The sequence below is a fragment of the Prevotella mikamonis genome (assembly GCF_055381405.1).
This window is the reverse complement of sequence record NZ_AP035785.1, coordinates 57,672-115,342: the sequence shown is the minus strand read 5'-3', so window position 1 is coordinate 115,342 and position 57,671 is coordinate 57,672. Positions and strand designations below refer to the sequence as shown.

General features: G+C 48.9%; 47 protein-coding genes (2 of these 47 cut by a window edge). 21 read left to right on the top strand and 26 right to left on the bottom strand.

What is annotated here, in order from left to right; all coding sequences use genetic code 11:
• From aroB to ACZ42L_RS00385, 6 genes are all read left to right on the top strand, one after another.
• On the top strand, positions 1-908 hold the 3' portion of the coding sequence (gene aroB / locus ACZ42L_RS00410; protein ID WP_464716310.1) for a 3-dehydroquinate synthase. Its footprint begins 157 nt before the window's first position; the window shows 908 of its 1,065 coding nt (coding positions 158-1,065); its start codon lies off the left edge, out of view; its stop codon occupies positions 906-908.
• Positions 909-992: 84 nt separating this feature from the next.
• Positions 993-1,928: a DMT family transporter gene (locus ACZ42L_RS00405; protein WP_464716961.1), complete on the top strand. Its 936-nt coding sequence runs from the start codon at positions 993-995 to the stop codon at positions 1,926-1,928.
• Positions 1,929-2,071: 143 nt separating this feature from the next.
• Entirely contained in the window at positions 2,072-2,674 is a 603-nt protein-coding gene (locus ACZ42L_RS00400) for a nitroreductase family protein (RefSeq protein WP_464699716.1), read from the top strand.
• Positions 2,675-2,843: 169 nt separating this feature from the next.
• Positions 2,844-3,389, top strand: coding sequence for a glutathione peroxidase (locus ACZ42L_RS00395; RefSeq protein WP_464699714.1), 546 nt, complete (start codon positions 2,844-2,846; stop codon positions 3,387-3,389).
• A gap of 114 nt (positions 3,390-3,503) precedes the next feature.
• A complete protein-coding gene (locus tag ACZ42L_RS00390) occupies positions 3,504-4,352 on the top strand; it encodes a patatin-like phospholipase family protein (RefSeq protein ID WP_464716309.1) in 849 nt (282 codons plus the stop codon).
• Positions 4,349-4,849, top strand: coding sequence for an N-acetyltransferase (locus ACZ42L_RS00385; RefSeq protein WP_464716308.1), 501 nt, complete (start codon positions 4,349-4,351; stop codon positions 4,847-4,849). Before ACZ42L_RS00390 ends, ACZ42L_RS00385 begins: the two co-directional genes overlap by 4 nt.
• On the opposite strand, the gene ACZ42L_RS00380 is transcribed toward ACZ42L_RS00385, so the two are convergent.
• A complete protein-coding gene (locus ACZ42L_RS00380; protein WP_464706315.1) occupies positions 4,837-5,586 on the bottom strand; it encodes a sigma-70 family RNA polymerase sigma factor in 750 nt (249 codons plus the stop codon). The two genes, ACZ42L_RS00385 and ACZ42L_RS00380, sit on opposite strands and share 13 nt — an antisense overlap.
• A gap of 156 nt (positions 5,587-5,742) precedes the next feature.
• On the opposite strand from ACZ42L_RS00380, the gene ACZ42L_RS00375 reads away from it, so the two are divergent.
• Positions 5,743-7,326, top strand: coding sequence for a sulfatase family protein (locus ACZ42L_RS00375; protein ID WP_464716307.1), 1,584 nt, complete (start codon positions 5,743-5,745; stop codon positions 7,324-7,326).
• 227 nt (positions 7,327-7,553) lie between these two features.
• On the opposite strand, the gene ACZ42L_RS00370 is transcribed toward ACZ42L_RS00375, so the two are convergent.
• From ACZ42L_RS00370 to ACZ42L_RS00360, 3 genes are read right to left on the bottom strand one after another with little or no spacing between them, the layout of a single operon-like run.
• On the bottom strand, positions 7,554-8,078 hold the full coding sequence (locus ACZ42L_RS00370) for a cyclophilin-like fold protein (protein ID WP_464703061.1): 525 nt from the start codon (positions 8,076-8,078) through the stop codon (positions 7,554-7,556).
• A 24-nt stretch (positions 8,079-8,102) separates the two neighbouring features.
• Positions 8,103-8,438 (bottom strand): cyclophilin-like fold protein, encoded by a 336-nt coding sequence (locus ACZ42L_RS00365; RefSeq protein WP_464699703.1) that lies wholly within the window; start codon positions 8,436-8,438, stop codon positions 8,103-8,105.
• A 4-nt stretch (positions 8,439-8,442) separates the two neighbouring features.
• Positions 8,443-9,513 (bottom strand): alpha/beta hydrolase, encoded by a 1,071-nt coding sequence (locus ACZ42L_RS00360; RefSeq protein ID WP_464699701.1) that lies wholly within the window; start codon positions 9,511-9,513, stop codon positions 8,443-8,445.
• A 136-nt stretch (positions 9,514-9,649) separates the two neighbouring features.
• Between ACZ42L_RS00360 and ACZ42L_RS00355 the strand changes: the two genes are divergently transcribed.
• Entirely contained in the window at positions 9,650-10,561 is a 912-nt protein-coding gene (locus ACZ42L_RS00355; protein ID WP_464699699.1) for a helix-turn-helix domain-containing protein, read from the top strand.
• A 196-nt stretch (positions 10,562-10,757) separates the two neighbouring features.
• On the opposite strand, the gene ACZ42L_RS00350 is transcribed toward ACZ42L_RS00355, so the two are convergent.
• The 3 genes from ACZ42L_RS00350 to ACZ42L_RS00340 form a co-directional block, all read right to left on the bottom strand.
• Positions 10,758-12,077, bottom strand: a complete 1,320-nt coding sequence (locus ACZ42L_RS00350) for an ATP-binding protein (protein WP_464716306.1) — start codon at positions 12,075-12,077, stop codon at positions 10,758-10,760.
• Between the two features lie 313 nt (positions 12,078-12,390).
• Positions 12,391-13,389, bottom strand: a complete 999-nt coding sequence (locus ACZ42L_RS00345) for a DUF4435 domain-containing protein (protein ID WP_464716305.1) — start codon at positions 13,387-13,389, stop codon at positions 12,391-12,393.
• A 4-nt stretch (positions 13,390-13,393) separates the two neighbouring features.
• Positions 13,394-14,209: an AAA family ATPase gene (locus ACZ42L_RS00340; protein ID WP_464716304.1), complete on the bottom strand. Its 816-nt coding sequence runs from the start codon at positions 14,207-14,209 to the stop codon at positions 13,394-13,396.
• A gap of 112 nt (positions 14,210-14,321) precedes the next feature.
• Between ACZ42L_RS00340 and ACZ42L_RS00335 the strand changes: the two genes are divergently transcribed.
• Positions 14,322-15,242, top strand: coding sequence for a DMT family transporter (locus ACZ42L_RS00335; protein WP_464703056.1), 921 nt, complete (start codon positions 14,322-14,324; stop codon positions 15,240-15,242).
• Between the two features lie 3 nt (positions 15,243-15,245).
• Here ACZ42L_RS00335 and pgl read toward each other — a convergent pair whose 3' ends face one another.
• From pgl to ACZ42L_RS00315, 4 genes are all read right to left on the bottom strand, one after another.
• On the bottom strand, positions 15,246-15,944 hold the full coding sequence (gene pgl / locus ACZ42L_RS00330; protein WP_464716960.1) for a 6-phosphogluconolactonase: 699 nt from the start codon (positions 15,942-15,944) through the stop codon (positions 15,246-15,248).
• Positions 15,944-17,443 carry a glucose-6-phosphate dehydrogenase gene (gene zwf / locus ACZ42L_RS00325; protein WP_464716303.1) on the bottom strand — a complete coding sequence of 500 codons (1,500 nt, stop codon included), beginning with the start codon at positions 17,441-17,443 and terminating at the stop codon, positions 15,944-15,946. The genes pgl and zwf overlap by 1 nt, the downstream gene beginning before the upstream one ends.
• Positions 17,444-17,455: 12 nt before the next feature.
• The gene (gnd, locus tag ACZ42L_RS00320) at positions 17,456-18,937 is read right to left on the bottom strand and encodes a decarboxylating NADP(+)-dependent phosphogluconate dehydrogenase (protein ID WP_464716302.1); all 1,482 of its coding nucleotides are present in this window, start codon (positions 18,935-18,937) and stop codon (positions 17,456-17,458) included.
• A 232-nt stretch (positions 18,938-19,169) separates the two neighbouring features.
• Positions 19,170-19,343 (bottom strand): hypothetical protein, encoded by a 174-nt coding sequence (locus ACZ42L_RS00315; protein ID WP_464706307.1) that lies wholly within the window; start codon positions 19,341-19,343, stop codon positions 19,170-19,172.
• A 490-nt stretch (positions 19,344-19,833) separates the two neighbouring features.
• On the opposite strand from ACZ42L_RS00315, the gene ACZ42L_RS00310 reads away from it, so the two are divergent.
• The 3 genes from ACZ42L_RS00310 (at position 19,834) to ACZ42L_RS00300 (ending at position 22,974) form a co-directional block, all read left to right on the top strand.
• A complete protein-coding gene (locus tag ACZ42L_RS00310; RefSeq protein WP_464716301.1) occupies positions 19,834-21,129 on the top strand; it encodes an O-acetylhomoserine aminocarboxypropyltransferase/cysteine synthase family protein in 1,296 nt (431 codons plus the stop codon).
• Positions 21,130-21,247: 118 nt separating this feature from the next.
• Positions 21,248-22,195, top strand: coding sequence for a cysteine synthase A (gene cysK / locus ACZ42L_RS00305; protein WP_464716300.1), 948 nt, complete (start codon positions 21,248-21,250; stop codon positions 22,193-22,195).
• Positions 22,196-22,371: 176 nt separating this feature from the next.
• Positions 22,372-22,974, top strand: a complete 603-nt coding sequence (locus ACZ42L_RS00300; protein WP_464716299.1) for a GNAT family N-acetyltransferase — start codon at positions 22,372-22,374, stop codon at positions 22,972-22,974.
• 3 nt (positions 22,975-22,977) lie between these two features.
• Here the strand turns inward: ACZ42L_RS00300 and nhaD are convergent, their stop codons facing one another.
• From nhaD to ACZ42L_RS00275, 5 genes are all read right to left on the bottom strand, one after another.
• A complete protein-coding gene (nhaD, locus tag ACZ42L_RS00295) occupies positions 22,978-24,330 on the bottom strand; it encodes a sodium:proton antiporter NhaD (protein WP_464699683.1) in 1,353 nt (450 codons plus the stop codon).
• 91 nt (positions 24,331-24,421) lie between these two features.
• Positions 24,422-25,207, bottom strand: a complete 786-nt coding sequence (locus tag ACZ42L_RS00290) for a TatD family hydrolase (RefSeq protein ID WP_464716298.1) — start codon at positions 25,205-25,207, stop codon at positions 24,422-24,424.
• Positions 25,208-25,210: 3 nt separating this feature from the next.
• The gene (locus tag ACZ42L_RS00285) at positions 25,211-25,909 is read right to left on the bottom strand and encodes a hypothetical protein (protein ID WP_464716297.1); all 699 of its coding nucleotides are present in this window, start codon (positions 25,907-25,909) and stop codon (positions 25,211-25,213) included.
• 15 nt (positions 25,910-25,924) lie between these two features.
• On the bottom strand, positions 25,925-26,899 hold the full coding sequence (locus ACZ42L_RS00280) for a polyprenyl synthetase family protein (RefSeq protein WP_464716959.1): 975 nt from the start codon (positions 26,897-26,899) through the stop codon (positions 25,925-25,927).
• A gap of 45 nt (positions 26,900-26,944) precedes the next feature.
• The gene (locus ACZ42L_RS00275) at positions 26,945-27,667 is read right to left on the bottom strand and encodes an energy transducer TonB (RefSeq protein WP_464716296.1); all 723 of its coding nucleotides are present in this window, start codon (positions 27,665-27,667) and stop codon (positions 26,945-26,947) included.
• 188 nt (positions 27,668-27,855) lie between these two features.
• Between ACZ42L_RS00275 and porQ the strand changes: the two genes are divergently transcribed.
• The 5 genes from porQ (at position 27,856) to ACZ42L_RS00250 (ending at position 32,835) form a co-directional block, all read left to right on the top strand.
• Positions 27,856-28,803: a type IX secretion system protein PorQ gene (porQ, locus tag ACZ42L_RS00270; protein ID WP_464699676.1), complete on the top strand. Its 948-nt coding sequence runs from the start codon at positions 27,856-27,858 to the stop codon at positions 28,801-28,803.
• Between the two features lie 47 nt (positions 28,804-28,850).
• Positions 28,851-29,537: a (d)CMP kinase gene (gene cmk, locus ACZ42L_RS00265; RefSeq protein ID WP_464703045.1), complete on the top strand. Its 687-nt coding sequence runs from the start codon at positions 28,851-28,853 to the stop codon at positions 29,535-29,537.
• Between the two features lie 438 nt (positions 29,538-29,975).
• Positions 29,976-30,380 carry a PH domain-containing protein gene (locus ACZ42L_RS00260; RefSeq protein ID WP_464716295.1) on the top strand — a complete coding sequence of 135 codons (405 nt, stop codon included), beginning with the start codon at positions 29,976-29,978 and terminating at the stop codon, positions 30,378-30,380.
• A complete protein-coding gene (gene dacB / locus ACZ42L_RS00255; protein ID WP_464716294.1) occupies positions 30,367-31,650 on the top strand; it encodes a D-alanyl-D-alanine carboxypeptidase/D-alanyl-D-alanine endopeptidase in 1,284 nt (427 codons plus the stop codon). The genes ACZ42L_RS00260 and dacB overlap by 14 nt, the downstream gene beginning before the upstream one ends.
• 15 nt (positions 31,651-31,665) lie before the next feature.
• Complete coding sequence (locus ACZ42L_RS00250; RefSeq protein ID WP_464716293.1) at positions 31,666-32,835, top strand: mechanosensitive ion channel family protein; 1,170 nt, start codon at positions 31,666-31,668, stop codon at positions 32,833-32,835.
• A 20-nt stretch (positions 32,836-32,855) separates the two neighbouring features.
• Here ACZ42L_RS00250 and ACZ42L_RS00245 read toward each other — a convergent pair whose 3' ends face one another.
• Positions 32,856-33,260, bottom strand: a complete 405-nt coding sequence (locus tag ACZ42L_RS00245; protein WP_464716292.1) for a hypothetical protein — start codon at positions 33,258-33,260, stop codon at positions 32,856-32,858.
• Between the two features lie 162 nt (positions 33,261-33,422).
• On the opposite strand from ACZ42L_RS00245, the gene ACZ42L_RS00240 reads away from it, so the two are divergent.
• A complete protein-coding gene (locus ACZ42L_RS00240) occupies positions 33,423-34,520 on the top strand; it encodes a phosphotransferase enzyme family protein (protein ID WP_464716291.1) in 1,098 nt (365 codons plus the stop codon).
• A gap of 117 nt (positions 34,521-34,637) precedes the next feature.
• On the opposite strand, the gene ACZ42L_RS00235 is transcribed toward ACZ42L_RS00240, so the two are convergent.
• From ACZ42L_RS00235 to dxs, 4 genes are read right to left on the bottom strand one after another with little or no spacing between them, the layout of a single operon-like run.
• Complete coding sequence (locus tag ACZ42L_RS00235; RefSeq protein ID WP_464716290.1) at positions 34,638-35,603, bottom strand: type I phosphomannose isomerase catalytic subunit; 966 nt, start codon at positions 35,601-35,603, stop codon at positions 34,638-34,640.
• 36 nt (positions 35,604-35,639) lie between these two features.
• A complete protein-coding gene (locus ACZ42L_RS00230) occupies positions 35,640-37,097 on the bottom strand; it encodes a TrkH family potassium uptake protein (RefSeq protein WP_464703039.1) in 1,458 nt (485 codons plus the stop codon).
• Entirely contained in the window at positions 37,097-38,440 is a 1,344-nt protein-coding gene (gene trkA / locus ACZ42L_RS00225; RefSeq protein WP_464716289.1) for a Trk system potassium transporter TrkA, read from the bottom strand. Before trkA ends, ACZ42L_RS00230 begins: the two co-directional genes overlap by 1 nt.
• A gap of 4 nt (positions 38,441-38,444) precedes the next feature.
• Positions 38,445-40,367, bottom strand: coding sequence for a 1-deoxy-D-xylulose-5-phosphate synthase (dxs, locus tag ACZ42L_RS00220; RefSeq protein WP_464716288.1), 1,923 nt, complete (start codon positions 40,365-40,367; stop codon positions 38,445-38,447).
• A gap of 139 nt (positions 40,368-40,506) precedes the next feature.
• On the opposite strand from dxs, the gene ACZ42L_RS00215 reads away from it, so the two are divergent.
• Complete coding sequence (locus tag ACZ42L_RS00215) at positions 40,507-41,916, top strand: C1 family peptidase (protein WP_464716287.1); 1,410 nt, start codon at positions 40,507-40,509, stop codon at positions 41,914-41,916.
• Between the two features lie 229 nt (positions 41,917-42,145).
• On the opposite strand, the gene ACZ42L_RS00210 is transcribed toward ACZ42L_RS00215, so the two are convergent.
• The 4 genes from ACZ42L_RS00210 to ruvA all read right to left on the bottom strand — a co-directional run bounded on the left by ACZ42L_RS00210 (position 42,146) and on the right by ruvA (position 51,151).
• Positions 42,146-42,646, bottom strand: coding sequence for a DUF6169 family protein (locus ACZ42L_RS00210; RefSeq protein WP_464699658.1), 501 nt, complete (start codon positions 42,644-42,646; stop codon positions 42,146-42,148).
• Positions 42,643-42,789 carry a hypothetical protein gene (locus ACZ42L_RS00205; protein WP_464699657.1) on the bottom strand — a complete coding sequence of 49 codons (147 nt, stop codon included), beginning with the start codon at positions 42,787-42,789 and terminating at the stop codon, positions 42,643-42,645. Before ACZ42L_RS00205 ends, ACZ42L_RS00210 begins: the two co-directional genes overlap by 4 nt.
• A 177-nt stretch (positions 42,790-42,966) precedes the next feature.
• A complete protein-coding gene (gene sov / locus ACZ42L_RS00200) occupies positions 42,967-50,526 on the bottom strand; it encodes a T9SS outer membrane translocon Sov/SprA (RefSeq protein WP_464716286.1) in 7,560 nt (2,519 codons plus the stop codon).
• Positions 50,527-50,533: 7 nt separating this feature from the next.
• Positions 50,534-51,151, bottom strand: a complete 618-nt coding sequence (ruvA, locus tag ACZ42L_RS00195; RefSeq protein WP_464699653.1) for a Holliday junction branch migration protein RuvA — start codon at positions 51,149-51,151, stop codon at positions 50,534-50,536.
• A gap of 288 nt (positions 51,152-51,439) precedes the next feature.
• Between ruvA and ACZ42L_RS00190 the strand changes: the two genes are divergently transcribed.
• Entirely contained in the window at positions 51,440-52,339 is a 900-nt protein-coding gene (locus tag ACZ42L_RS00190) for a diaminopimelate dehydrogenase (protein ID WP_464716285.1), read from the top strand.
• Between the two features lie 15 nt (positions 52,340-52,354).
• Here the strand turns inward: ACZ42L_RS00190 and ACZ42L_RS00185 are convergent, their stop codons facing one another.
• Positions 52,355-54,796, bottom strand: a complete 2,442-nt coding sequence (locus ACZ42L_RS00185) for a glycoside hydrolase family 94 protein (RefSeq protein WP_464716284.1) — start codon at positions 54,794-54,796, stop codon at positions 52,355-52,357.
• Between the two features lie 779 nt (positions 54,797-55,575).
• On the opposite strand from ACZ42L_RS00185, the gene ACZ42L_RS00180 reads away from it, so the two are divergent.
• On the top strand, positions 55,576-57,671 hold the 5' portion of the coding sequence (locus tag ACZ42L_RS00180) for a TonB-dependent receptor (RefSeq protein WP_464716283.1). 739 nt of this gene lie beyond the right edge of the window; the window shows 2,096 of its 2,835 coding nt (coding positions 1-2,096); the start codon lies at positions 55,576-55,578; its stop codon lies beyond the right edge, outside the window.

Below are 57,671 nucleotides of genomic sequence, written 5' to 3'. Positions count from 1 at the left end.
ATCCCATCATCATCCAAGCTACCGACACGCATAAGGATATAGCCACTTTGGCGCATGTATGGGAAGAGCTGGGCCAACATGGCGCTACCCGCCACTCGTGTCTTATCAATGTTGGCGGAGGCATGGTAACCGACTTGGGCGGCTTTGCCGCATCTACTTTCAAGCGTGGCATCAACTTTATCAATGTCCCCACTACCCTGCTGGCTATGGTCGATGCGTCTGTGGGTGGCAAGACAGGCATCAATTTCAATGGTCTGAAAAACGAAATTGGAGTATTCAGCGATGGCAGATTCGTCATCCTCGATACGGTTTTCCTGAAGACACTCGACGAGATGAACCTCCGTTCGGGTTATGCCGAAATGCTCAAACACGGACTTATCAGCAACGACATGATGTGGGTACAACTGCTCAAATTCGACTTACAGCAGCCCGACTGGCAGGAACTGAAACAGATGGTGGGCGACTCGGTAAAAGTAAAACAGCACGTGGTGCGACAAGACCCACACGAGCACGGCATCCGCAAGGCCCTCAATCTGGGCCATACTTTCGGACATGCCTTCGAAAGTTTTACATTGCGCCGTGCTACACAACCCGATCACATGCCACTGCTGCATGGGTATGCCGTGGCCTTCGGACTCATCTGCGAGCTTTACCTCAGCTGCCTGAAGACGGCATTTCCCACTGACAAGATGCGCCAGACTGTGACTTTCATCCGCCAAAACTACGGCACGTTGCTCATCACATGCGATGATTATGCTGAATTGATAGAACTGATGCACCACGATAAGAAGAATGCTGCCGACAGTATCAACTTCACCCTCCTCTCTGACATCGGCCACATTAAAATCAATCAGACCGCTACCGACGGGGAAATCAAGGAGTGTCTTGACTTCCTGAGAGAGGGATAAAGACTTCTACGCAAGGAGCTGGCAGGATAATAAAGGGCATCGTCGTCCCTGCCTGTACCTCTCTTGCAAATTTACAAATACATGATAAAATATATAGGTGAAATCATTTCCATAGGAGTAGCATTCTCCTGGACCATTGCTGCTCTCTCCAGCGAGGTGGGGAGCAAGCGATTGGGCATTTTTGTAATGAATGTATGGCGCATGTCGCTGGCACTTCTTTTCTCCATACTCCTTTGTTGGATTCTCTTGGGTACGCCTTTTCCCGTCTACGCCGATACCCAAGCCTGGATATGGCTGTTGCTTTCGGGTGCAGTGGGATATTTCTTCGGCGACTGGTGTCTGTACAACAGTTATCTCACGATTGGCTCGCGTTACGGCCAATTATTCATGACCCTGGCCCCCATGTTTGCCGCACTGGCCGCGTGGGCGGCATTAGGGCAAGTACTCAGTTGGGGCAGTCTGCTGGCCATGACGGTCACGATGGCCGGTATAGCTATCTCTATTCTGGGCCGAAGTCAGAACAAGCGTGGACTCTCCATCGACCTTCCCACCAAGGGAATCCTGTATGGTATCGGTGCCGGAATGGGCCAAGGCGTTGGCTTGGTACTCAGTAAGATAGGCCTGGACCATTACACCGCCAACGTTCCGTCCGATGTGTTACCACAGATAGAAGTCTTCCTCCCTTTCAGTGCCAACTTGATTCGCTGTATTGCCGGACTCACCCTGTTCTCTACATGGCTGTTGCTGCGTGGCGAGGGCGAGCGCTTCAAACAGAGCATGCACAATGGTAAAGGCATGTTGGCAATGCTCATCGCCGTGCTGTCTGGCCCGTTCATCGGCGTTGGCTTCTCTCTTCTGGCCGTGCAATACACCGCGGCCGGCATTGCAAGTACCCTCATGGCCATCTCGCCTATCATGATATTACTGCCTACTTATTATATGTTCCACCAGCCCATTACGCTGCGTGTCGTGCTCGGAGCAGTGATTTCTGTTATCGGCGTATCGCTCTTCTTCATCTAGTCCTACATTTCTTATTCTGCCATGCCATGTTTATGGTATTTTTAGACGACAAAACTAAAAATACCATAGCGTCATGATGCGGCTTCCAAATATACTCCCTATATTTGTCGTATCAAATACAAATTAATAAAAAGAATAAGAATATGAGTAGAAATTTCATAGATGCCATAGCGCATCGCCGTAGCTATTACGCCCTCAAAAACGAGTCTCCCATCTCCGACGAAGCGATACAGCAACTTGTCGAACGCGCCGTTTTGCACGTCCCATCGGCTTTCAATAGTCAGAGTACGCGCATTGTCGTGCTCTTGGGCGATAAGCATCGCCACCTTTGGGAGATTGCCAAAGATACCCTGCGTGCCATCATACCGGCTGAAGCATTCACAGCTACCGAAGCTAAAATCAACACATCGTTTGAAAGTGGGTATGGTACTATCTTGTTCTACGAGGACCAAGAACCTGTCAAGGCATTGCAAGAGCAGTTCCCAACGTATGCTCCCAACTTCCCTATATGGTCTGAACATACCAACGCCATGCACCAACTGACCATTTGGACCGCCTTGGACGATGCTGGTCTGGCTGCCTCGGTACAGCATTACAATCCGATTATCGACGAAGCAGTGGCTCAGGCTTTCGACATTCCAGTCAACTGGACGCTGCGAGCACAAATGCCTTTCGGCACAGCAACAGGCCAACCAGGCGAGAAAACTTTCCTGCCCATCGAGCAAAGGGTAAGAATTTTGAAGTAAGACGGATATAGTTGTATCGTCAGCGATAATGGTTAATTAGAGTTAAGCAACGCAACTATCTTCCTGAAAATTTTGTGATAACCAATTATTCGACGTATATTTGCATCGTAAAAGATAGTAAACTATTACGTATTATACAAGAACATATAAAATAAAGGAGATTTAAAAGATGGCTACAATCTACGATTTCAAGGTATTGGACAGAAAAGGCAACGAAGTAAGTTTGTCTGAATATAAGGGTAAAGTATTGCTGGTAGTAAACACCGCAACAGCTTGTGGATTCACACCGCAGTTCGAAGATCTCGAAAAAACATACGATAAACTACAAAGCAAAGGCTTGGAAATACTCAACTTCCCATGCAACCAGTTCGGTGGACAAGCTGCCGGAAGCGATGAGGAAATCCACCAATTCTGCCAATTAAACTTCGGAACAAAATTCCCACAATTCAAGAAGATAGAGGTAAACGGCGACAACGAAGCTCCCCTCTATACATGGTTGAAGAGCCAGAAAGGTTTTGCTGGCTTCGGCGAGCATGAATTGAAGACTATTCTGGAAGATATCCTGTCTAAAGCCGATGCCGATTGGGACAAGAAGAGCGATATCAAATGGAACTTCACCAAGTTCCTCGTGAACAAAGAAGGTGAAGTCGTTGCACGCTTCGAACCAACACAGAGCATGGCCGATGTAGAAAAAGCCATCGAAGAACTGCTGTAAACCAGCACACCATACACAAGTCCCCATTCAGTGATGAGAGTCATCTGAATGGGGATTTTCTTTTTTCTGCTACATTATTTTTATGATTCTGTGATTTTCACTACTTTTGCTTGTATGAAAAAAGGATTGGTATTAGAGGGAGGTGCATTGCGGGGATTGTTCTCCGCAGGTGTCATCGATGTCATGATGGAACAAGGACTAGAACCCGACGGACTTGTCGGTGTATCGGCAGGAGCTGCTTTCGGCTGCAATTACAAGTCGAGACAACCGGGACGATGTATCCGCTATAACAAGCGTTATGCCCACGACAAGCGTTATTGCAGTCTGTCATCGCTCATCAAGACAGGCGACATTTTCGGCGGAGAATTCTGCTATCACACGCTCCCCACACAGCTTGACCCGTTTGATACCGACACTTTCGACACCAATCCGATGGATTTCTATGCCGTCTGTACCGACCTAGAGACTGGTCAAGCAGAATATCGCCGACTACAAGAACACGGCTACGAATGCTACGAATGGATACGCGCGTCGGCTTCCATGCCCTTGGTGTCGCGTATAGTAGAACTGGATGGGCGCAAAATGCTGGACGGCGGACTGGCCGACTCCATCCCCCTACAATTCTTCCAGACCAAAGGCTACGACCGCAACATCGTCGTACTGACACAACCCGCAGGCTACACGAAGTCGCCCAACAGGCTCATGCCACTCATCAGATGGAAGTACCGACACTATCCCAACTTCGTAGAGACATGCGCCAACCGCCATACCATGTACAATAAGCAATTGGAATACGTAGCCCAAGAAGAGCAAGCCGGCAGGGCATTGGTCATCCGTCCGACAGCCAGACTGTCTATCGAGCACATCTCACACAATCCCGACGAGATGCAGCAAGTCTACGAGCATGGACGCGAGACAGCATGCGCAAGAATCAGCGAACTAAAAGAATTTTGGAAACAATGAAAATAAGACAGGCCCAACCCCAAGACCTCGACACGGTGATGGCACTCATCGACGAGGGAAGAAAAATTATGCGAAGCAGCGGAAATCTCAATCAATGGGACGACAACCACCCTTCGCGCCAACAGATTATCGATGACATAGACCATCACCATTGCTATCTCATGGCAGACGAGCAAGGACTCGACGTGGCAACCTTTGCCTTCATTCCAGGCCCGGATTCCACCTATACATACATAGAGGATGGCCATTGGACCGACGACACATCCGACTACTACGTAGTACATCGCGTAGCCAGTCTGCCACAGGTACACGGCGTCTTCCGCACCATCATGGACTACTGCTTCACGCAGACCGACAACGTGCGCATAGACACCCATCGCGACAATGCCATCATGCAGCATACCATCCTCAAATATGGCTTCACCTATTGTGGAATCATCCATCTGGAGAATGGCGACCCACGACTGGCGTATCAGTTGAAACGCTACTTGAGATAGCTTTTCAACTGACCATTATCCGAATTTCGGAGCATCTTGCGCACTGCCTTATCGCGAATCTGGCGCACACGCTCCCGCTTCAGCCCCATCTCACGACCGATTTCGGCCATCGGCAGCTGCGTACTATTGATTCCGAAGCACGCCTCCACAACCACACGTTCGCGCTCGTCGAGCACCGCCATGGCCTCCACCAGAGTCTCGCGCAGCGACTCTGTGAGCACATGCTCATCGGCTGCCGGTGCTGATTCGTCCTTCAATACACTCAGCAGACTCATCTTCTTGCCCTCAACCAACGGCGCATCTACCGAGAACGGATGGCTGTTGGCCTGCTCCTGTTGACTGTTTTCGCCCGCCGGCAAACGATAAATGCCCGATTGTTCCTTCACGGCCCGCTCGATGGCACGGCGCACATACGGCTCGGCAAACCTCACAAAGCGCACACCATGAGCCGCATCAAAGTTCTGGGCAGCCTTGATGAGTCCCAGATTTCCTTCGCTGATAAGGTCGGTAATGCCCAACCCCTGGTCCTGATACCGCTTAGCCACCGACACTACAAAGCGCAAGTTGGCCGTTGTCAACTTATCCAGAGCGCGCCTGTTACCGGCTTTCACCTCCTCAGACAATTTTTGTTCTTCCTCTGCTGTCAACAGAATTTCCTTTCCTATTTCGTCGAGATACAGGTTCAAGGACTCTCCTTCACGCTCCGACAAGGGTTTCCCTGTTTTGATTTTTCTCATATCGTATCGTTCTTTTCCACAAAGATAGCAGAATCCAGACACAAACAAAAATATATAATCAAAAATCTTTTTCCCTGCCAGTGAATTCCATTGTCAACTTTATTAGCTATTTTTGTAGACAAATACCAAAATTTCTAAATAATCTAAACAAAAGGAATGAATAAGACTTATTTATCATGTGCCTTATTGTTGGCGTCGTCCGCACAGGTTGCCAATGCTGCCAATAATCGAGGAAAGAAAACAGTAGACCGGCAACGTCCGAACGTTATACTCATCGTTGCCGACGATTTGGGCTATGGAGATTTGGAATGCTACGGCGCCAAAAACGTAAAAACACCTAACATCAACCGTCTTGCCGGCTGTGGAATCAGATTCACCGACGGCCATGCCATCGCTTCTACCAGCACCCCATCGCGCTATTCGCTGCTCACAGGCGAATACGCCTGGCGACGCCCCGACACCGACATCGCGGCCGGCAATGCCGGAATGATTATCCGCCCCGGCCAGTTTACCATTGCCGACATGTTCAAGAGCCGTGGCTACAACACTGCTGCCATCGGCAAATGGCATCTGGGGCTGGGCGACAAGCAGGGTACGCAAGACTGGAATGCCCCCCTGCCCCAAAGCCTGGGCGACCTCGGATTCGACTACCACTACATCATGGCAGCCACGGCCGACCGTGTTCCCTGCGTGTTCATCGAGGATGGAAAGGTGGTCAACCACGACCCTTCAGCCCCCATTTCGGTAAGCTATGAAAAGAATTTTCCGGGCGAGCCTACAGGCAAAGACAATCCCGAATTGCTCTACAACCTGAAGTCAAGCCAAGGACACGACATGTCTATCGTCAACGGAATCGGCCGCATCGGTTATATGAAAGGTGGCGGCAAAGCCCTCTGGAAAGACGAGAACATCGCCGACTCCATCACTGCCCATGCCATCAACTTCATTCAAGACCATCAGAAGAATCCTTTCTTCATGTACTTCGCAACCAACGACGTGCATGTTCCCAGATTTCCCCATGCACGCTTCCGCGGCAAGAGTGGCATGGGCCTACGCGGCGATGCCATCGTAGAATTTGACTGGTCGGTGGGTCAAATCATGCAGACACTCGACAAACTGGGACTCACCGACAACACGATTATCATCCTGACAAGCGACAACGGACCTATTCTCGACGACGGATATGTGGACCAGGCAAAGGAACTGCTCAACGGTCACCGCCCGGCAGGTCCTTGGCGCGGCAACAAGTACAGCACTTTCGAAGGAGGTACAGCCGTTCCCTTCATCGTCAGTTGGCAAGGAAAGATTCAAGGCAACCGCACTTCGCCGGCCCTGCTCTCGCACATCGACCTCATGGGGTCGCTCGCCTCGCTGGTGAACGCGACCCTGCCCCAAGGCAGTGCTCCCGACAGCCACGACTATATGTCGGCTTTCATGGGCGACGACACCGTCGGCCGTCCTTGGGTAATAGAGCAGGCTGTCAACCATGCCCTGTCTGTAAGAACCCACCAATGGAAATATATCGAGCCTAGCGATGGCCAGCCCATCATCTCATGGGCAGGCAATGCAGAGAGCGGCTACCTCGCCACACCACAGCTATACGACATCCATAGCGACATGTCCGAGCAGCAGAATCTGGCCAGCAAACAGCCCGACACCCTGTTCGATTTGCAGAATATCCTCAGAAAGGAACGCAACAAGGCATACCAAGGAATAGCCCTTCCCAAACAGGCGAAATGACATGCCATTACTGCCTAGGCTTAACAGCATTGCTGCCGAGCCTAGGCAGCAACACTGCAAGGCCCTCGCAGCGATGCTGCGAGGGCCTTGCAGTAAATGAAGGATATTGTTTCCAGGAATAAAGAAAACATTATTGACATAAAAATAATCTTCTCCTCATCTTCCACTTGATATTATAAAGCAACTCGAACAATCCATAAATTGCCGCATGTATATATCTTAGGCAATCACTTCTTTGGCAAACTCAATACCACAACGGCTTTGTCACCTCCAAAGAAGTTTTTCACCTCCTCAACGCTACCGCCATCTATCTTGCCAAGACGAGTATAGCTCCAAGAGTTTGAACTAAGGAAAATTACCAATTGGTTGCCATTGTATAACATAACATCACCTACGGTCGTAGTTATTTGCCTATCGCTTGCCGGAAGCGACAGGGGTAAACTGCCCACCATTTCAAATCCACCATATTGCTGCATCTTCACCGTAAGCTCACCTTTGCTGCACAAGGCTACCAGCTGGCGAGTAGCAGCATTGTCTATCAGAGTCATACTAAGTGTACCAGTGCTTGTTTTCAGAAGAATCTTCTGTCCCTCAACCGATGCCATGGTATTCACGTCTGTAACATTCCCGTCATTGGATACCAAAGGCAGAGTTGGTATTTCAGGCATATTTTCATCATTGGCATCTCTATTACAACCAATAGCACTCAATACCAATCCACTCAAAAAGAGTACAGTCAAAGCTATTTTCATGTTGACTCTCATATTATACAACTATTATTCAAATGCAACTTTCACATTGCTCTTGCCCAACGCGAGCCGTAAACCCTCAGTGGATAGCACCCTGCCAATGCGCGAATAAGCATAGTGGGTGCGAAACGACTCGTAGAACACCACCACACAGTTACTGCCAAAAAGCATAATATCGCCAGCGTTTATCATACCAGGACATTGTGGCTCTGAGGGCAGATGCTCTCCCAAATACACATATTTTTCGTTGCCGTTGAGTTCTTCCATATCAAGTACCAGGGGCAAAAGACTGACGAAAGCCTGCGCAGTGGCATTCTGCTCCAACTGCACAGGGTATCTTCGTTGATTAATAATGATATACATTGCGTTATTTCAAATAATCGCGATAAAACTTCTCCAGTTTATCAAATGGAATATAATTGTTATCCCCACCGTCGTACAAGTCGGTGTGATTAGCCCCTGGGATGATAAATAAATCCTTGTTGTTACCCGTGAGTTTGCCGTAAGCAGTCTTGCCGAAATAGAGACTATGCGCTTTATCACCGTGCATGATGAGCACTGCCGACTGGATTTCGCCAATACGCTGCATGAACGGTAGGTTGATAAACGAGAGTGCCGAAGACTTATTCCAGCCATCAACAGAGTTAACCGAACGAGGATGGAAACCACGTTTGGTTTCATAATACATTGTATAGTCTTTCACAAATTGCGGCATACTGTCTGTCAGCTCTGTCTCTTTCAGACATCCTCCTGCACGGTCATAATACCCCTGACGATAATCTTTAGTGCGCTGAGCGTTCAAAGCCTCAAGCGTTTTATGGCGCGCAATAGTATTGTCGTCTGCATCAAAATAGCCATTGGCCATAATACGTGTCATGTCGTACATGGTCGAAGCTACCGTAGCCTTGATTCTAGTATCCATAGCTGCTGCGTTCAGTGCAATACCCCCCCAGCCACACACACCGAGAACACCTATTCTCTCTGCATCTATATTATCCTGCACAGAAAGGAAATCTACCGCCGCCGAGAAATCCTCTGTATTGATATCGGGTGAAGCCACATTGCGAGGTTCGCCCGAACTTTCGCCGGTGAATGAGGGATCAAAAGCTATGGTAAGGAATCCACACTCTGCCAAATGCTGTGCATAAAACCCAGAACTTTGCTCTTTCACGGCTCCGAAAGGACCACTTACAGCTATTGCTGCCAACTTGCCCCTAGCATTTTTAGGTGTATACATATCAGCTGCCAGTGTAATACCATATCGGTTAACGAATGTAACCTTCTTATGGTCTACCTTCTCACTCTCTGGAAAAACCTTATCCCACTCCTGTGTCAATTCCAACTTTGTCGGTTTTGGCATCATCGTACGTTTTACATTCTGTGAATTTGCTGTCATAACCATTCCTATCAATAATGTTACTAAAAAACTTTTCTTCATATTTTTTATTTTCTCTATTGCAAAGATAGGAAGAATATCCACCAGTGGTTATAACCAAATTATTGCAAAACCTACCAATTTTATTGTTTTCTGCAGTAAAAACAGTAAATTTACAACCGAAAAGCAATAAGTGCCAATGAAAGAAATACTCACTATCAATAATGCCAACGACTATGCCCACGACATAGGTGCCCCCACCTATCACCGTCATATAGCTGTCATTCACTACGACGAGATGGGCAAAATTCGCCACTCGCTCAACCATTTCAACGTGTATGCGTTCTTTGTTCAACGCAATTTCCCTTCAGACCTTGCCTACGGTGTGGGAAAATATGTTGCCGATACAAACTCACTGTTAGCTTACGCTCCTGGGCAAATAGGCGGAAAAGACGACGACGGTACCATGGCACAATATCATGGCTGGGTACTCATGTTCGATCCGGAATTCATTTACAATACAGACTTCGAGCGAAACCTCAGCCACTATCATTTCTTTTCGTATAACAGCAACGAAGCATTGAAACTTACCGATGACGAAATAGCCATTACAAATCGCATCATGGAGGCCATAAGGCGTGAGTTAAAGGCCAGCTTACCTCATAGCAATCGCATTGTGCAAGACTACATTCTGCTACTGGCCGATTTTTGCAATCGCTTTTACGACCGTCAGTTTCAGATGGCTACCGAAACTAACACCGATATTCTGGCTCGCTTTCAAAACATGCTGTTACAGTATTACGACCAAGGTAAACAATACGACTACGGCATACCCAGCGTGAAACGTTGTGCAGACGCACTGTTCATGTCGCCCAGTTATTTCGGCGATGTCATTCGCAAATCGTTGGGTGAAAGTCCTATCCAGTATATCCGTCGATTTATCATTGAGCGTTCAAAAATGCTTTTGGTATCGGGAAAGACCATTGGAGAAACAGCCCACGACATGGGGTTCGAATATCCCCAGCACTTCACACGAATCTTTAAGAGCGAAACGGGCATGACTCCATCCACTTATATAGAAACATTGAAATCTGGTCAGCAAGCACCCTGATGCACTCTTCAGATTGCAGAACATTCTTAGAAGAAGGCTCAACAAGGCATACCAAGGAGCAGCCCTTCCCAAACAAGCAAAATGACATGCCATTACTGCCTAGGCTTAACAGCATTGCTGCCGAGCCTAGGCAGCGATGCTGCGAGGGCCTTGCAGTAAATTGATATAAAAGTCCCAACAATGCCACCTATCCCTTTCATCTACATTCAGGATAATCTTTTATATAGAAATCAAGCGTAGAATACAAAGGAATATTTTCCATCCAACCTTGGTCTACATACCCCTTCATGGAAATACGGAGACCTTTCAAGCGAGCTTCGGGATGGCCGTCAATATAGGTTTTCATAGAACGGGCACGGACATTCTCTTCGGCTTTCACTTCGATGGGGATTGCCCGGTCTTCCGTCTGAATAACAAAGTCTATTTCGGCTGGTGAGGTACCATTGCTCCAGTAATAAGGTGTGAAGCCTTGCACTACGAGTTGCTGCAATACAAATTGTTCTGTAAAAGCACCCTTAAACTCCTTGAAAACATTATCCCCTATAAGCATCTGCTTAGCGGGAGCATCCACCATACAAGCAAACAAACCACAATCAAGCAGAAAAAGTTTGAAAGCGCTTAAATCTTCATAGAACTTAATGGGCGATTGGATTTCTTTCACCCTACTGACTTTATGAATAATACCTGCATCAATAAGCCATTGGATAGCAAGTTCATATTCCTTTGCACGTGCTCCTTGTTTGATGACACCATAAATAAACTTCTTGTTTTCCTTTGCCAACTGCGAAGGCAGACTGTCCAGTACCTGCCCAATACGGATACTTTCTGTTTTGGAACTATGCTTGGATATATCATTGCGGTAGGCGTCAAGGATATTCTGCTGGAGTCTACGCACTTCCGACAAATCGTGATTTTGAATAAAATGTGACAGAACTTCAGGCATTCCTCCAACGAAGTAATAGTAACGCAGCTGCTCTATGAATTTAGATGCAAATGTCTCCATCATTTTCCAATCTCCCTGATGCAGGAGTTGCAACAGGGTTTCTTCACCGTTTGCTTCCAAGAACTCTTCATAGTCCATAGGATGAATGGTAAGTATATCCACCTTGCCTATAGGAAAGGAATCGCCCTGGTGAAGTGTGATGCCTAACAATGAGCCAGCTGCCATCACATGATATGCGTTTGCATTCTCCTGAAAATATTTCAGACTATGAAGGCCACGCGGTACTTCCTGTATCTCATCAAAGATAATCAAGGTCTTATCAGGCTCTGGCTTGACCCCGGTAATTGCCTGTATAGCAAATAATATGCGTTCCATATTATAATCATCGGCAAACAAGTCCTTGGCCAAAGGCTCGGCATCGCAGTTAATATACGCTACCGACTCGTAGCATGTCTTGCCAAATTCCTGCATCAACCATGTCTTACCTACCTGCCTGGCTCCAAGAAGAATGAGCGGTTTTCTACTTTTACGCTTCTTCCATGCCTCAAGTTGATTAAATACTTTCCTTTTCATAAATAATCATTTTTTGCAAACATACACTTTTCCGATGATAAAAACAAGCAAAAATTACATTTTTTCGATGATAAGAAAGGTGCTTTATTACACTTTTCGCAGGATAACTTATCGCATTCCGATAATTCGCAGAATAACATCATCACAAGTTTTCCTCATTTCAACAACCTCTTTTTCTTTGTACTGCCCAAAGAACCATCAACTTATTTCACTCATCGAACTCACGGTAAAAGATTACTTTTGCAAAAAATAAGAAACTAATACCAGATATACGAGGACCTTGCAGTATTTTCTATCTAATATTTACGGGTGCTTAGGGTGTGTTCGCCAGGAATGTGGCAATATCTGATTGGATGCGCTTGAAAGGCTCAGACTGCATATAGCCCGTATTCTTCTTCAGCAAAGCTGAGATGTTACCGGTACTCCCGTCATACGCCGCCAGCTCCGTACGATACTGTGTATTGTGGACCGCCTGCCTGCGTATCTCGTCTTCGCGCTCCCGATATAGCTGATGACAGACGGAATTGAGCATCGGCACTACGACCCTGTCGAAGAGGTGGTGGCCCTGTATATATAAATAGGTGGTCTGCGGTGTGACGCCCAAAGCCTTCAGGTCGTTCTTCACCTGCTGATAGCTGTCCTTGGCATTGGGATAGGCATGGCGTAACGTTTCCATCTTGCGCCCCACTTTCTTCCGCAGGTTTTCCAATCCTTTCTCCACGTTCCGCAAGTGGAAATCGCCTATATCAATAATTGCATTCAGGTCGGTCAGGGTGAAATCGTGGTAATGTGTGCTGCGGTAAAACCATATATTCCACACGAAGAGGGGAAATACTATCTCTGAATAGGCTGCCAGATAGGTCTCAAAATCGAAAAACTTGCGGTCGTTGAGCACCACGGCTACACACACGCTATGGAGCGACGGCGCATAACATTGCAGATTTTCGATGGCATAGGCGTAAGTATGGAAGATGTAAGGATTCTCCATCATCATCTTGGATGCCGGCGATGCCCCCTGCATCAGGTAGTCGTAATCGGCATCCACACAGGCTATCATGTCGCTGCCCACCCCTTCCAACAGCTTGGAGATGGCAGCCTTCTTGCCCCGCTCCAGATGTACGCCACGCGAGGGAAGCATGATTTCGAAATATCGGGTATCGTCTTCGAAGTCGTTGAGTACCGTGCGCCAAAAGTAAATGTCGTCGTAGCTCTCCACGTAGACGGCTATCTTACGACGCGCATGCTTGGCCGTAAGCTGATTAGCCGCATGAAAATACTGCGAATTGACGTTCGCACTGAGTCGGTTGGGCATAGGCTTACAGGGTTATATCGGTCACTTCGGTCACATGTTCCATCCATCCGTTCATGATGACGGCAGGACTATGGGTGGTCATGATAATCTGGATATTGGGATTCAGCTTCAGTATCAGGTCTATCAACAGCTTCTGCCATTCAAAATGGAGACTCACTTCCGGCTCGTCCATGAAAAGCACATAGGGCTGATTATCTTCCACCAAGACGGTGAGAAGAATACACAGTATCTGCTTTTCGCCACTCGACAGCTGGTAAGGCACGAGCGTCTCACCCAACTGCGAGAAACGAATCTCGTTCTCAGTGCGCACGATGGTCTTGCCCGTTTCGGCATAGAGACTGTCTATCATGTCTTGGAAAAGCTGCTTCGGGGCCGAAAACGACTGGGCTTTCAGGGCGCTGTCGGGTTCGCCGTTCTGCAAAGTATGGATGATACGGTTGCCAATATTCACCTGATAGTCGAGATACTTGCGCTGCAACTGGAACAGCTGCCAGTCTAGTTCGGTAGCGAGCGACACCTCCATCTTGGCCACTGTATCCAGATTCAGCAGTGGTCGGTCAAACGAACGGATGGCATCGTAGCGTATCCATCGGGCATCATCGGGCGACACACGCAGTCTGACTCCTTTGAGCATGTGACTGGGAAACTCGCCCCCACTGCTCAAGCCTTTCAGCACTTTGTTCAAGATGGTACTCTTGCCCACACCATTGACGCCGCTGAGAATGTTCACCCGGCGGTCCAGATTCCATACCACGTGCTTGACACCACTCCAAAGCGACTCGATTTCTATCTGCTCTATGTAGTCTGCATATTTAGGCATAACAGTCTAAGAATTGGTTTACTACAAATTTAGTAAAAATATTCCATCGTGCTACACGCCCTCCCGATAAATTCGTACTTTTGCAACGCTTTTTAATATATAAGTTATAGCGATGACAAACAACAAACCACTCATAGCCCATCTGAGCATGCTGGGTGCATGCACATTCTGGGGATTGATGGCCCCGATAGGTAAAGATGCCATGCTGCATGGGATAGATGGCATCGGCCTGGTTTCGTTCCGCGTGTTGGGTGGGGCTATCCTGTTCTGGATAACGTCACTGTTTACAAAATACGAACATGTGCCCATGCGCGACATTGTGAAGTTTGCAGGAGCGGCATTGTTCGGTCTGGTATGCAACCAGTGCTGCTATACCATCGGCCTGAGCATCACCTCGCCCAGCAACGCCAGCATCATGACCACCTCCATGCCTATTTTTGCCATGATACTCTCGTTCATCATTCTGCACGAACCCATCACCCTGAAAAAGGCCGGAGGCGTATTGCTGGGATGTTGTGGAGCTTTGATACTGATTCTGACAAGCATGACGGCAGCCAGCTCAAAGGTAGGCGACATCCGTGGCGACCTGCTTTGCATGGCAGCCCAGCTGTCCTTTGCCCTCTATTTGAGTCTGTTCAATCCACTTATCAAGCGATATTCTGTCTTCACCATCAACAAGTGGATGTTCCTATGGGCCACAATCATGATTCTACCTTTCTCCGGTCGGCACGTGATGCAGACTGAATGGGCTGCCATTGAGACAAAGACATGGATGGAAGTAGGCTTCGTGGTATTCTGCGGAACATATCTGAGCTATATTCTCACAATGATAGGACAACGCGTCTTGCGCCCCACGGTGGTGAGTATCTATAACTACGTACAGCCCCTGGTATCGGTTTCGGTGAGTGTCTTGGCCGGTATCGCCGTGTTCAAATGGTCACAGGGATTGGCCGTTGTCCTCGTCTTCACCGGCGTCTGGCTCGTAACGAAGTCGAAATCGAAGCGAGACGCCGTAGTGACCGAGGAGAAATAAAGATTATCCAAGGTCGGTAAAAACCTCGACCTCGTGCTTGGCATGATGCACTACATAGGCCGCCGGCCCTGTATCTGCGCTGCTTTGCATATCATGGAGAACAGGGCGCTTGCCCTCTCCGGTCATCAGGAAAAGTACATGAGGACTACGAACGATTGGTTCGCCGGTCAATGCGATACGCTTTTGACCACTCGTCGGATGCACGGCTACGACGTAACTATGTGGCGACTGAAGCAGTTCCATGCGGTCAGGAAAGATGGACGAGGTATGTCCGTCGTCGCCCGCACCGAGCAAAATGGCATCGAATATGGGGAAACCATCTTGCATGGGCATGCCCGATTGGGCTACCATCCTGGCGTATCTCACTGCTTCTGCCTGTGCATCGGCCTCTCCGTAAATACGAAAGACCTGTTCCGAGGGCATAGCCACCTTGTCTAACAGATGCTTCTTGGTCATTCCGTAATTGCTTTCAGCATCGGTTGGCGGCACACAACGCTCGTCGACCCAGTACAACCGCAATCGCTTCCAAGGGGTTTGGGCAGCAAACTCATCCGCCCAAACATCGAACATGTGAGCAGGAGTAGTCCCCCCACTCAACGCCAGATGGAAATATGGCTTGTCGGCAGCATCAATAAGTGCTAATAACCGCCTCACGATGGCACGTGCTGTGTCTGTCTTCGATGGGTAGGTATGTACTCTCATCATAGCTCGCAATATAAGTCGGTATTGGTAAGATTCTTACAGGGATTGGTCCATTCGGCCTTATGGTCGTGCATCAGCTTATCACTTTCGCGCGGTCCCCAAGTGCCGACGGGGTATCCATAGAGATGTGCATCGCCGTACTCTTGCCAATATTTCAGGATTGGGTCAAAGAATTTCCACGAGGCTTCAGTCGCATCGCTGCGCGTGAAGAGTGTAGGATCGCCCTGAATACAGTCGTCTATCAATCGTGCATAGCCATCGGTAATTGGCTTGGCATCGACCAATTCGTCGTAACTGAAGTCCATAGAAACCTGTCGCACATTGAATCCGCTACCCGGAACTTTCATTCCTATCTTCATGGCTATACCCTCGTTGGGGGCTATGCGAAGCGTCAGGCGATTGGGACACGGACGTACCGAGCACTCGCCACGGAACATCTGGAGGGGTGCTTCCTTGAAATGTACCACGATTTCGGTTACCTTTGTCGGCATCTGTTTACCTGTTCTGATATAGAACGGTACACCGCTCCAGCGCCAGTTGTCTATATTCAACCTCATGGCCACGAATGTCTCGATACGCGACAGTGGGTCTACCCCCTGTTCTTCGCGATAACCTTTCTTATCGCCGGCAGCGATATACTGCCCCCGGACCACATGTTCGGCAAAATCCGTACCGCTGAATGGACGCAGCGAATCATACACTTTAGCCACCTCATTGCGGAAATAATCGGCATTAAACTTCGATGGCGGTTCCATAGCAACCAGTGCCACGAGCTGAATCAAATGGTTCTGAACCATGTCGCGCAATGCGCCGGCCTGATCATAGAAGCCACCACGGCTCTCGATACCAAGATTCTCTACAGCCGTAACCTCCACGTAGTCAATGTAACGCCGATTCCATAAGGGCTCGAAAATACCATTGGCAAATCGGAAAGCCAATACATTCTGTGCCGTTTCCTTGCCAAGGAAGTGGTCTATACGATATACCTGATGCTCTTCGAAAGCCGACGCGTAGATGCGGTTCAGCTCCAAGGCCGACTCCAAATTATATCCGAAAGGCTTCTCAACAATGATGCGCGAACCCTTAGTATTGAGTCCTGCGGCCTTCAGATGCTGCGGTACGACTCCGTAGAGCGAGGGGGGCGTGGCCAGATAATAGAGCAGATTGTCGGGAGTGTCGGTATGTGCCAACTCCTTCAGCCGTTCTCTCAGGCCGACATATCCCTCGGCCTTTGCCGGATCGAGCGATTGATAGTGCAGATGAGCAATAAACTCCTGCAACTCTTCTTCCTTGCACTCTTCCGCTTTCACAAACAAGTGTATCTGCTCAGAGATATACCGACGGTATTCTTCATCGGTGTAAGCCGTGCGCGAAACTCCCAAAACAGAGAACCTACCATACAACCGTTTATCCTTAAACAGGGAGAACAGAGCCGGCATCAGTTTTCGTTTGGTCAAATCTCCGGAAGCTCCGAAGATAACCATTACAAAATTATCCATGCGTATTCCTCCTTATACATTATAAGTACCCGACTTCGTTGAACCACCATGTCCGGTCCAGTTTTCGTGGAAGAACTGCCCTCTCTCCTTATCTTTCCGCTCAAATGTGTGCGCACCGAAATAGTCGCGCTGTGCCTGAATCATGTTAGCCGAAAGATCGGCCGACTTCAATGACAGCAGATAATTAAGTGCCGACGAGAATGCGGGAATGCTAATCTCCCGTTCGAGCGTCTTGGCTACCAAATGCTTCCAGTCATTTAACTGTGCTTTCAGTTCGTTGGCAAAGTATGGGGCCAGCAATAAATGCTTCAAATCTGTCTCTTGTTCGTATGCAGCAGCAATGTCATTGAGGAATCCACTACGGATAATACAACCGTTACGCCACATCCGTGCAATGCTGGCCATATCCAGATTCCAACCGAAACGGTCGGATGCTTCCTGCAATACGGCAAATCCCTGTGCATAGCTCACCATCTTCGAGGCATACAAAGCAGCATGTACTTCGTCCAACAGATTCTCTAGATTGAGGTCGGAAACAACCTCCTTGCCGCCATCCAACCGTGTCGCAGCCTGCTGACGCAATGATTTCTCCGACGACAGGCTACGCTCGAACACTGCTGTAGCAATCAGTCCGAGCGGTTTGCCAAGCTCCAACGCATTGATGACAGACCATTTACCAGTACCTTTCTGCCCGGCAGCGTCGAGTATATGGTCGATAAGATAAGTACCGTCGGCGTCCTTATGTCGCAGAATCTCGGCAGTAATCTGAATCAGATAGCTCTGCAATTTACCCTCGTTCCACTTTTCAAACACATCGGCCATCTCTTCATTGCTCATTCGGCCCATCCATTTCATCACCCAATAGGCTTCACTGATGAGCTGCATGTCGCCATACTCGATACCGTTGTGAATCATTTTCACGAAATGGCCTGCACCCTGAGGACCTACCCAGTCGCAACAAGGCGTACCATCTTCGGCTTTGGCGGCAATGCTTTGCAGCACAGGTTTCACGCTCTCCCAAGCCGCCTTGCTACCACCGGGCATGATAGACGCACCATTGAGCGCACCCTCTTCACCTCCCGAAACACCACTGCCAACAAACAGGAAACCTCGACGTTCGGCCTCGGCTACACGTCGGTTAGTGTCTTCGTAGTTGGAGTTACCCCCGTCAATGAGTATATCGCCGGGCGACAAGAGGGGGAACAACTGCTCCATCAGTTGGTCTACAGCATTCCCGGCACGCACCATCATCATGATTTTACGTGGTTGTGCTATCGAAGCCACAAACGAGTTAATGTCTACATGCCCCTCAATAGACTTGCCCTTGGCACGTCCTTCGACAAAACGTTCTACCACTCCTTCTTCCAATCCTGTTACTGTGCGGTTGTAAACCGACACCTGCCAACCATGATTGGCCATGTTGAGAGCCAGATTCTCGCCCATAACGGCAAGTCCTATCAGCCCTATATCTGATAATTTCTTATTTATTTCCATATCTATAATCCTTTAATTAATATACTTATATCGACAAAGATACAAAACAAAATCATATAGTCCAAGAAATAAAACACAAATAACATTTACCAACATTTCGCTGACGTAATCATTGATTTGTCCCTTACAGAAACATGCACATGCTTATACCTTTATCATTAATATACCGAATGGGATGGGGCTTTCTTTTCATTGATTGTATATAAATACAAACGCAATAGTTTCATATTCGTTATATGATATTGCCGTCAATACTTATAGACGACTCTGCCAACAATGCTACATCTATTATATGTTCTGTAGTTTGCAACATATAATGACTGATATCTAATGTAGAATCGTAAAGCAGTTTCACCCCAGCTTCTTCAAGCCATTTGATATAGTTGGAATTTTCTACCTTTATCAAAGTAGATGACGTTTGGGGAGCATAACGAAAATTAGCCCATCTGAAATGTTCTAAGGTAACTCTATACGAGAATATATTCTCGAAACAAACTTTAATCGTACGATTTTCAAGAAAAGAATCTAATTCAACCAGTAAATTCGTTGAATCATATTCTATTTTTGAGAGAGAACATTCGCCAGCGATATATGGAAGAGACGTCCATTTCTCTTTGAGCAAATACTTATTCTATTATACCCTACCTCCATCTTTACGTCCATACAAAAATACTCAATTATATTATAAACATCTCTCTTGAATGTAAGAAAATTCAGTCATCAAACTGATAATACTATTATATATAGGTATAAAAGATACCTAACCATACCATATACCATGATTATGGTAGCACAAATGACGCTTTTATGCGATAGGACAATTCCGAATTTCGCTGTACCTTTGCATCAGAGAATTAGAGAGAAATATATAACAAATAAAAAGAAAGGAAACGATTATGAGCAACGAGAAGAAACTACGCTTTGAGACACTACAACTGCACGTAGGCCAAGAACAGGCCGACCCTGTTACCGATTCACGTGCCGTCCCCATCTACCAGACTACATCCTACGTGTTCCACGATGCACAGCACGCTGCCGACCGCTTCGGATTGCGCGATGCCGGAAACATTTACGGTCGTCTCACCAACTCTACTCAGGGTGTCTTCGAAGCTCGTGTAGCTGCGCTCGAAAGTGGTGTAGCCGGACTGGCAGTCGCCTCAGGAGCTGCCGCCATAGCTTACTCCCTGCAAAACATTGCTCGTAATGGCGACCACATCATAGCTGCCAACAATCTCTACGGAGGCACATTCAACCTGATTCAGCACACATTGAGCACCCAAGGCGTATCAGCCACCATCGTAGATCCGTCGAACTTTGAAGAAGTAGATGCTGCCTTTAAGGAAAATACCAAAGCTGTCATCCTCGAAACCTTCGGCAATCCCAATGCCAGCGTCACCGATATAGACCGCATCAGTGAGATTGCCCACAAACACAATACAGTGGTCATCGTAGACAACACGTTCGGCACACCCTACCTCTTCCGTCCACTGGAACATGGTGCCGACATCGTAGTACACTCGGCAACGAAGTTTATCGGTGGCCACGGAACTTCGCTTGGCGGCGTCATCGTAGACGGCGGTACATTCGATTGGAAAGCCAATGCCGACAAATATCCTTCATTAGGCAAGCCCGAACCAAGTTATCATGGGGCTGTATTTGCCGATGTAGCCGGAAAAGCGGCATTCGTCACTCGCATTCGCGCGGTACTCCTACGCGACACCGGCGCTGCCATCTCACCATTCAACGCCTGGATTCTATTACAAGGATTGGAGACATTGAGTCTCCGCGTAGAACGCCATGCCTACAACACGAAGAAGATTGTAGAGTATCTGGCAGCTCATCCGAAGGTAGAACGTGTCAATCATCCGTTGCTGTCCAGCCATCCCGACCATGCACTCTATGCAGAATTATTCCCTGAGGGTGGCGGTTCGATTTTCACTTTCGACATCAAAGGCGGCCAAGACGAAGCTTGGGCTTTCATAGACCATCTGCGCATCTTCTCATTATTGGCTAATGTAGCCGACGTAAAATCACTCGTTATCCATCCCGCCACCACCACACATTCGCAGCTGACCGAGCAGGAACTCAACGAGCAACACATCTATCCGTCAACCATCCGACTGAGTATCGGCACTGAACATGTGGAAGATCTTATTGATGCCTTGAACGAAGCTTTCGACTACGTAAAGTAGATTCAAGCGAAGAAATCATGGAGAGTCAGATGAATAAAAATAACATGACTCTCCATCAAACACAATAATACTACAAAACAACGTTATAAGAATATCACAACAACAAAAATATATCATTATGTCAAACATCGCAAAACAAATAACTGACCTCATTGGTCAGACTCCATTAGTAGAGCTTAACAAGTTTTCTGTAGCCAACGGACTTGGCAACCCTATCATTGCCAAGGTAGAATCTTTCAATCCTGGCGGTAGCGTAAAAGACCGCATAGCCTTTGCTATGATTGAAGATGCCGAAAAGAGAGGTATCCTGAAACCAGGTGCAACCATCATCGAACCGACCAGTGGCAACACCGGTGTAGGGCTGGCATTGGTTTCTGCCGTGAAAGGTTACAAACTCATCCTCACCATGCCCGAAACCATGAGCGTGGAACGTCGCAACCTGGTAAAGGCCTACGGAGCTAAAGTAGAACTCACCAGTGGTAAGGATGGTATGAAAGGGGCTATCAAGAGGGCCGAAGAACTGCGCGATTCTATTGAAGGCGCTGTGATTCTGGGTCAATTCCTGAATCCTGCCAACCCACAGAAACACTACGAAACAACCGGCGTCGAAATCTGGAATCAGACCGACGGAAAGGTAGATATATTCGTAGCAGGTGTGGGAACAGGCGGCACTGTATCGGGTATCGGCAAGCGTCTGAAGGAATACAACCCCGGCGTGAAGGTGATAGCCGTAGAACCAGCAGACTCTCCCGTACTGAGCGGAGGAAGTCCCGGCCCTCATAAAATCCAAGGCATCGGAGCTGGTTTTATTCCTGATACATACAATGCCAATGTCATTGACGAGGTTCTCCAAGTAGCAAATGACGATGCTATCCGTACCGGAAGACAGTTGGCACAGCAAGACGGCCTGCTCGTAGGTATATCTTCGGGAGCAGCCGCATACGCTGCCGCACAGATAGCAAAGCGTCCTGAGAATGCAGGCAAGACCATCGTGGCCTTGCTGCCTGACACTGGAGAGCGTTATCTATCCACCGTACTCTACGCTTTTGAGGAATATCCTCTATAAGTAAGCCTGAAATTGACGAGGTACAACTTAACGAGTGGACAGGAAATAATTTAGAAGAAACGATACGAAGTTAGCCCGAAATCGGGTATAATAAGAGCGAGCACTTTATCAGGATGCTCGCTTTTTTCGTATCTTTGCCTATGCCAATCAACGCATACATACATCTATCATCCATTATGGAAACAATACAGATACACCAGGCAAGCCCCGACATGGCATCACAAATAGCTCCACTCATCATGGAAGCCATGAATGCGGAGTGTTGCCAATACTTTGCCGGACCGTCACACACGCTTGCTGACTTCCAAGAGATGATGGTCTCGCTCATCTTGCGAGACGACAGTCAGTACAGCTATCGCAATGCACTCGTAGCCACCACAGCCGAAAACCGAGTTGTCGGGGTATGTATTACATACGACGGCGCACTTCTACACTCCTTACGAGAAGCCTTTGTCAATGCAGCCAAAGAAACCTTCGGACGCGATTTCAGCCACATGGACGACGAGACCCAGGCCGGCGAACTCTATATCGACAGTCTCTGTGTGACACCATCTCATCGTGGCCAAGGCATTGCCACCCAGCTATTAAAGGCTACCATCAATCGGGCTGCGCATTTACATCTACCCGTAGTCGGCCTGTTGGTAGACAAAGGAAATCCCCATGCTGAACATCTTTACAGGCGAGTGGGATTCCAATACGCCAACGATTCAGCATGGGGAGGGCATCAGATGAGACATCTCATCTATCGGCTATCCCCCGAGGAACAGCCCGAAATATGATTCTTATACCGGAGTTACAATAATAAAGCTGCGAAGAATCCAATAAGAGAAGATTCCGGCAAGATATCCTACAAGTGCAATCCATGAGATGTGCTTCATGTACCAGCCGAAAGTGATTTTCTCCAAACCCATGACAACGACGCCTGCTGCACTTCCGATAATGAGGATAGACCCCCCCACACCGGCACAGTAAGCCAACAGCTGCCAGAAGATACCGTCGATAGCCATGTCGCCCGTAGGAGCTACAGGGTACATACCCATACATCCAGCCACCAGAGGCACATTGTCTACGATGCTCGAAAGCACACCGATAATACCCGTCACAGCATAATGGTTACCATTGAACACGTCGTTCAGTCCCTGACCCAAGGCTGTCAACACGCCCACTTCTTCCAAACATGCAACAGCCATGAGAATACCTAGGAAGAACAGGATCGTCGACATATCAATACGGCTCAGCAGATTGGTAACTCGCTTTTGCATACCTTCGTTTCCCGACCCTAACTTACGATAGAACACCTCGGTCGTTGTCCACAGCACACCCAGTACAAGCAAGATACCTACAAAGGGAGGAAGATTGGTCAGATAACGGAAAATAGGTACGAAAACCAGACCGCCCACACCGATGGCAAATATCATCTTGCGCTGCGAGCTGTTGAAATCAAGTACTTCATAATCAGACTTCAACTTGGCATCTGCACCATCCAGCTGACCTTTGAGCATTCCTTGCAACAGCAAAGCCGGAACGACTACCGACACCACAGAAGGTATAAAGACTTCTGAAATGACGCCCAATGCCGTGATAACGCCCTTATTCCACAACATAATCGTTGTAACGTCGCCAATCGGCGAGAACGCTCCACCAGAGTTGGCAGCAATGATGACCAACGAAGCATAAATCAGTCTGTCTTTACGTTCGTGTACCAATTTGCGCAAAATCATAATCATGACGATACTTGTCGTCAGATTGTCGAGGATGGCAGAGAGGAAGAATGTCATCACGGCTATCTTCCACAATAGACCACGCTTGCTTTTCGACTTCAGCTTGTCGCGTACGAAATTGAAACCGCCGTTCTGGTCTACTATCTCCACAATAGTCATCGCACCCATCAGGAAGAAGAGGGTTGTAGACGTACTGCCCAAATGATGCTCTATGGCTGCACCCACAGCGTCTATCAACGCCTGCCCGCTAAGCCCCGTCATATAACTTCCAGGGTCGAGCATGAAGAGCGTCCAACAAGCTACGAACATCAACAGTGCGATGGCAGCCTTGTTTACTTTTGCTAAACTTTCGATGGCTATAAAGAAATAGCCTACGACAAACGTAACAACAATTGCAATGGTTAATGGTGTCATGATATAAATTTAAAAATTTGATTGCAAACTTAATAAATAACGAGGAAATAAGAAAATAAAACCTACATTTACTTCAAAAACCTGTGAAAGATTATTCAATACCGAACACCCGCTTCACATTGGCATTGGTCTGGAGGGCCACCGTTTCTTCCGAAACGCCATAACTGGCGGCCAACTGCTGCAAAACCAGTTTCACGAAAGCACTCTCATTACGCTCCCCACGATGCGGCACAGGCGCCATATAGGGACTGTCGGTCTCCAAGACGATTCGGTCCAGAGGCACTACAGCCGGCAAGTCTTCGCGCAGATGACTGCTCTTGAAAGTCAGCACGCCACCGATACCCAGCACAAATCCGTCGAACTGCAACAGCTGTTCGGCCTCGCGGGCGTTTCCAGTGAAGCAATGGAACACCCCACCTGGAAGCTCCCTATTGTACTTCTTCAGCAGATTCACCATCTCGTTTTGCGCTTTCCGGCAGTGAATCATCAGTGGCAAGCGATATTCTATCGACCATTTCACCTGTTCTTCGAAACATTCCAATTGCTCAATTTCATAATCGCGAGTCCAGTAATAGTCCAATCCCACTTCGCCCACAGCGATGAAAGGATGAGGCTCGCAAAGCCGTTTCTTCATCTCGGCGAGCACTTCGCGCCAGTCAGCCTTCACCTCTTCGGGATGCAAGCCTATCATAGGATAAGCGAATCCGGGATAGGCTCGGCTCACAGCCAGCACCGTATCGACCGATTTCAAATCTATCGCGGGAATGAAGACCTTGGACACTCCGGCCTCCTGCGCACGCTGCATGACAGCCAAAAGGTCTTCCCTGAACTCCTCACCATCCAAATGTGTGTGAGTATCTATAAATGTATAAGCCATGAATTAATAAAGATGTTCTTCGTGACGACGATAATAATACACTACACCCAACTTCCTGCACTCGGCAAACCTCACCTCCGGAGGTTCGTTCTCGAAATGCTTCTCTATCTGATTCCACAGGTCCAGAAGCACCTCATCCACCTTCGGGCGAATCTCCTTGAGGGCTTCCTGCGCCTCCTGCGTACGGGTTTGGGCCTGCTGCTGACGCTCGTAGGCCTCGCGATAAATATCATAATGGGTAGACACCATGCCTATCGTAGGATTGTAGATGGGCCGTCCACCGGCCTTGATACGCGCCTTTTCGCCCTCAACCACCCTTCCGCCCCATGTGATAAGGTTGTCGCCGGTCTTCATGTCGGGCAGGGCCGACGCGTCTACAGGCAGTCCATAGAGCGGCAGCTGCTGCCGTTTGATTTCTCCGCGCTCCACAGACATGAGCAATACCTGTACGAAATGACTCAGATACATGAACGCCTTGCGCTGCACCTTATCTACTTTGGCCGTCTGCCGTGTCTGGGCCTGAAAGCACAACTGATACTGCGAATTGGCCGTGAGCAACTGTTCGTACATCGTCTGCGAGTCGTTGATGGTCTTCCAGTCAACGAAGCGATTGCGCACAGTGTATATATCATTGCAGTCCAACAAGGTCTTCAATGCTTTCAGGCGGGCACTATCGGTTTTCGGCAGACGTCTGTAGGGCATATTACAAGCACTTTATCAACTTTGGCGTTTCATCATCCTACGTGCATAGGCTGTCAGTTCAGTCTTGCGAGCGGCCGGCACTTGCACAGCTTCCAGATATTCCTCGCTCTGTGAGAAGTAATATTCTATCTTATCAAGCGCCAGTCGGTCGATACCCATCTCATTGTAGAGACGAGTCACGGCAGCCACCTTCTCCTGCTTATCAAATTCCGTTGCTTCCACCCATTTGGTCAGCTCGGCACGCTGACGGGCATCGGCCCTGTTAAAAGCATTGATAAGCATATAGGTCTTCTTGTTGCTGATGATGTCTCCACCGATAGCCTTACCGAATACTCCGGGGTCGCCGTACACGTCCAAGAAGTCGTCTTGCAACTGGAACGCCAACCCTATCTGCTCACCGAAGCGGTACAGATTGTCGGCATCTTCAGCCGAGGCATCGGCCAGAATAGCACCTATCTTCATGGCGCAAGCCAGCAGTACGCTCGTCTTCAGACGTATCATTTCTATGTATTCGCTCTCTGTTACGTCGTTGCGCGTCTCGAAATCCATGTCGTACTGCTGTCCCTCGCCTATCTCAAGAGCTGTCTCGGTAAACAGGTCGAGCACTTCCTTCATATGCTTCTCGCCACATTGCAGCATGCGTTCGTAGGCTAAGACGAGCATGGAGTCGCCCGAAAGGATGGCCGCATTAGGACTCCAACGCTTATGCACGGTCTCCTTACCGCGACGCATCTCGGCCTCATCCATCAAATCGTCGTGCAACAACGTATAGTTATGATAGGTCTCCAGAGCGCAAGCCGAAGACAGTATGTCTTCCGGATGGTCCTTATAGAGATTGTAGGCCAACAGCATGAGCGTAGGGCGAATGCGCTTTCCGCCGATGGAAAGGACATATTTCACGGGGTCGTAAAGCACTGCGGGTTTTCTATCGTATGGCAACTGGTCCAGATAGGCATTGACTTTTGCCAAGATCTCGTCTGCTGTTAATATCATATCTTCGTCTGTTTGATTCATTAAAATGGTATTCTTTCAAGTCTATAGATTAAAGTTTATCGGTATCGAGAACATGGTTCGGCAGGGTTTGTTATACATGATACCGGGTTTCCACTTCGGCATCATGCCTACTACGCGCAATGCTTCGCGGTCAAGCAGTGGATGCACTGCTTTCTCGATGCGTACATCGGCTATCGAACCATCCTGATTGATGATGAACGACACGACCACCCTGCCCTGTATGCCAGCCTGACGGGCCGAAACGGGATATTTCAGCGTCTTCGTCAGCCACTTCATAAACTCCACCATACCGCCAGGATATTCAGGCAACTGCTGTACGATTCGGAAACTGACCGGCTCGTCGTTCTGATTCAATGCCACTACCGGAGGCTGGTCCTGCGTCTCTGTCTGCCCGTTCTCTGCCTTCGTGCCGGCTGCATCAGCCCCCTGCTCGGCGTCACCGGTATTTGGATTCAGCCGGTCCAAGACTTCCGGCAGATGGTCGACGGGCTTCACTTTGTTGGTCACGCTGCGCGATACAGAAGCCGGGGCTGCCGAAATCATATCCTGCCTGTCCATAGCCGACATCATCTCCAAATCGTCCCGGTCGTCGTCGCTCAGCAAATCCTTGGCATCGTCCAGTCTCGTCGTGGCCGTATATTCCAATGCTACGAAGCATGCAGACAGCACCAAGACGAGTCCGATGAGGAACATCGTGAGTCGTTTGTCCTCCAGATTGGCCTTATATGATTTCTTTACTTCCAAAGCGACTAGTCGTCAAAACGCTGAGGGGCAACCTACTTCGCACGCCGATTGACATCCAGCAGACTGCCTTTCCTGACAGGATGGCAATAATATCCACCTTTCAACGTTACAATACTGATTAAACATCGCAAAGTTACTTCTTATATTTGGAAAAGCTGTATCTTTGCCGAATAATTAGAAAAAATTCAATGAAAAGAGTCGCTTTCGCTTTTTTGCTTGGCATAGCAGCCTTTCCGGCCTTGGCACAGGAGAGTCTGACGGGGTACAACTTCCTTCGATTGCCTGTCAGCGCACATGCTGCTGCTCTCGGTGGAGACAACATCTCTATCATCGAAGACGACGAATCCTTCATCTTCAACAACCCTGCCCTGCTCTCGTCGGTAACCGACAAGACCATCAACCTCAACTTCATGAGCTATATGTCGGGCGTCACTACAGCCTCGGCAGCTTTCAACCGCAATGTCGGCAAGCACGCATCGTGGGCCGTTTCGGGACAGTATATAGACTATGGAAAGATGAAACAAGTGGATGAGAACAACATCCAGACAGGCGAATTCAGTGCACGGGACGTAGCCATGACGGGCTATTTCTCCTATATGCTGACCGACCGGATAGTCGGCGGCATCGCTGCAAAATTCATCACATCGCATATCGGCGACTACAACTCGATAGCCGTGGGTGTAGACCTGGGCCTCAACTACTACGACAGCGACCGCGAATTCTCTGCATCACTGGTGGCCAAGAACCTCGGTGGCCAGCTGAAAGCCTACGACAACATCTACGAACACATGCCCATCGACGTGCAGTTGGGCTTCAGCAAGCGATTTCTCAACGCCCCGCTGCGCATCTCTGCCACGCTCGTAGACCTGAACCACTGGGACTACAAGCTCCTCTATCATGTCGTAGCGGGTGCTGAATTTCTGCTCAGCGACAATATCTGGGTGGGAGCGGGCTACAACTTCAGGCGTGCCAACGAAATGAAAATCGTCAACAGCCGTCGTGAGGAAAGCAGTCACGGAGCTGGTTGGAACTTCGGTGCAGGTCTCAATCTGGAACGCTTCAAGCTCAATCTGGCTTATGGCCGATACCATGTGAGCAGCCATTCCGTCACCATCAACGTGGCCTACAGCCTATAGATTCCACCATTCTGAAATCATCGAACAATCGAATAAACCCAACAACAATGAATAGAATCACCATTGCCATCGACGGCTTTTCATCTTGTGGCAAGAGCACGATGGCCAAGAATCTGGCCAAAGAAATAGGATACATCTATGTAGATACCGGTGCGATGTACCGTGCCGTCACGCTGTTTGCCCTTCGCAACGGCCTCTTTGCAGCCGACGGCAGCATCGACACAACACGATTGGAACAACAGATGTCCCAAATCAACATCTCGTTCAAGTTCAATCAGGCCACAGGTGCGCCCGACACCTATCTCAACGGCGAACTGGTGGAGCGCGACATCCGCACCATTGAAGTGAGCAACCACGTCAGCCCCATTGCAGCCATCCCCTTCGTACGCCAGGCTCTCGTGGCCCAACAGCAGAGGATGGGACAGGAGAAAGGTATCGTGATGGACGGACGCGACATCGGCACGACCGTATTTCCCGATGCCGAACTCAAGATTTTCGTCACGGCTTCGGCCGAAGTTCGCGCCCAACGCCGCTTCGACGAATTGAAGCAGAAGGGCATGCCGGCCGACTTCGACGAGATACTCAAGAATGTGCAGGAGCGTGACTATATAGATTCGCATCGCGAAGTGAGTCCGCTGCGCAAGGCCGACGACGCCGTAGAGCTGGACAACAGCCACATGAGCATCGCCGAACAGCAGGCATGGCTGCTGAACGAATATCGGGCCAGAGTGTAACTCCACAGCCTTTTCCCTACCAGAAATCCCCCTATCATTCCAGATAAGGGCGGAAATTACTTATTGTTTGCCTACTTCAATAAGTATCTTGTTTACTTGTCAACTCGTTAACTCGTCAACCTAAAAAAACTGCAAAGCTTCGGCAGCGCTGCTGTCTCGGCTTTGCAGCATTGCTGTTTGGCCCTTGCAGTGACACTGCCAAGCCTTTGCAGAAATTGATTGAAAATTGAGAATGGAGAGTAGATAGGTAAGAATTTAGAATATTGTACGAATGCGGATGCCGCATCTGCAAGCAATAATAGCCTCATCCCTGCCTGTAGTCTTCTGTTCACAGAATCCCAGACAACACCACGGACAATTATGCTAAATTGTCTATATGCCTTGGGCATGTCTCAGCTTTTTCGTACTTTTGCAGAGAATCACTATCAAAGAGGATTAATGAGGAGAGTATTCCATCAGCGTCTTACGCCCGTCTCAGTCTGTTCTATCATTGTCTTTGCATTGTTGGCTTTTTATTTTTTCTGGCTCAAGATGCCCATTCCCGGATTTCTGACAGCCATTGCCATCGTGCTGATGACCGAACGCCTGCTCCATACGGTCTACATCTTCGACAGGCAGGAGGCAGACGATGTGTTGCTGATTCAGCGCGGACGGTTTTCAAGAACCATCACCATAAGGGTGAGCGAGGTCGTCAGAATCACGAAGATGACTTCGGCCTTTGGCCTGTCGCGCTACTTGTTGCTGGAATATGGCAATGGGCATCTGGCCAGTCTGCAACCTGAAAACGGGGAATCTTTCCGAAACGAATTGAACAAGAGACTAAAACAACATGACGAAATTTAAGGGAAAAGCTATCGGGAAATGGATTCTGCTTTTCATCACAATGGTCGTCTGCCTGCCGTTACAGGCACAGACCGAAGACAACAATACCGAAGACGACGAACTGTCGAGCGCCACAGACTCTACCGCTTTTGCGAGTTTGGATAAAGACTCGATAGCGCTGCCGTGGCCACAATACATACAGCATCATCTGGACATACTGCTGGAGAGCGACATGCTGAAGACCTCACAACTGGGACTGATGGTGTACGACCTCACAGCCGACTCCGTACTCTACCGCTATAATGAGCGACAGACCATGCGACCGGCCAGTACGATGAAAGTCATTACGGCCATCACGGCCATCGACAAGCTCGGTGGAGACTACCGTTTCCGCACCGAACTGTGCTATACCGGCAAGATAGAGAACCGCACACTCAGCGGCGACGTCTATTGTGTGGGAGGCCTTGACCCCCGATTCGGCACAGACGACCTGAGAGCCTTCGTGGAAACACTGCGCAAGATGGGCGTAGACACCATTCGCGGACACCTCTATGCCGACCAGTCTATGAAGACGAGAGACATGTATGGCGAGGGATGGTGCTGGGACGACGACAATCCCAACCTCACTCCCCTGCTCCTTTCGCGCAAAGACCAGTTCATGGACAGGTTTGTAAGAGAGCTACGTGCCGACAGCATCGTGGTAGACGCTTTCGTGGCCACAGCCAAACGCCCCGTGGGTACTTACTCTATCTGTACGCGATTCCACACCATCGACCAGATATTGATGCGCATGCTCAAGGAGAGCGACAACCTCTATGCAGAGTCGATGTTCTACCAGCTATCGGCCTTCGTAGGCGACCAACCGGCCACGGCCAAGGGTTCGCGCAACGTCATCAGACAACTGGTGTCGAAGATAGGACTCGACCCATCCAACTATTACTTTGCCGACGGATCGGGGCTGTCGCTCTACAACTACGTATCGGCAGAACTCGAAACCATGCTGCTGCGACATGCTTACCACAACAACAATATCTATATCCACCTCAACAAGGCACTGCCTATTGCCGGGGTGGACGGTACGCTGCGCTCGCGCATGAAAGGTACGTACACCAAGGATAATGTTAAAGCCAAGACCGGAACGGTGAAAGGTGTAAGCAGCCTGGCTGGTTACTGCACAGCCTACAATGGCCACCGTCTCTGTTTTGCCATCCTGAACCAGGGAATATTAAGCCATCGCAAAGCCAGAGCGTTTCAAGACCGCATCTGTGCGATACTCTGTAACCCCAATTAAAAACCCCACTGTCTTATGGAAACAATCCGCATTTTCGTAGAGTCACTCATCCAACTGACCGGAATAACGGGGAGTGCCGTCCCCATCGTACGACATATAGCACTCGTCATCGTTGCCATGTTGCTCGCATGGGGCGGTGGTTACATCGTCAGGCGAATCGTCATACCCGTCGTCCATAAGATAACCAACCACACAGCGACGCAATGGGACGACCAGCTATTCAACGACCGGGTGCTTCATTCGGCCTGCCGCATCATCCCGGCAATCATCATCCGATGGCTGCTGCCTATGGTTTTCTACCAGTTCCCCGTGGTACGCGACGTCTTGGAACGACTTACCGACATCTACATCACCATCATGTCGGTGCGCATGGTGACGGCCCTGCTCACCAGTGTGCAGCAGTTGAACACCGCACATAGCAGTAGCACGCGCCAATATCTACAATCGTTTTGCGGCGTACTGAAAATTATTGCCATCTTCATAGCCGTGATTATCGTGGCAGCCATCATCCTCGGCAAAAACCCAAGCACTCTGTTTGCCGGCTTGGGAGCTACCTCGGCCGTGCTGATGCTGGTATTCAAAGACACCATAGAGGGACTCGTGGCCGGCATTCGGCTCACAAGCAACGAAATGCTGCATAAAGGTGAGTGGATAACGGTGGCTTCGGCTGGCGCTGACGGTACGGTAGAGGAAATGACATTGACCACCGTGAAAGTGAAAAACTTTGATAACAGCATCACCACGGTATCGCCATTGGCACTGGTCAACGGGTCGTTCCAAAACTGGAAGACCATGCAGGAAGGCGCTGGGAGACGCGTGAAGCGCAAGCTGTTCTTCGATTTCCGCAGCATCAGGATAGCAGATGAAAAACTGAAAGAGCATCTTCGAGAACGCCAGTTGGCTACCGACGAGCAGTTGAAAGAAGAAAATGTGGTGAACCTAACACTTTTCCGCACATACATGGAAAAAATGTTGGGCGAAGCAAAGGAAGTAAATCCCGACATGACACTGATGGTCAGACAACTGGAACCAACCGTGACAGGATTGCCCATCGAATTTTATTTCTTCATCGGTACGACGGTATGGACCGACTACGAGCATGCACAGGCAGCCCTCATGGAGCGTATCTACGCACTCGTACCGGAATTCGGACTCACCATTTACCAGCAATATCCCGACCAATAATTACACCTATTATATATAGGTCAGGGTTGTGCAGACTTCCATTCGTCCAAACGGGACACAATACTGTCGCCGCTTTTCAGGACAAAGAAGGTGGGACGGACGATGTGGTCGTAGTCGGCACTGCCGTTAACCCGCAGACGGCGAGCCTTACCAAGAGTCAATGTATCGCGACGAGAGGGATAGCTGACGAGCTGAAGTAGTTCGTGAGTAGACCCGAAACCGATGTAATAGAGATTCGCACTGTCCTTGACAACTGCTGCTTTCTTGCTTTTCGCGGTTTTGACAACATGTGTATCGGCCGGCTCGAACATGCTTGCCGCCACGGTATCACCCATATCTTCTTCCCGATGCAACTTTCTGCAAGAGGTGGTAAAAACCGTTGCTGCCATGAAAAGGCTCAATAGTGCGAAAGTGTATTTCCTCATATCTGTCTTCAGTTTCGTATGTACAAAAGTACGAAAAAAGAAAGTTACTATTCAGACATTGTACATAATTTCTGAAAATAACTAAAAAGAAAGAGCATACAGACGCTCGTTTGGCAGTTTCTTACTATCTTTACAATCTGAACCAAACAACTATATTATATCATGAAAGAAGAAGCTCTTTACCAGATTATTTCTCATTTTGAGTTCGCAGGAACGGTCGAAAAGATTGCTCCGCTAGGCAACGGACTCATCAACGACACCTACAAGGTGACTACGAAAGAGGCCGATTGCCCCGACTACGTGTTGCAGCACATCAACAATGCTGTGTTCCAAGACGTGGAACTGTTGCAACATAACATCGAAACCGTGACCAGTCATATCCGTGCAAAGCTCCAGAAAGCCGGTGCAGACGACATTGACCGCAAGGTTTTGACATTTGTAAAAGCCGATAACGGCAAGACCTATACACAGGATGAAGATGGTCGCTACTGGCGTGTGATGGTATTTATACCGCGCGCGAAGACCTTTGAAGCCGTAACACCTGACTATGCTTACTTTGCAGGTAAGGCTTTCGGAGAGTTTGAAAGCATGCTGACCGACCTGCCCGAACAGCTCGGCGAAACCATACCCGACTTTCATAACATGGAATTACGCATCCGCCAGTTGCGCGAAGCAGTCGCTGCCAACCCGGTAGGAAGACTGGCCGAGGTGCAGGAAATAGTAGACGAGATAGAAGCCAATGCCGATACCATGTGCCAGGCTGAGCGTCTCTATCGCGAAGGCAAGCTGCCGAAGCGCATCTGCCACTGCGATACGAAAGTGAATAACATGATGTTCGATGAAGAAGGACGCGTGCTCTGCGTTATCGACCTCGATACCGTGATGCCAAGTTTCGTATTCTCCGACTTCGGAGACTTCCTGCGTACAAGTGCCAACAAGACCGCTGAGGACGACCCGAACTTGGACAATGTGGCTTTCAACGAAGAGGTATTCAAAGCATTCACACGCGGTTACATCGAGTCGGCACAGGTGTTCCTGACGCCGCTGGAAATAGAATTGCTGCCCTATGCGGTTGCTCTCTTCCCCTACATGCAGTGTGTCCGCTTCCTGGCTGATTACATCAACGGCGATACCTACTACAAGATTAAGTATCCGACACACAACCTCGACCGCACACGTAACCAGTTGAAACTCTATCATTGTGTAGTGGAAAACACGCCGATGATTAAGGACTTCATTACCAGCCTGACTGCTAAATAAACGCATGCAGCCCATATAAGGGTACTCACAATACCCTTAAAACAAATAATCCTGCTTCTGGCCGATACCGACCGAAGCAGGATTATTTATTGATATGGATGCTTGGAGAAAATGGTATTACACGTATGTCTCCAAGAACTTGACAGTTCCACTCACCTTGATGGTTTCCGTGGTAGCAGGAACTAGGATGCTTTCACCTTCTGTGAAGCTAAGCTCATTGCCTTCGTTGTCCTTGATTGTACCTTCACCTTTCAGTCCTATGAGGATAACAAAGCTGTCTAGCTCGCTGTAATCCAGTGTCATGGGTTCGGTCAAGTCGTACACTGCCGTGTTGAAATACGGACAATGAACAAGGCTTACACCCTGATTTTTGGCAGGAGTATAGGCAGTGCGATAATCCGGCTCTACATGATAGTCGATGCTTTCAGCCGCTTCCTTGGTGTGCAACTCACGCTCATTGCCATCCTTATCCTTACGCTTGAAGTCATAGATACGATAAGTCACGTCGCTGGTCTGCTGAATTTCGGCCAGGAAACATCCCGTACCGATGCTGTGGATACGACCGGCCGGCAAGAAGAAGCAGTCTCCTTCTTTCACATTATACTCGCACAGGGCATCGGTAATGGTGTCATTGGCCACCATTTCCTTGTATTCTTCGGGAGTAATCTCCTTGCTCAAACCACTGCGTAGCTTGGCATCGGGCGCACTATCCATGATGTACCACATCTCGGTCTTACCACGATTGCCACGTCCCTGACGCTGTGCTATCTCGTCGGTGGGATGCACCTGAATAGACAACTGGTCGCGCGCATCGATGAATTTAATCAAGAGAGGGAACTCATTTCCGAAACGACGATAGTTTTCCTCGCCCACCAACTTACCTTTCAGGGTCTCTACGACGGCGTTCAAAGTCTTTCCGGCAAACTCGCCATCGTTTACGATAGTCTCATTATCCTTGACTCCAGATATCTCCCAACTCTCACCTACGTTGTCGAGGTGCTCGTCAAGATGTTTGAATGGGATGATTTTATCACCACCCCACAACGTTGTTTTCAATAATGCGTTAAACTTTAATGGTTTCATATACTTTATCCTTATATATATTAGTTACTTTAATTATCAGTTTCTGCGCCAGAACTCAGGTGTAAAAATGACGAGAACGGTGAATATTTCCAATCGCCCGATGAGCATCATGAGCGAACATTCCCACTTAGCCAAGTCGGGCAGCATGCTCCAAGACATTGTAGGTCCAATCTCAGTACCCAGCGTCGGCCCCACATTGCCGATACTACTGAGAGTGATTGTAATGGCGTTGGTGTTGTCAATGCCCATCACTATCATCGAAAACGAGATGAAGATGCACAGCAAGAGATACACTGTGAGGAACGCAAGCAGCGTCACTCGTGGTTGTAAAGGCACATTCACACCGTCTACCTTCATCGGGAGTACGGCATTGGGATGCAATATCTGGCGGAACTCATTGCGCACAATCTTCAGCAACATCGTTCCTCTGATACATTTCAGACCACCACTCGTTGATCCGGAACAAGCTCCCAGCGACATGCACACGGCCAAAACAACCCACGTGACATGTGGCCATTTACTCGCATCATCATTGAAAAGACCGGTCGTGGTGATGAATGAAACAACCTGGAAGATACCGCTACGAAAAGCATGTTCCACATCATAATCATTGTGCAGCATCAGTTCAAACATGATAAATCCAGAAAATGCCAGCACCACCAGGAGATAGAAGCGGAACTCACTGCTCCTAAACAGGTCCTTCACCTTAAACTTCATGATGGCAGCATAGAGCAATGTGAAGTTTACTCCCGACAGGAATGTAAACAGCGTACAACAATATTCCAGGCTTGGAGAGCGGAAAAACTCGATACTCTCATTATGGGTGGCAAAACCACCTGTGGCCGTCGTGGCCATCGAATAGTTGATACTGTCAAACCATCCCATCCCACAGGCATAGTAAGCAACAAGACAAGCCGCCGTCAGAATCAGATAAATGACCCATATCCACTTGGCACTCGTAGAGAGACGGGGATGGAGTTTCGACTTGATAGGGCCTGTAGCTTCAGCAGCGAACACCTTGACCGACCCGCCAACCAGCGAAGGCAACAGGGCTATCGTGAAGAAAACGATGCCCAGACCACCTATCCAGTGCATCAATGAACGCCAAAAGAGCAGTCCATGTGGCAGCGCTTCCACATCGTCTATGATGGTAGCGCCGGTCGTCGTGAATCCCGACATACATTCGAAATAGGCATCCGTGAAACTCGTCAGATATCCGCTGATAAGAAACGGGGTCGTACCAAACAAACTAAAGACCACCCACGAGAGCGTCACTACCAAATAAGCGTCGCGTCGAGACAGCGAGTTATCCGATTTACGACCAAAGAATTTCAGCACCAGTCCGGCAAACGAAGTGATGATAATGCTCACCAAGAAGGCCATAGAGTCGTCTTCCTGATAACCGAAAGCCACTCCCAAGCAGCATAACATGAGTGCCACCTCGATAAAAAGCAGTGACCCCAATACCTTATATATCGTCTTCCAATCAATCATTAATTGAACAGATTCTCAATCTTTTTCATGTTTACATTGTGGCAGAACACCATCACCGAGTCACCCGCCTCAATCATGGTATTACCAGAAACAAGGATTCCGACACCTTTTCTCACCAGTCCTCCGATGGTTACACCATTGGGCAACCCCAAGTCTTTCACCGGTTTACGGGTCACCTTCGACCCTTCCTGCGGAATAAATTCGGCCACATCGGCATTTGCCGTCATCAAGAACCGCACGTTATGCACATTCGCATCGAGCATCATCTGATAGATATGGCTGGCCGCAATGGCCTGTTTATTGATAATCGTACCAATATCCAGACTCTCGGCCATACGCACATAGTCGATGTTTTCGACCATCGCCACCGTCTTGCGCACGCCCATTCGCTTGGCTGTGAGACAAGCCAGGATGTTAGTTTCGGCATTGCCGGTCAATGCTACAAATGCCTGTGTGCTCCTGATACCTTCATCCTGCAACAAAGGAATGTCTCGTCCGTCTCCATTGATGACCAACGTCCGGTCATTATTCAGCAAATCGTTCAGCTTCTCACAGCGCGACTCATCCACTTCTATAATCTTTGCATTCATGTATTCGGGCATGGTTTTCACCGCCCGTACAGCCGTTCTTCCACCTCCCATCACCATGACATCCTTCACATCTACATAGTGTTCCTTGCCCACCACCTTGCGCACATACGGTATATACTGCTTGGTTGTCATGAAATAGGCCATGTCGTAGAGTTTCAACACGTCGTTACCACTGGGAATTATCGTCTCGTCGTCGCGCTTGATAGCCACTACGTGATAGGGATCTGTCGGTCCGCAAATATTCTTCAGCGGCTTGTTGAGTACTTCACAGCTTTCGCGCAGCTTGATACCCAGCATCACAAGCGCACCGCCATGAACGTCCCAACGTTGCCTTACCCACGACATCTTCAAACCGTTATTGATGTCTTGCGCGGCCAACATTTCAGGATATATAATCGAACTGATGCCAAGTCCTTCGAAGAAGCTTTTCAAATCAGGCTCGACATATTCATCATTATCGACTTTGGCTACCGTCTTCTTAGTACCCAAAGCCTTGGCCAGCATGCAACCCGTCACGTTCTGGTTCTCGTCATCAGTCACTGCAATAAACAGGTCGGCACTACTTGCCCCCGCGTCCTTGAGCGCCTTGATGCTTGTACACGATTCGTTCAGAGTCATCAAATCATAATCCGAACCTATTTTCTCCAGTTTCTCCAAGTCCTCGTCCATCAAGATAATATCCTGATTATTACGCGAAAGCAACTTGGCCAAATACGTTCCAATGGCGTAGGCACCCGCAATGATTATCTTCATACGCTCAGTTTATAGATTCTCCATTGGGCAACAAACTGTCTATCCGGGCAGCGATGTTGTCTATATCAAGTCCGCACAATGTCTTCAACTCCTCTACCTTACCGTGTTCCACAAAGTGGTCAGGGATTCCTAGACGCATAATACGCGGCACATAGCCGTGGTCTGACATCCATTCCATCACTGCGCTGCCCATTCCACCAGTCCTTGCTCCGTCTTCAACGGTCACGACAGGACAACCCAACGCACCCACCTCCTGCAACAATTCTTCGTCCAGTGGTTTTAGAAAACGCATGTCATAATGGGCAATGCTGGCATCAGGACGTGCCTTCAGCACTTGCTCAATGGCCTTTGCCACATCGTTTCCTATCGGGCCGATGCTAAGAACAGCCACCTCGCGACCGTCGCGTAACTTGCACCCTTTGCCTACCGGCACTACTTCCAGCTCGCACTTCCAATCCTTCAACACGCCTCTGCCCCTGGGATAACGTATCACAAACAGTCCCTTATCGGGCAACTGAGCCGTAAACATGAGCCTGCGTAATTCGTGTTCGTTCATCGGCGAAGCAATGGTCAGATTGGGTATAGGGCGCAGAGCTGCCATATCAAACACACCATGATGGGTAGACCCATCTTCTCCCACAAGCCCGGCGCGGTCCAGACAAAGCACCACGGGCAAATTCAGGATAGCCAAATCGTGGATAATATTATCGTAGGCACGCTGTGCAAACGAACTGTAGATGTTGCAGAACGGTATCAAGCCGTCTTTGGCCATACCGCCTGAGAAGGTCACGGCATGCCCTTCGGCAATGCCCACATCAAACATACGGTCGGGCATCTCTTTCGACAGAATATTCATCGAACACCCTGAAGGCATGGCAGGAGTCACTCCATAGACCTTATCATTCATACGGGCCAACTCCAACAAGGTCTCGCCAAACACATCCTGATATTTCATGGGTTCATCGGCACAGTCGGCAACGAGCCGTTCGCCCGTCTCCGGGTCGAACTTACCAGGTGCATGCCATACCGTAGCCGACTTTTCTGCGGGTTCATATCCCTTGCCTTTGACCGTATGCAAATGCAACAGTTTCGGCCCTTTCATGTCTTTCAACTGCCTCAACAGGCGCACCACTTCCTGAATATTGTTCCCATCAAAAGGTCCGAAGTATCGGATATTCAGTCCCTCAAATATATTCTGCTGATGGCTGAGCGCACTCTTCAGCGCATTGTTCAGACGAATAATCCCCTTCCGACGCTCATCGTTCAGATAGCCCTTACGGTTCAACCACTGGCTGGCCTTGAAACGCAACTTATTGTAAGTCTCCGTCGTATCGAGGTTCAAGAGATACTTCTCCATTCCACCCACAGCCCGGTCTATCGACATGTCGTTGTCATTGAGGATAATCAAGAGATTGTTGGATGTCGACGAGACATTGTTTAATCCCTCAAAAGCCAGACCTCCACTCATAGCACCATCGCCGATAACAGCCACCACATGTCGATTGTCCATGCCCATTTTCTTAGCTGCCACGGCCATACCGAGCGCAGCCGAGATGCTGTTGCTGGCATGTCCGCACGTGAATGTATCGTACTCGCTCTCCATCGGCGACGGGAACGGCCGGATACCATGCAACTTACGGTTGGTGCAGAACACGTCTCTACGCCCCGTCAGTATCTTATGACCGTAGGCCTGATGGCCCACATCCCACACAATACGGTCTTCGGGCGTATTAAAAACATAGTGCAACGCCACCGTCAACTCCACCACACCGAGGCTCGATGCGAAGTGTCCGGGGTTTACACTTACTTCCTCGATAATATCTTCGCGAAGCTCTTTGCACACCTCCGGCAGTTGGTCTACGGATAACTTTCGTAAATCTTGCGGATATTTGATATTGCCTAACAGGCCGAATTTGCTTTTATCCATCAATACTTATAGTATGATTATACTATGCAAAGATACTAAAACTTTTGTAAGCCCAACGCCTTATTTCTACCATTTTAGCCATTTTGCTCCTTATTCTCATTTTTAATATTTAACTTTGTGGTATTAATCATTATCTATTATGAACAAAAGAACCGCATTCATGGGTATATGTATGGCAGCATCCCTGGCCGTCGGGGCACAGACCAAAGACGGAGGAATCTCCCCACAGATGCTGCAACAGATTCAGAAATCGCAGCCCACAGCTGCCGTCAACAAGGCTATCTTCAACGCAATAGCCTCCAACAACATCGAAGACCTCGCCAAGAACCATGCCAACCTGGGTGAGTTCGACACACACTTCAGCGTAGAGACGCCCAAACAGAGCATACACAATCAGAAGAGTTCGGGCCGTTGCTGGATGTTCTCCGGACTGAACACGCTGCGCAGCATGTTTGCCCTGCGCGACGAGCAAAAGCGTATCGTAGAGTTCTCTCACGACTATCTCTTCTTCTGGGACCAGTTGGAAAAGTCCAATCTGATGCTACAAGGAGTCATCGACTGTGCCAACAAGCCCATCGACGACCCACGCGTACAATTCTTCTTCAGACAGCCTATCGGTGACGGCGGTACATTCTGCGGAGTGGCCGACCTGGTAGAGAAATACGGCCTGGCACCGATGAGCGCACAACCAGAGACTTTCTCCAGCGAGAACACACGCAGCATGGGCAAACTGCTGTCCAGCAAACTGCGCGAATTCGGTCTCGAACTGCGCAACATGGTGGCCCAGAAGAAATCTGCATCAGCCATCAATGCCCGTAAGACCGAGATGCTCGGCACGGTGTATCATATCTTGACACTCACGTTGGGCGAACCGGTGAAAGAATTTACCTACACATTCCGCGACAAAGACGGAAAGGCTGTGGGCGAAAGTAAGACCTACACGCCACAGTCGTTCTACAAGGAAACGGTAGGTGGACCTGTCAACAGCACGTTCATCATGGCTATGAACGACCCGCGACGCCCCTACTACAAGACCTACGAAGTGGAACTGGACCGCCACACCTACGACGGACACAACTGGAAATACATCAACCTGCCGATGGAAGACATCGCCCAGATGGCTATTGCCTCGCTCAAAGACGGTCGCAAGATGTATTCTTCTTACGACGTAGGAAAGCAGCTCGACCGCAAGCGCGGATTCCTCGATACCGAGAATTTCGACTATGCCAGCTTGCTTGGAACGACATTCGGAATGAACAAAGCCGACCGCATCCGTACTTTCGACAGCGGTAGTACCCACGCCATGACACTCACTGCCGTAGACCTTGATGCACAGGGAAAGCCCGTAAAATGGAAGGTTGAGAACAGTTGGGGAACAGACAGCGGACAGCAAGGCTGCTACATCATGACCAACCGATGGTTCAACGAGTACATGTTCCGCCTTGTCGTAGACAAGAAATATGTACCCGCCAACATCCTGGAATTGGAGAAACAGAAACCTCTCATGGTTGTTCCCGAAGACCCTTTGTTTGCCGACGACAACGATTAAATGCCCGGTTGCCGTTCCAGCCCATACCTCTGGAATCGCGATTTCAGCGCATTTCAAATAACAACTGGTCGACTTCGCTAACTATCAGCAAATCCATCAGTTCACTGCCAAGCCTCCGCAGCATCGCTGCGGGGGCTTTTCAGTTTTACTGACTAGGCCAAACAGTAACGCTGCCAAGCCTAGGCAGTTTTATCACAGTGAATTAGGTACGTCTCAGAATTTACTACCCTTATTCAAACTTATTGTTCAACATCTGGATGGATTCACCAAAATCACGATAGGCAGTTGCATAATGGGGGCTGTCGTTACGCATAATCAGCGTAGCATAATTCATCACACCATCATCATCCAAAACAGATGCAGAAAGATATGTATAACCTTTATGTTGGCCATTTTGTGAATACCAATATTGAAAAAGTCTGTTGCGCAAAGCTTGCTTTCCATCTCCCGTCTCGCAGATATAAAGTAATACCTCATTGCTGGAAGAGAAGAACTCCTCTACAATGGCAATAATAGTATCACGCAGTTTATGGTCTCTTGGCGACGGCTTATTGTCTACATTGACTATAACCAGCTGATAACATAGTACAGAAAGACTCACATCATCGGCATCAAAGCTGACAATATAATGCAAGCCATTGTCTGTAGCAAAGAATGCTCCGCCATCTTTAAGAACCTTAACACGATAAGGAGCAACAGCATTGATTCGAGTTTCGGAGAGCAAAGTCATAGAACAAAGAACTTTGTAGGCCTGACTCCGGTTTCTTTCTCTACAAGTTCAGCTAGCTCTGCCTTTGCTTTCTCTACTGCATTAGCTTTTATTTCTTTTGCCTTCTTCAGCCGTTCGAGAACTTCTTTTCTAGTTTTATCCATACATTTCTCCTTTCTCTGTTATTTACAGGCTCATCTTACTAGCTCTATGGCACAAATTTACAAATAAAAAATGAAAGGAACACATAAATAAAAAAAGAATCTACCAAAGGCTTTGGGAATATTTTTAATAGTTTGCGTATTTCATATACAACCTATTTTGTAATAAGACCTCTATCCTTACCTCGTCAGCGAGAACTTAATGCTTACTCCAAAGTCGTGGGTGGTCGTGGGATAACTATTGGCTGAGAGCAGAGGCGTGTTGCTCTGATGGTCGTAGTAGAACGTCATGGACAGCATCCTAGACAAGGTATAATCAGCTGCAAGCGATAGCTTGAAGGCATTGTTGCCACTGCTGGCCATGGAAGTCATACTGGCGATGTCGCGACTGATGGATGCTTGCCGACGGAAACTTACATCGCAACGGATGTTCAGGTCGTGGTTGACGCCACTGCTTGAGCGACCGCTACTGCCATTCCTGTTTGCCTGGGCAGTATTCTGATTTCTATCGTTCGTACCATTACCCTTGGTTTTGGCTTTGATTCGTCGATAGTTACGCCCACCAAACAAATTGATATTGTTTAATTTATAAGCCAATCCCAATACCCAGTCGCGACTGATAATCTCATTCAGCTGTATGCTCGTCATGCTCAATGAGAGGGTGCGTGTGGTACGATATTCCAGTTTGGCCGTCAGGTCGTTGTTGAATGTCATGTCGACACCCAGCAACGGCGAGAAACTCTCGTTAATGCTGACTGTCGATACATTATACATACTGCTCGGAACAGGATTGCCCGTCTCCGTATTGGTGACGAAACCAAGTCCGTTCATATATTCCATGAAAGTGCTAAAACTGCTATAAGCCCCCACGGCATAGATGCTCCGATAGGCATGGTTGAGGTTTACACTCTTAAAAACATCGCGGAACCAGGGTAGTCTGCCAAGTCCTGTGTAGCGCATAGTCCAATTGGGAAGCAGTCGGGTGATGGTCGGGAAGATACTGAGCGAATTTCCGCCCATGCTTGTATAGGTGGAAAGGAAAGCCGGAATCATCACGTCAGCACTGTATTTATCCACTGCCCCATTGGCCGCATCGAACGTTCCTCCGGCCAGTTTGCTACCATTCGGATACACAGCATGGGCGTATTGGGCCTCTACCCGGTCGCGGAAACCATCGAGCGAACGACAAAATTTCTCGAAACTCTTGCTATAGAAGCCGTTATTGGCATCGCCCATACCCTCAAAAGCCGTACCCAAAGAGATGGTGGTCATGGTGAATGTGCCGCTCTGCGTGGTGGGACGGCCCTCATACATATATTGTATGCTACGCGCAGTGGTTTGGTTTCGGCTCGCCGTGAGGTCGATGTTCATGTGGCGGAAAGGCACTACAGACATGCGTATGCGCAGGTCTTCGGTCTGATTGGTGGCTGCCGGGGTGGCTATAGAGTCATTGAGGAGCAACCAGTCGCGTTCAAGCGCCTTGTCGATAAAGGAATCATCGGTGAGTCCGAAGGCAAATCCAAGTCCCGGAGCCAGTGCATCTGTGCCACGACTTTGCCCGAAAGCATCGCCCACATGGGGCATGAAGCCGGGCAGAGACATGGAATATTGATTGCGATAGTTGACCATGATGTTGCGTACCATCATCATGACACGCGCCACACTCTGTGCCGTCCGATACCATTTCTGATTCTCCAGCGGTGCTTTCGGCGTTACGGTCACCTTCAGGGTTAGCGCAGAATCCACCTTGTTCGTGATACGGATGCGATTGTCGTCGAGCCGTTTGAAATGCAGTTGATACAACTTGCCGTCGGTTGTACGCGCACTCACCATAAGCCGTTTGGAATTCTTGCTGTGGCGGAGTTCCAATGTCGTGTCGGGCAAGAGTGTGATTTCCTGCTCGAAGCTCTTCTTGTTAAGTGGCAGAGCAGTCTGCTGCCGGCTCACTTCTTTGTCGGCAGAAGTCTTCTTGACAACCTTCGATCGACGACGATTGGCCATACTCACATCCGTATCGCGGTTGAAACGCTCGTTCGTAGCTTTCAGGAATGGGATATGATTGTAGAGCTTCTCCATATTGAACGTGGTATTGAAGCTCAACTCCCTATTGTTGACGATGGTGTTGCCCACCGAAGTTCCGTTTTCAAGATTCGTTCCGCGCACCCAGTTATAACGCGCATCGTAGGTGGTATTACCGGTAATCCAATCGAAAACAGGGATAAGATAAAGCGGTAATTGATACGACAAGCTAAGCGACTGGTTGTAATCGAGCGGTGAACCTAAATGCTTGATGCTCGTCCACACAGAATCTTTCCAAGCACTATATTGGTCGGGATAGAGGTCTTGGTTGATGGGTGCATAGGGTTGTTCTATCTCTGCATGGGTGGCACTTTGGAAGTTCATATGCAGATTTCGCGTGAAATCCCATCTAAGCGTGAACTCACGATTCCACAAAAAAGCCGAACTGAACGTCACGGGGAGCTTGGTATTCTCCATAGCATCCATGTCTCGCTCCTGCAATTCGTAATAATCGCGCGTCAGTTCGGTATTGAACGCCACGTTCTGAGGCAGCCAGTTCAGGCCGAAACGCTTGAGGATATCAAGCCATTTAGACTTGCTCTTCAACTTCCTGAAAGGTTCCCATGCACGATAGACGGGCGTCCAATTATAATTCAACGCACCTCTCCAGTTATCTTCGTTTTCATACACGGTGGTCTCACCCACCGTGTGACTATGAGAATGACTGTAAGAGAAAGAGAAATTAGCCGGATCGTAGGGCATAGGATGCCGCTTGGTCTGGATGCCTACGCGCACATTGGACAACGAGAAGTTGGTGTTGAGCCGTTTAGTGACGGCTATCCGTTCTATCGAATCACGTTCTTGCTTGTTCGCTGTCGCTGATAATGCGTCGGCCAACTTCATATCTGTATCGAGCGGATTGTATCTTGGACTGGATATTTCTTTCGATACCGAATAATAAAGCGGTGCAGAGACCTTCGCTTTTTCGGGGAAAAACTTACCCAATTCCAGGTTTGTGGTCACGGAATAGTTTTTATACGTCTCCTGAGAACGGGCCTGTACACCATCTTCCAAGCCTCCGAAACCATCGCTGACATACTTGCCCTGCATGTTGACTGTACCCAAATCAGACAGTTGCATGTTGAGAACTCCGTTGGCAGCCCAGCCTCCAGAGTTGTTATATCCTTTGAGACGAAGCTCGTTGACCCATACTTCTCCACTCTTCGGATTGCCCGACTTGTTGCGCACACCAATCATCATGACCTTCACATCGCCCAACGTAGGGTTTCCCATGACGGTAATCTTATTCGACGGATTGCCCTCGTCGTAAGTGGTAAATGCAGAGGTATAAGAGGCTGCACCCATAGCCCGCGACTTATTGCGCAACTTCTTGATATCGGTAAAGACGGTCAGAGGGATGTTGAGCATATTCTCTTCGGGCCACACAATGGTGCGGCTTGTCGTGGAATTATTGTCATATCGCCCAGGAGCTGTGAGTTTCAAAGGAATTTCGTATTCGTAGTAATTGTTGCGATAATCCGACCCCAAACGCACAAACAGAGCCAACTGATTGTCAACCAGTGCCGTGGTGTTCTGCTCAAACGCATTGGCATGGGCAAACATCTGCATCGTCTTATACTGCCGTAGGTCTACCGATGTGGTTTTATATACTGCTTTGGATTGACCTGAAGTGAGATTATCGAGCGTCATGGCCAATGCCTGTTCGTTGTCTTCCACCAACTGTGGCTGCGTTGGGTCTTGCCCACGCTGTATACGGGGAGGCAACACATAGTTGACAGGTCGCTTGTCGTTGTTCTCTTCGATGCTCACTGCACCCACCGACATTGTTCCAGTGCCACTGGAATTTTCCAACGACTGGCTATAGACACGCCACTCTCCGCGCACCAAGTCGAGTGTGCCGAAACGCAATACTATCGGATGTTTGAAACCGGTGAGGAACATTCGCATGAACCGAATGCTGGAAAAATCGGATATACTGCCCACCCTCCGTTCGTATTCATCTACCGGTATGCGGAACTGATACCATGTGACAGGTTCCGAATTGTTGTTTCTGAGCTTAGGTTCTACCTCGCGTTTGTCTACGATATAGTTGTGACCAACCACCAAATCTTCAGGACGCATCGACACACGATACTGGAAATATTTCTCATACTCGTTGAGGGTATAGTCCTGATTGATATCTTCTACATCAGGAGTGGTCTTGTATGACGTGTTGTAACTCTCCCGCTGATTTTCCGAATCAGGCGAGTTGCCTTGCGGATTATTGATATACTTATAGCGTCGCAAGATGCTTGCCTGCATATCGTCGTAGTCTGTTCCACGAAAATAATGGTAATCGTCGTTGGCAGGATCGTTCCAAATAGAATCCCATACGGCAGGATTCACACGCCCCTGGAGGGATGACAAGAAGGCTTGATAAGTAGGAAATTGCTGTTCCTCGGTATTATTAAGCCCGTTATACCCCACATCTTGCAAGGCTCGCGCGCCCTTTGAGGTGGCAAAAGCATAGGTTATATTAGAAGAAGTGGGTATCTTTCCCCATTGCGTAGTGGTGTAAGTGGCCGACCCGTCGACCGGCATTCCACTCTCATAGAATTTCCGTCCGTCGCGCAGAATATCTTCGCTCACCTCTCCCAGATTGATGTAGACATCGCCACCATAATCTGACGCGTTGGCTTGCTTGTTGGTGTAGATAAACGGATCCATCAACCAAAACTCAATATACTCAATGTTGGCAGCATCGAAGTCGTTGGTATCGAGCTTCCTCATCATTCCTCCCCAATGCTGAGTGGGGTTAGGCAGCTTGCCATTCACATCCAGATTAGGATTGAAATTGTATGGTCCGCGCTCATTAGGATAGTATGCCAAGTTAAGAATATTGAGAGTTGAGGTGGTTCCGGTATAGCTACTCACATTGCGATGGGGAAACAATTCTATCGTCGGAATCTCGCGCACATACTGATTACTCAACTGGTCGAGGTCGCTCTTGATATGTCCCGGCGTATAAGAACTGCTTCTCCGGGTGAACAACGGGTCTATGTTATACCATGCCAACAAACTACGATTGAACCCACTGGACAATCCCGTCTTGTCGCTATGCTCGGCAAACAGACTCGGAACACTGGACAGAATCCACGATGTTGGCGTAGAAACGTCGATGGTACTCTTTGTATTTTCAAAGTCATCCAAGTATGAAGCATGGTCTTGAGTACCCCCGGCTTGTCCGGCAATAAGATGTGCAAACTCGGCTGTCAATGAGATATTGGAGGGTTGAGTAAGATGCAACAGGGGGATTTTGTTGAGCATATTGGTGAGCCATTGGCTCTCTTTCTTCCAGTTCAGGTTGACGCCCCACAGAGTATTGTTAAGCGGTTCAGCACCCATATTCACCTTGGTAGTGAGTGCCTGTTCAGACAGATGCTGTATCGTTCCACTCAATTGGAAGTTCTTGGAGAAATCGTATTCCCAGTTCATACCGAACATCGTCTTGCGCATCTGTGCATAGTCGGTATTGCTTTCGAGCGATACATTGACATTCGTACCGGCATCCAAGATACTCTGATTGAGGATGGTTACCTCGCCGGCACTATAATCCACGCTATAATCAGCGCCTTCTTTGAGTACTATTCCGCCCGCTGTTACCACCACCGAACCTTGCGGAACATTGAATGCCCCAAGCGATATGACGTTGGCAGAAGTTCCCTTAAACTGTCCCACCAACTGATACTTGTCTTTCTCAGCAGTCTGTTTTGCAACAGTCTTGGTCGAATGATACAGTTCCGTGAAAGCATATTTGGACGCTTCGGCAGCTGGTACACCCTTGCCTACCAGATAGTCATACAGATAAGAGCCGAATGGTTCAGTCACAGGGAAGAACACCCTGCCATTGCTTACCGTATATCCCTCCACATAGTCGAAGTATCCGTTGCTGTTCGGTTTGCTGTTGTTATCAAGCCTGTCAGCTCCCAATAACCTGATAATAGGAGTACCCTTGACCTGACTCTCAGGTATATAATTCAGATAAACACCAGTGGTATCGCTTTGGTATTTGACGTCTAAACGGAACTTGGTTTTCTCTACATTCGAAGCGAGATAGTACACATTTTTCATCATCAAGTCCCAGTTGCCTTGCTTAGGATGGTTGCTTGTATTCTTCAAAGACTTCACAAACAGGGCCTTCCCGGTATCGGTCTGATTGCCGGCAAACTCTCCTACTTGATAAGTCACGCCTCCATAGGTGTACTCAAAAGCCACTGCCACCACCTGATCGGTCTGCACCGAGCTTTTCAACGAGACGTATCCGAGTGGCGAATTCAGCGTGTATTCGCTCGAAGAGAGCAATCGGGCACTCTCCAGTTTCTCATAGTCTGTTCCCCCAACAAGTCCTGCGCCATCAAGAATTGTCGACGTTTGGTTTATATCACGCGCACCACTGTAGGCACTCACCATCTCACCATACTCGCTATTAGCCCCATTCGCCGGCACGACACCGCTCGCCGTCCACCGTGAGTTGGAAATTTTTGTGCATTCACCAAGGTCGGTCAATGCCACAATATTACGCGTATTGGTCGTTGTTCCTGTCTTGTTCGTCACCCAAATTTCCACCCGATTCACCTGTACACCAGTCATCACATTAGGCAATGTGCGCATACCGGCATTGTAATGGTCGCGGAAATACTGGGAAAGAAAGAAGTGGCGGTTCTCTTCATAATCTGCCGCGCCTATCTCAAATGGCTTCAACTGCACCCCTCCCTTGCTCGAAACACTGGTGCTGGCGGTTTTCTTTTGCGATGCCACCAACTGCAATTTCAGCTTTCCGAATTGCATGTCGGTGCGCAAACCGAATAACGAACTGGCACCACGTATCAAAGAAGAATTAGAAGGAAACGACACATTACCGCCCTCAACGAGCTTGATAATCTCATCTTCTTTGCCATCATACTTCAGTTTCATGTTCTGTGCATCGAAGTCGAACGTGGCATCTGTGTTGTAATTCAAGTCGAAGTTCACCTTGTCACCCACCTTTCCGTTGACGTTCAAGTTTACCTTCTCATCGAAATCCAGGGTTGTCGTCTTTCGGTTTCTGATAGGCAGCGAGGGATTATCCACATTCTTCAACGTACCACCAAACTTCAGTTCGGCCGTTCCCTGGGTTCTGATACGCACACCTCCCGGACCGAAAATTTTCTCGGCCGGCCCTAAATCAAAGTGCATATCAGAGAAATCAAACTTCTCTTTCCCCTTCGTCTTATAGATGGCATCGTTCTTCGTACGATAGTATTTATAGCGCAATCGCTTCTCGCTCCATACCCGATACTCCTCCGGTGTCATCATGATAGGGGCAGATATATACGTTCCACCCATCTTCTTACCGATGAAATACAGGTTCAGAGAGTCATTATATTCCACCGTCTGACGCACATTCTCAGGCGTTTTCAGGTCGAGCACACTGCTGTCAAGGTCGGAAATAGTGATGGGCATGGTACGCTGAATGCGCCATCGGGGATGAAGCAAACTGTCGGGGACGGTATCTTCGTCCAATACCGGTTGCCCTACCACCTCTATCTTTGAGTCTTTCGGCGTCTGCTTCTTATTCTTTCTGGAATCGTCTTGCATCAAAGGCAACGACACAGCATAACTGACTGCCGTGGCAGCCAGCACCCCTATCAATATCGTTTGCAGACGATTCGGTATTCTCACACGCTCCTTATTTAATCCTTCGCAATGCTTCTTTCACCACAGCTTCTACGCTGAGCGACGGATTTTCGGTCAATATCGCAACCACTATCTTGGCCGTCGGTGCCGGCGAGAAGCCCAACATGGTAAGCGCCCCCACAGCTTCATCCTTTACAGGAGAGTTGACCAACGTCTCCTTCGCACTCGACGAAACATGGAATTCATCGGCAATGCCACTGGCAACAATCTTGTCTTTCAGGTCGACGATGATACGTTGAGCTGTCTTCAGCCCTATACCTTTCACATTTTTAATCATCTTATCGTCGCCATTGGCTATAGCATTGCACAGCTCTGAAGGCGACATCGACGACAACATCATGCGTGCCGTGTTAGCTCCCACGCCCGAAACGGTAATCAACATACGGTAGAGTTCACGCTCCTGTTTCGTTGCAAAGCCAAAGAAAGTGTAACTGTCATCACGTCCACCGGTCACCAACGACTCGTGGATATATAGTTTCACCTCCTTCTTTCCTTGTATAGCACTATATGTTGTGAGCGAAATATTCATTGCATACCCCACTCCTCCGGCTTCCACAACAGCTTGTGCAGGGGTCACATCTGTCAATTCCCCCTTTATATATTCTATCATAGGTCTTGCTTTTTATATGGTTTTGTGTACCATATAAACGGCTTGAAGCCCCTGTTTATTGTTCTAAGTCTCCACCTTTTTATGTAGGTATATGCCGCAATCGCCGGCATACACCATATCTGTCTTCATTCCACACACTTAAAATTTTTCCCATCACCCTTTGACATAAATTCCTTTTTCCATTATTTAATGCAAAAAATGTGATAGGGAATGTGCGTTTTAAGTTTAAAAGTGTACTTTTGCAACCAAACAAAATGAAAATTTGAACAAATAGTAAATATCAGGATTATGAAAAAAATCAGAGCAGCCGTTGTCGGTTTCGGCAACATCGGTCAGTACGCCGTGCAGGCTTTAGAAGCTGCACCCGACTTTGAAATCGCAGGTATCGTGCGTCGTAACGGAGCACAAGACAAGCCCCTCGAACTTACCAACTACGAAGTGGTAGACGATATAACCAAACTCAAAGACGTCGACGTAGCCATCCTGGCCACTCCCACACGCTCTTGTCCGGAGTATGCAGCTAAGATTGTGGCCCTCGGCATCAACACCGTAGACAGCTTCGACATCCATACCTCCATCTTGGAATATCGCAAAAACCAGACCGAGAACTGTGTCAAGGCTGGCAGGGTGAGCGTCATTGCGGCCGGATGGGACCCTGGATCTGACTCCGTCGTGCGTGTACTCATGCAGAGTCTCGCTCCTAAAGGACTCACCTATACCAACTTCGGCCCTGGCATGTCTATGGGCCACTCTGTCTGCGCACGCGGCAAGAAGGGCGTCAAGAATGCGCTCTCTGTTACCATCCCATTGGGCGAAGGCATTCATCGCCGCATGGTCTACGTAGAACTGGAAGAGGGTGCACGACTGGAGGATGTTACTGCCGAAATCAAGGCAGACCCCTACTTCGCCCACGATGAGACTCATGTGTTTGCAGTAACGTCGGTCGACGACGTACGCGACATGGGCCACGGTGTCAACCTCGTTCGCAAAGGCGTGAGCGGACAGACTCCTAACCAGCGTCTGGAATTCAACATGAGCATCAACAACCCTGCCCTCACGGCACAGGTACTGGTCAACGTGGCCCGTGCTTCGCTCCGCCTGCACCCCGGATGCTACACCATGCCCGAGATTCCCGTCATCGATATGCTTCCAGGCACACGTGAGGAAATCGTCGCAACATTGGTATAGAATATTCAAGCCTTATCACATGGTGACTTCCACCGTGTGATTGCCTTCCATAAGTGGTACTACGGTGCCACTTATTTTTTTGCCGTCAACCGTCAGTTGGCGCACACCCTTGGCACGACCGTCGGGATTTTTCACCGTTATGCGATAGGTTGCACCACGGAACTGGCGGCATACCGTATACTCCTTGGCCGTAGACGGCAGGCAGGGGTCGATGAGCAGACCGTCGTAGTCGGGCTTGATACCCAGAATATATTCCGACACCGTGTACCACATCCACGCTGCCGTACCCGTGAGCCAAGAGTTTTTGCCCTCACCGGGACGTGCCGCATCCTTACCCGCTACCATCTGGCAATTCACGTAAGGTTCTACCTTATGCAGGGTACTGTAACGCTCTTCCACGTAAGAAGGCAATATCTTGGTGTAATGACTCCACGCATCGTCGCCACGACCGGCCACCGTTTCGCCGATAATCACCCAGGGATTATTGTGGCAGAAGATGCCCGCATTCTCTTTATAACCCTCCGGATAGGAGCTTATCTCACCATATTCCACATGATACTTGGTGAAAGCAGGATTGTTCAGGACGATACCAAACTCGGTATCCATGCGCTCCTTCACACTGTCGAGCGCCTTGTCTACCAGTCCGTCTTCCAGTCCGATGCCTGCCATCGTACACCATCCTTGCGACTCGATGAATATCTTTGCTTCTTCGTTTTCATCACTACCAATCTTATTGCCGTAGAAGTCGTATGCACGCAAGAACCATTCGCCATCCCAACCATGCTGCTTCACGGCCTCGACCATGCTATCTACATGTTGCAATGCACGCACAGCCTCGTCGTCCTTACCTATGCGACGGCACAATTCGGCATAGTCGCGACCTGTCACGACGAACAGTCCTGCTATCATCAACGACTCTGCCTTCGAGCCTTCGGTCTTGTTCTCGGTGGTCTGGAAACTCTCATTAGGGTCCCAACTGAAGCAGTTCAGATTCAGACAGTCGTTCCAGTCGGCACGCCCTATCAGCGGCAATCCGTGCGGACCGAGGTTCTCTACCACGTGATTGAAACTCACACGCAGATGCTCCAACAACGTAACCTCCGTGCCTGGCTGATTGTCAAAGGGCACCATCTCGTCGAGAATCGAGAAGTCGCCCGTCTCCTTGATGTAGGCCACCGTACCGAATATCAACCAACAGGGGTCGTCGTTGAAACCTCCACCGATGTCGTTGTTGCCACGCTTAGACAATGGCTGATACTGATGATAGCATCCGCCATCGGCAAACTGCGTGGAGGCAATATCGATGATACGCTCGCGGGCACGCTCCGGAATCAGGTGTACGAAGCCCACCAAGTCTTGGTTGGAATCGCGGAACCCCATGCCGCGACCGATACCGCTCTCGAAGAAGCTCGCCGAACGCGACATGTTGAACGTCACCATACACTGATATTGATTCCAGATGTTCACCATGCGGTCGAGCTTGTCGTTGCCCGTGTGTGATACGAATACCGAAAGCAGCCTGTCCCAGTAGCTTCTCAGTTCCCCGAAAGCGGCATCTACCTTCTCCACTGTGTCGAAACGAGCTATCAGCTCATGCGCCTTCTGCTTATTGATGGTCTGCGGAGCTGAGAATTTTTCATCTTGCGCGTTCTCCACGTAGCCTAGCAAGAACACAAAGTCGCGGCTCTCGCCCGGCTGTAGTTCCACCTCTATATAATGCGATGCTATCGGACTCCAACCATGAGCGAAGCTGTTACGCGCCTTTCCCTCGGCCACAGCTTCGGGTTCGTCAAATCCGTTGTAAAGGCCCACAAACGTTTCGCGGTCGGTATCGTACCCGTCGATGGGTGCATTCACATGGTAGAAAGCATAATGATTGCGACGCTCGCGGTACTCCGTCTTATGATAGAGTGTACTGCCCTCCACCTCCACTTCGCCCGTAGAGAAGTTGCGCTGGAAGTTTTCCATGTCGGTGGCAGCATTCCACAAACACCACTCGGCCAGCGAGAACAGTTTCAGTCGGCGCGTCTCGGCCGAATGGTTGGTCAGCGTAAGTTTCTGCACTTCGGCCCAAGTATGGAGCGGAACAAAGAACAGCACACTGGCCTCTACACCGTTCTTCCTACCCGTGATGCGCGTATAGCTCATTCCGTGGCGGCACTCATAGAAGTCGAGCGGTGTCTTGCAGGGCTTCCAACCCGGATTCCACACCGTATCTCCATCTTTCAGGTAAAAATAGCGACCTCCTGCATCCATCGGTACGCCGTTGTAACGATAGCGTGTCAGTCGACGAAACTTGGCATCCTTGTAGAAACTATAGCCTCCGGCCGTATTTGAAATGAGCGAGAAGAAATCTTCGTTGCCGAGATAGTTTATCCACGGCCACGGTGTCTTCGGGTCGGTAATGACATACTCGCGGTTGGCATCGTCGAAATGCCCATACTTCTTATTTTCCATGTTCGAAACGTTTGATTTGTAATAATGTAGATTTGTTTGCTATCGCCCAGAGCATGAAACCGATTCCCTCATCTGCCGTCCCTGTTGTTTGCTCCTGCGATTCTTATACGTGCAAAGATAGGAAATAAATGGAATACAACATCAAGTGACTAGCAAAATATCTTCAGAAAAGGACATAAAAAAAGAGAGAACACTTTCTCACGAAACCATTCCCCCTACAAAACAGTAATTAACTCAAAATTTATAATCTATCTGGACATAACTATAATTTCCATTCAGATGTAAAACCAAGTGGTCGAAACCATCTCTTTTGTTTTACACAGGCAAAGTTACGAAATGATTTTCAAACTTCATAATTTTCTTCGAAGAATTTTTCTATTTTTTCAAAGATTTGTTCTTTATTCCGCCTTTTTACCCACAAATTGTAATATTTTACTACTTTTCAGGCCATAATTGCTACTATCCAAACGTCTGAATCCGATTTAACCGAGAAATCAGAAGTCGGGAGAATACTTAAAAAAACTTTCAAAATACCAACATTAGGGTATTGACAGTGTATTTAAAAATCGTTAACTTTGCATTGTCAATATAATAGAGTTAAAAGTCAAGTCATCAACTAGGAATTACTGCAAAGCCCTTGCAATCACACTGCCAAGGCCTCGCAGCATCGCTGCCCAGGCTTTGCAACACTACTGCGGAGGCTTTGCAGCAATCAGAGAGTTTACAACATCCACCACCATATATATAATAAGGTAGAAAAAGAAAGGCATCATCAGATTATGAAACCAAAAAAGATAATTTTGCTTTGGGTCGCGCTCCTATCGGCGCTGACTGCATTTTCGCCGGCCATCGCACAGACCTCGGCCGGTACTTTCACGATTAAAGGTTCGATTACCGACGACAAGGGCAACCCCATCGACGTGGCCTACATCTCTTTCAACAATGTCATGACGGCCATGAGCAACGAGAAAGGCGAATTCCTGCTGCGCAATGTCAAGGCAGGAGAGTTCGAATACACGGCTTCCTGTATAGGCTATGAGACGGTCAAAGGGCGGTTCAAGGTGACAACGGGCAGCGAACGGCTGGTCATCAAGCTCCAGGAACAGGCGCTGACACTGAAAGAAGTCACCGTAACGGCTCGCCAGTCGGCCATCGGCTCGAAGTCGGAAATCGGGCAGGATGCCATCCGTCATATCCAACCCAAGAGTGTTTCGGACATCTTGCAGCTATTGCCGGGTAGCCTCACCTCCAATCCCAGCCTCAACAATCTGGCGCAAGCCAACCTGCGCGAGATTGGCGGCGACAACAACAATGCACTCGGTACGAGTGTCATTCTCGACGGTTCGCCCCTCAGCAACGACGGCAACCTACAGGCTTTGTCGCCCACCAGATATGGTAACAGCTCGTCGTCGAATGCCGACGATATGGGCAATCAGACCACAGCCGGCAAAGGCAGCGACCTGAGAACCATCGGTGTAGACAACATTGCATCGGTAGAGGTGATTCGAGGCATCCCCTCGGTGGAATACGGCAACCTGACTTCGGGTGTGGTTATCGTCAAGACCAAGGCCGGACACACACCGCTCGAAGTGAAATTCAAGGCCGACCCCTACTCCAAGCTGGCTTACGTGGGCAAAGGATTCAACTTCAGCCAGGGCGGTGCACTGAACCTGGGCGTAGACTGGTCGCAGTCTTACTCCGACACACGTCGGCACTATATGGGCTACGACCGACTTACCTTCTCGCTCGGCTACTCCAATGTATTCAATGCCAAAGGCAGCCATCCGGTCACATTCAATCTGCGCAGCTCGTTCTACTCGAACATCAACAACCGTAAGCACGACCCGCAGATGTCGGAATTGGAACTGAACTACAAGAACAAGAACGTGGGCGGACGCGTCTCTATCGACGGAAACATCCGCATGGACAACTGGCTCACAGCCATCAACTACGACCTCTCTGCACAGGTTTCGCGCACAGTAGACACACACCACAACTGGATTGCAACACCCGACGGTGTGGTCACCGACAATCTGAAGACCGGAATTGCTCCGGCCCAGTTCCTCACCAAGGCCTATTTCAGCGATTACAAGATAGAGGGTCTGCCCATCAACGTATATGCACAGGTAAAAGCCAACAAGTATATTCAGCTGAACGAACGCGACTACACCAACATCAAGGCCGGTGTAGACTATCGTTTCGACGACAATGCCGGCGACGGTCTGACATTCAACATGAGCAATCCGCCCAAGTCGAGCAGCTCGCAAACTCTGCGTCCACGCTCGTTCAGCTCTATCCCCTCACTGCATAATCTATCGGGATTCATCGAAGACAACACACGGATAAGCTTCGGTAAGACTTGGTTGAACCTTGTTGCGGGTGTCAGACTGAGCAACATGTTCCTGAACAAGAGCAAGAGCGGACGCGGCAATATTGTCGTGGCCGAACCACGTATCAATGCAGAATACAACCTGCTGGACAAGCACAACAACAGCATTTTCGACTTGCTGAGCATCAGTGGTGGATTCGGTATCTCCAACAAGATGCCTACCCTGCTCTATCTCTATCCTGACAATGCCTACTTTGACAACGTGAGTCTGAGTTACATTGGAGACCATTCTTCATTGGCACTCATCCAGACCCAGGCCATCAACAACACGCAAAATCCCAACATCAAGCCTACCACCAACCGCAAATGGGAAGTGGGTGTGAACTTCAAGATAGGCAGGGTGAAGGGCTACGTGAACTACTTCAATGAGAGCAACCGCCACGAATATGGCTTTTCTTCCATGTTCCTGGGTATGCAGTATCCTCGCTTCAACGTGCCGCAGGGCGTATCCGACCTGACTTTCGACGGCTCGCAACTGTCCTATAC

Excerpts from the sequence above, each read along its gene's own strand:
- ACZ42L_RS00365 (WP_464699703.1), bottom strand. The coding sequence starts at position 8,438 with ATGTATATCATTATTAATCAACGAAGATACCCTGTGCAGTTGGAGCAG.
- ACZ42L_RS00235 (WP_464716290.1), bottom strand. The coding sequence starts at position 35,603 with ATGAAACCATTAAAGTTTAACGCATTATTGAAAACAACGTTGTGGGGT.
- ACZ42L_RS00360 (WP_464699701.1), bottom strand. The coding sequence starts at position 9,513 with ATGAAGAAAAGTTTTTTAGTAACATTATTGATAGGAATGGTTATGACA.
- trkA (WP_464716289.1), bottom strand. The coding sequence starts at position 38,440 with ATGAAGATAATCATTGCGGGTGCCTACGCCATTGGAACGTATTTGGCC.
- ACZ42L_RS00390 (WP_464716309.1), top strand. The coding sequence starts at position 3,504 with ATGAAAAAAGGATTGGTATTAGAGGGAGGTGCATTGCGGGGATTGTTC.
- ACZ42L_RS00375 (WP_464716307.1), top strand. The coding sequence starts at position 5,743 with ATGAATAAGACTTATTTATCATGTGCCTTATTGTTGGCGTCGTCCGCA.
- ACZ42L_RS00230 (WP_464703039.1), bottom strand. The coding sequence starts at position 37,097 with ATGATTGATTGGAAGACGATATATAAGGTATTGGGGTCACTGCTTTTT.
- pgl (WP_464716960.1), bottom strand. The coding sequence starts at position 15,944 with ATGAGAGTACATACCTACCCATCGAAGACAGACACAGCACGTGCCATC.
- dacB (WP_464716294.1), top strand. The coding sequence starts at position 30,367 with ATGACGAAATTTAAGGGAAAAGCTATCGGGAAATGGATTCTGCTTTTC.
- ACZ42L_RS00340 (WP_464716304.1), bottom strand. The coding sequence starts at position 14,209 with ATGCCTAAATATGCAGACTACATAGAGCAGATAGAAATCGAGTCGCTT.
- ACZ42L_RS00335 (WP_464703056.1), top strand. The coding sequence starts at position 14,322 with ATGACAAACAACAAACCACTCATAGCCCATCTGAGCATGCTGGGTGCA.
- ACZ42L_RS00290 (WP_464716298.1), bottom strand. The coding sequence starts at position 25,207 with ATGGCTTATACATTTATAGATACTCACACACATTTGGATGGTGAGGAG.
- gnd (WP_464716302.1), bottom strand. The coding sequence starts at position 18,937 with ATGGAAATAAATAAGAAATTATCAGATATAGGGCTGATAGGACTTGCC.
- ACZ42L_RS00400 (WP_464699716.1), top strand. The coding sequence starts at position 2,072 with ATGAGTAGAAATTTCATAGATGCCATAGCGCATCGCCGTAGCTATTAC.
- ACZ42L_RS00310 (WP_464716301.1), top strand. The coding sequence starts at position 19,834 with ATGAGCAACGAGAAGAAACTACGCTTTGAGACACTACAACTGCACGTA.
- ACZ42L_RS00395 (WP_464699714.1), top strand. The coding sequence starts at position 2,844 with ATGGCTACAATCTACGATTTCAAGGTATTGGACAGAAAAGGCAACGAA.
- ACZ42L_RS00345 (WP_464716305.1), bottom strand. The coding sequence starts at position 13,389 with ATGCCCAACCGACTCAGTGCGAACGTCAATTCGCAGTATTTTCATGCG.
- ACZ42L_RS00300 (WP_464716299.1), top strand. The coding sequence starts at position 22,372 with ATGGAAACAATACAGATACACCAGGCAAGCCCCGACATGGCATCACAA.
- ACZ42L_RS00210 (WP_464699658.1), bottom strand. The coding sequence starts at position 42,646 with ATGACTTTGCTCTCCGAAACTCGAATCAATGCTGTTGCTCCTTATCGT.
- ACZ42L_RS00385 (WP_464716308.1), top strand. The coding sequence starts at position 4,349 with ATGAAAATAAGACAGGCCCAACCCCAAGACCTCGACACGGTGATGGCA.
- ACZ42L_RS00355 (WP_464699699.1), top strand. The coding sequence starts at position 9,650 with ATGAAAGAAATACTCACTATCAATAATGCCAACGACTATGCCCACGAC.
- ACZ42L_RS00370 (WP_464703061.1), bottom strand. The coding sequence starts at position 8,078 with ATGAAAATAGCTTTGACTGTACTCTTTTTGAGTGGATTGGTATTGAGT.
- zwf (WP_464716303.1), bottom strand. The coding sequence starts at position 17,443 with ATGGATAATTTTGTAATGGTTATCTTCGGAGCTTCCGGAGATTTGACC.
- ACZ42L_RS00205 (WP_464699657.1), bottom strand. The coding sequence starts at position 42,789 with ATGGATAAAACTAGAAAAGAAGTTCTCGAACGGCTGAAGAAGGCAAAA.
- ACZ42L_RS00190 (WP_464716285.1), top strand. The coding sequence starts at position 51,440 with ATGAAAAAAATCAGAGCAGCCGTTGTCGGTTTCGGCAACATCGGTCAG.
- ACZ42L_RS00260 (WP_464716295.1), top strand. The coding sequence starts at position 29,976 with ATGAGGAGAGTATTCCATCAGCGTCTTACGCCCGTCTCAGTCTGTTCT.
- cmk (WP_464703045.1), top strand. The coding sequence starts at position 28,851 with ATGAATAGAATCACCATTGCCATCGACGGCTTTTCATCTTGTGGCAAG.
- dxs (WP_464716288.1), bottom strand. The coding sequence starts at position 40,367 with ATGGATAAAAGCAAATTCGGCCTGTTAGGCAATATCAAATATCCGCAA.
- nhaD (WP_464699683.1), bottom strand. The coding sequence starts at position 24,330 with ATGACACCATTAACCATTGCAATTGTTGTTACGTTTGTCGTAGGCTAT.
- ACZ42L_RS00250 (WP_464716293.1), top strand. The coding sequence starts at position 31,666 with ATGGAAACAATCCGCATTTTCGTAGAGTCACTCATCCAACTGACCGGA.
- cysK (WP_464716300.1), top strand. The coding sequence starts at position 21,248 with ATGTCAAACATCGCAAAACAAATAACTGACCTCATTGGTCAGACTCCA.
- ACZ42L_RS00350 (WP_464716306.1), bottom strand. The coding sequence starts at position 12,077 with ATGAAAAGGAAAGTATTTAATCAACTTGAGGCATGGAAGAAGCGTAAA.
- ruvA (WP_464699653.1), bottom strand. The coding sequence starts at position 51,151 with ATGATAGAATATATAAAGGGGGAATTGACAGATGTGACCCCTGCACAA.
- ACZ42L_RS00245 (WP_464716292.1), bottom strand. The coding sequence starts at position 33,260 with ATGAGGAAATACACTTTCGCACTATTGAGCCTTTTCATGGCAGCAACG.
- ACZ42L_RS00380 (WP_464706315.1), bottom strand. The coding sequence starts at position 5,586 with ATGAGAAAAATCAAAACAGGGAAACCCTTGTCGGAGCGTGAAGGAGAG.
- ACZ42L_RS00285 (WP_464716297.1), bottom strand. The coding sequence starts at position 25,909 with ATGCCCTACAGACGTCTGCCGAAAACCGATAGTGCCCGCCTGAAAGCA.
- ACZ42L_RS00215 (WP_464716287.1), top strand. The coding sequence starts at position 40,507 with ATGAACAAAAGAACCGCATTCATGGGTATATGTATGGCAGCATCCCTG.
- porQ (WP_464699676.1), top strand. The coding sequence starts at position 27,856 with ATGAAAAGAGTCGCTTTCGCTTTTTTGCTTGGCATAGCAGCCTTTCCG.
- ACZ42L_RS00240 (WP_464716291.1), top strand. The coding sequence starts at position 33,423 with ATGAAAGAAGAAGCTCTTTACCAGATTATTTCTCATTTTGAGTTCGCA.
- ACZ42L_RS00185 (WP_464716284.1), bottom strand. The coding sequence starts at position 54,796 with ATGGAAAATAAGAAGTATGGGCATTTCGACGATGCCAACCGCGAGTAT.